Genomic DNA, 57,671 nt, shown 5'->3' with positions numbered 1-57,671 from the left:
GGTGCACGATCAGCCTGGAACAGGCAGAGAAAGCAATGGAAATTGAACAGCTTGAGCGAATTGCAGACGCTCTCGAAGGCATTAGCGGACACCTCAGCCGCCTTACAAGCTGTATCGGCAGCAGTGGAGCGTTCTGCATCGCTGGGGACGTTCTGTTGGACAAGGAATAGTAAACACAGAATAGCCGTCCTGCTGCCAGAATAGCACAGGGCGGCGGAAAGGGCAAGGACAAAAAAGATGATGAAGGGTAAGACGATCGTAGACACAGAGAAATTACAAGAGCTTCTGAAGCTGGCAAGAGCGTTTGAGAATTCACTTTCAGCGGCAGAAATTGCAACAGAGAACGGGGAACTGATGGCGAGTGACTTAAGCGAGAGAATGGCAGAGACAAAAGAAGATTACATGAAAAAACATGAATACAACCGTAACCGGATCAGCAGCAACATTATTGCTGATTACGCACGAGATGCACTCCTTAGCGTCAGAGAAATGGGGGGGCAATATTACAATATCATAAAAGTATTGGAGTCTCTGGCAATTAGTGAACACGGTAACACGCAGGAACAGACAGAGTAATTCATGCAGGTGCCTTCCTGGGAGCCTTTGGCGGGGCGATCAGGACGCACCGGAGCTATTGAAGTCGAGGGGAAGTCGAGAAAAGACAAGAACAAGAGTGAAAAGGTTCACGGTCGTATGCGAGCGTTCGGAAACAATAACGAGCGTTCGCAATGTCCCAGGACGAAACAAAAGGGGGCAGGCGTTGCAGATCCCGGATGCTGACCAGGTAAAACACCGACTCAGCGTTGCAACGTTCCAAAACCACGAATAGAGCTGCTGCCCTTCCTGAAACCGTTACCAGAGGCAGACGGACGGCAGCAGGATAGCAAACGAAAGGGACTGGCAGAAATGGTGGAGACTTGCCGGGATTGTCCGGAATGTCAGACCATCAAAAGGGGTCACCAGAATGGTGACACCTTGCAGGATGCTAACAAATGCTAACGTTGAAAATATAATGGGGGTCGCAAATCGCTATCCCCTTGCCACTGATCGGAAGCAAGAAGGGGGTAACGAAACGGGCACACCTTTGCAGGGGAGCAGATCAGTTTGACGCACTGGAAAGTTGGGAAGTGCTAAGGTTCTGACGGGAGATCCCAGGACCGGAAAGGAGAGGCTAATGAGTGCAAAAATAAAAATCAGCTACGAGAAGCCGGAAGAGTTGAAGCAGATTGTCGGTATGCTGTCACCTGTCATGCGTTCCTGCAAGGTCGCAAAAGGGCAGCAGGGACGTTATAAAAAGGCTTATGTGGAAATAGAGGGCATAGCGGATAAGATGCCGCAGGAAAGCGAATAATAAACAGGAGAGCAGCCGGAAAAGCTGCTTTCTTTTTTGTAAAATAATACGTATAATAAGTATAAAATACCTTGACAATACGTGCAACACGTACTATAATAGACAATGTAAGGGAGGTGCACATGCGTTACAGAGAAATTGACAAGATACTGAGGGCTGATGGTTGGTATGAAGTGAAACAAGTTGGATCACATCACCAGTATAAGCACCCAGCGAAACCGGGTAAGGTAACTGTCCCAGGACACGCAGGGAAAGACCTGAACCCGACAACAGTAAAATCAATCTTGAAACAGGTGGGGCTGGCATAAAGCCCCAGCCTCCCCAAGAAAAGGAGTGATGATAGATGAAATTAGTTTACCCGGCATTATTTACACCTTTTGAGGATGGCAGCGGCGGCTATACGGTTGAATTTCCAGACCTTCCGGGATGCGTGACCGAGGGCGAGGACATGGCAGAAGCCTTATTCATGGCAGAAGATGCGGCGAGTGGCTGGGTTCTGACCGAGCTGGAAGACGGCAACCCGGTGCCTCATGCTTCGTTGATCCAGGACGTAACAGCCGAACCGGGGCAGTTTGTCAGCCTGGTTGCTCTGGATATGGACGCATACGCAGCAAAATACGGCAGTAATGCCGTAAAGAAAACCCTTACAATTCCGGCATGGCTTAACACTTTCGTAGAGCAGAACGGCATAAGCTGTTCTAAGGTACTGCAAGAAGCTCTTGGAAAAATGGCACAGGCAAGGCAATAAAAGCTTGTACAGAGCCACAGAGTACGTTATAATAGGGGCAGAAGTACCCCGGTTATACGGCACAGAGCCATAAACGGAAGCTTAACAAGCGTGGGAATGAACAGGACTCAAACAGAGTCGGTTTGTTCCTGCGTTTTTTTTGTTCCCGTGCCGGGGCAATATTACGGATCAGAAAGGACAAGGTAAAGACTATGACACCAAAACGACAGTTAATTGATATTTTTGCCAGATACAAAGCGGCATATGAAACGATGCAGAGAGAAAAGCAGCAGATTGACAGTGATCCTTACACTACGCCAGCGGGCAAAGAAACCCGGATGCAGGAGCTTTTTAACAGATATAAGGCAACTGTCCAGGGATACCACGACAAAGCCGCTGAGGCGGTAAATAATGGCATCGCAGGCTTGAATGAGAAATGGGTGAGCACATTAAAAGGCAAGATCACAGACGCAGGCTACCAGATCGGATTGCAGAACGTGCTTGTGATGATTGAAAATAAAGCGATCAGCCGCCCGGAAGATATGCGGGCAGTTGTTGAAACATACCGAGGCGATCATGCAGCACTTGAACTGGTCCGCCAGAAGCTGTTAAAGAGCGATGATGCAAATATCAGAGCCTATGCGTCAGAAGTACCAGGTGACAACAGGAGCCGCAATATAAGCCTGCTGGAGCAGTTGAAAGCGAATATTGATAAGTATATCACGATCAACGCAGTACAGGCGGCGTCAAAGTCCTGGAATGCATTCAACCAGGGATTGACGGACGTATCCAGCAGCATGGACAGCATGACGCAGTTCTTGCAGACAAAATTAAATGATGACTTATCACTGGTGGAGTAAGGGGAACAGCTGAATGATGAAAGAGAGATTTACCGAAGTAGCGAACATTTCAACAGATGTGCTTAGTGGACTGGGTAAGCTAGTAAGTGCATATAAAGAGTATACGGAGACACTGGCAGCAGTACAGAAACAGATCGAATACACGAAAGAATATAAAGAGAAATGTGCACAGACGGCAAGAGAGAATCTTGTCAGAAAGACCGCCGGAACGTGCAACACAATCAAGATTCAGCTTGAAAGCCTTGAAGACACCGTGAACAGTCTGGATCAGACACTCAGTGTTGCGGATCCGGAGCTCATGCCGTGCGTGGGACTCCTGGCAAACAGTCCGGAAGCACTGTCTTTGGAGCTGATCGGAAGCGTAGCGGAGAAGTTCAAGGGTAACAGGCTTGCACTCCTGGCATTGGCAGCAGTCGCAAAGGAGAATAACAAGAGCTTCCTGGAAGGAAAAGCCGTGGATGGAACAGGAGCGGTCAAACAGATAAGAAATAAGTTTGATATGCTGGCAGACGGCTACCCGAAAACGCTGCACCTGTTGCCGGAAGTAAAAAATGACCTGGTGAAGCTGTGCGAAGCATATGGGCATGAGATCGGGGATGCGGCAGACACTTATCTTGGTGCAGATTATGGCGATATCGTCAACTTGATTATGAGAGAGGCAGCCGGTTTATAAGCCGATCAGAACTGCAGAACAGCTCCGGACAGAAGTTCCGGGGCTTTCTTTATATGCGGAGGTGGCGAACATGGGAGAGGAAAACGTGACAAACGAGCAGCTTGTGGCACGGATCCAGGCAAGCATAGACGTTCCAGACAATATGCTGAGGCTCTGGCAGCAGAATCAGGGATATATTGGACTGATAGCAAAGAATTACCAGGCATTTGAGGACATCGAGGACTTGAAACAGGAGGGGTATATAGGGCTTTGCAGGGCGGTAGATGAGTATAAACCGCAGGAGGGCGTAGCTTTTATGACCTATGCCGGTTACTGGATCCGGCAGCAGATGCAGAGATATGTGGAGAACTGTAGTTCTGTGGTACGTGTGCCATCCCATGCCAGGGCAAAGGCTCACCAGTATGAAAAAATAGTGGACGATCACCGGAAAGAATACGGCTGTAAGCCAGCAAATGACCAGCTACGGCGGTATTTTGGTGATATACAGAGCAATACCATAGAACTCGCCAGAAGTGCCAGCACGGGCAGGATACAGAGCCTTGACATGAGCGTGGGAGAGGGGGACGACTGCACGGTGGGTGACCTGCTGCCGGGGACGGCTGACGTTGAGGGGGACGTGCTGGACAGGGTAGAGCAGGAAGAGCTTAGGGCGGTACTGTGGGGAACGGTGGACACACTGCCGGAGAAACAGGCAGAAACTATCCGGATGCGGTACCGGCAGAGCCGCACACTCAAACAGATAGGCGAGGAGCTGGGATGCTCGGTTGAGATGGCAAGGACGCATGAAAGAAAGGCACTCAGGGAGCTTAGAAAGCCGTCAAGGGCGAAGAAGCTCAAGCCGTTCTTTCCGGAAGCTGACCGGCAGCGGATCTATTCCAGGGCGATCAGCGGCACCGGCTTGACCAGCTTCGAACATTCTTGGACAAGTGCCACGGAAAGGGAAGCGTTACAAGGATTGTAATTATTTCGCCCCTTTTCTGCCCCTTTTCGAGAAATTTGGAGAGGGAAAACAGCAAGAATACAGTGTTTATGCGGCTTTCCGGGTTTTCTCAGAAAGTCCGGTCTGCGGCATTTTTTGCAATATGCATATATAGGAAAACGACTGAAAACCCTGTAAAATCAAGGATTTCAGTCGTTTTTTGTTTTTCTGTGCCGGAACAGAACGGCAAAATCCTACCCCTTTTTTGCCCCTTCAAAATCAGATGATTCATGAAATAGCCTAAGCACGCAGAAATGCGTGCTATTTTTGTACCCATTTTTAAGGAGGTGAGAAACCAGCAGAACGTACGCTATACGCCGGAGATGATGCGAAATGCTAAGATTGATTCGAACCAGTACGAACGGTACAGGGAAGTCCTGAAAGAAGATGCAGGAAGCCTTGCGGATTTCAGGCAGATGAAGTATAATGAGCCTGAAAAATTTGGAAACATGAGCGATCCTAAAACAGGAAAACTAAGATCAGGAGTAACAGTGGACGATATATCCGAAGCATTAAAAACGCTGTTAGATGTCAGAACTGTGAAGACCGACAGGCAGGGGCGAAGAAGTCAGAAGTATATCGGAAAATACGCAACTGTGACAGTAAATCCAGACAGCGGTATACTGCTACAATGTAATCCAACAGACGCCGACTATATTTAGGAGAATAAAAAATGCGAAAGTTTAAACTCAAAAGTGATCAAATTGAATTTCTTAAAAAAATGTATCCGGATAATGAACTTGTTCAGCGTGTGCTAAAATCAGAGAAGAATGGCAACTTTGAAATAGATGTTGATACAGAGATTGATTTCATGGAGTATATTGAAGACGAATCCGTATATTGGATGGACGCAAACTATGAAGCATCTCCGAAGACATACATGTTGGAATCAATAAGGGATGACATTTTTTATCAGACGAATTAGATGATGCTTGAGGTGATGAAGTATGAGAGCAGAAGATGATCTTACATATCAGGAATATAAAGACAGAGTTCATGATGCCATGAATTTAATAGAATTTTATGGCTGGACACCGAGACAGGTCACAGACTGGATGACAGAAGAAGATAATGAGCTGCTTATTGGCACATCAGAAGCACTCTGGATCATTTCTATTGGAGCTTATGAAGTGGAGCATGACATTCTGGAGGAGAGAGTACTGGAGCAGTTGTCGTATCATATCCCACGCTATGAGATGGGAAAATACAACGACATCACGCCGGAAGAAAGAGAGCTTCTGGAGAAGGATATTGCATTTATCCGCTCGAAAGTCGAATTGTGGAAGCTGAAAAGCTATGATGGGTGATGCTTATGGACAATTTCAAAATCATTTACAAAATACTTTTTACACTGGAAAGGTCCATGGATCTGGAGAAGTTTAATCCGGACAGCATCAGCCCGGAAGCATTGAAGATTTCTGATGAACGTTGGAATAAATACATGGAAATGTTGTTGGATGCAGGATATATAAAAGGGGTAAAGATACAGAAATATGTAGCAGGTGGAACCAGTGTGGATATCGATGACATCCGTATCACTTTAAAAGGTCTTGAATATCTGAGCGAAAACAGCATTATGCAAAGGTTATATAAAGCAGCAAAGGGAATAACGGAATTAGTTCCGTAGTTTTACCACTGGTCTTTCGACTGGTGGTATTTTTGTACCCTTTTTTAAGGAGGTGAGAAACATAAAAAGCAAAACTTATGAAGAATTTGTTGAAAAATTCAAACCGAAGAAAACGACAGACGACTGCTATACACCGATGGATTCTTCAGGGGAAGGTCAGACAAATATTGGATGCTATTGGGGATTGTATTGATAGAAAAGGATTTGCACCACCAGATTATTATGATTACAATGAGTTTGGACGAGAAGCTCAGAAAGTATATGATAGAATTTATGAAAATAACTGTATTTGATTAAAGGAGTATAGTACGCAGAGATGCGTGCTATTTTTATACTTATGCTGATAAAAATCGCCTTGTAGGAAGATGAGAGATAAAAGTAAAAAGAAAGATAGATTTGTTAAGAAATATACGGCGAATATTCTTGACGTAAAAATACTGTATGTGTAAAATGAAGAAAATGGAAACGTGAATAAAACATAAAAACAAACTATGAAAAAGAACAGGAGAAGAAAATGAAGCAATTATGGAAAAAATTTGATAAATTGACGGAAATTTGTTATATGAGTGAGCTGGAGGATAACTGTCCTCAGTGGGATGAGGCTTATGACGTCTTCAAACAACTTGTTGCACAGGGAAGAGAAAAAGATCCGCAGTATGCAGCTGAGATCCTGAAAATGGATGATGCTACGGATTTTGCGTATGGTGTGGCAGACTGGATCGAGGATTATCTGGACGAGCTGGATGCAAGGGAAGAACATGAAAAATTAATGGAAAGATGTGAGGAACTGTTGAATCTGTTCCAGTGGCAGGAAGTATATCCGGGAGATTTGAAGTTTCGGATCGCTTCAGCTCTGGCTGCGGAAGATAAAAAGGAAGAAGCACTGAAATTCTGTGAGAAATGGTATGCAGAAGATCAGCATGAGATGGCTGCAACAGCTCTTGTGTACGCAAAAATGACCCTGAAAGATCTGGAAGGGGCGGAGGACGTTGTAAGAAAATATATTTCAGAAGATACGCCTTGTACAGATGAGAATGATATTCTGTTTATGGCGGCGGCTGATCTGTATCTTGTAAACGGAAAGGAAAAGGAGCGGATGGCAGTTACGGAAGCTCTGCAGAAATACGAACAGGAGTTAGAGGGATATTCGGAAGATATGGAAAGCGATATTTCTTTTGAACTGCCTTTCGAATAAGAAAAAGAGGCTGGAGGAAAAGAAGGATGCAACTGGCATATGTTTTTCTTGGATATTTTTTGGGGAGCATGTTGTTTGGATATCGCATCACATGGCTGTTGAAGGGCGTTGATATCAGAAAACTTGCAGAGGATGAAAATCCGGGAACGTATAATGCATTTGTGTTTGGCGGATTCTGGTGCGGGATTCTGACATTGCTGGCGGATATGGGCAAGGGATATTTGCCGGTGATACTGTATCGTCAGAATTATAGTACAGAGGAGCTGATCTTTGCTCTTGTGATGGCGGCACCGGTGTTTGGACATGCCTTCTCAATTTTTCACGGAAGAAAAGGTGGAAAGGGAATTGCAGTTTCTTTTGGGGTACTGCTGGCGTTGTTTCCAATCTGGAAACCGGTGCTTTTGCTGGCGTTTTTTTATATCTTATTTTCGGTGGTTTTTAAGATCCGTTCACATCGCAGACGTTCAATTGTGACTTTTGGCTGTTTTTGTGTCGGCTGCCTGTCTCTGGTTCCCATACCTGCGATTCTTTTAGGATGTGTCCTGATTTCGTGTATTGTGATCTATAAGCATCATCTGATGGAGGAGAAATCAAATGAAAGTGCTAATCTTATCCTGTAATACAGGCGGCGGACATAATGCGGCGGCACAGGCGATCGCAGAAGCAATCCGCGAGCATGGTGAATGTGCAGAAGTGCTGGATTATCTGTCTCTTGCCGGAAAAGGAGTATCAAAACTGGTCGGGGATGGTTATGTGAAGGTTGTTAAAAAAGCACCGGCCATGTTTGGCGTGGCGTATAAACTTGGAATGGTGGTAAGTCGACTGATGAAAAAATCTCCGGTGTATTATGCAAATGCCAGAATGGCACGCTATCTGGAAGAATATCTTCAGGAAAATCCGGTGGATGCGATCGTTATGCCACATCTTTATCCGGCAGAAACGATTACTTATATGCGAAGAAATGGGTTTGCTTTGCCGCTTACGGTGGCCGTGATGACAGACTACACCTGTATCCCGTTCTGGGAAGAAACCGACTGCGACTATTATATTACACCGCATAAAAAACTGCATCCGGAGATCATAAAAAGAGGAATTCCAGCATATAAACTGAAAGCGTTTGGTATTCCGGTATCCAGGCAGTGCCGGGAGGATATTTCCAGAGAACAGGCACGCGATATGCTTGGACTGGAGCAGGAAAAGAAATATTTTCTGCTGGCGGCAGGAAGTATGGGAACAAAAGCAATCGTGCATATCCTGGAACTTTTGCTGGCAATGCGAAGCAAAAAGGAAAATCTTGTGGTCATCTGTGGAAGCAACCAGAAGTTAAAGAAAAAGCTTCAGCAGAAATATAAAAACAGAAAAGAGGTAACGCTTGTCGGTTACACAAAAAAGATGCCTCTTTATCTGAAAGCCTGTGATGTGATCTTTACGAAACCGGGAGGACTGACTTCTACCGAAGCGGCAGTCAGTGGTATCCCAATCGTGCATATCCGGCCGATTCCGGGATGTGAGACGGAAAACAGGAGATTTTTCCGGATGCTTGGAATGAGCGTTTCCGGAAAGACAGCGATTGGTCAGGTGGTAAGCGGTGTGCGTCTGATCCACGATGAAAAAAAGGTAAAACGGATGCTGGAGGCTCAGAAAAGAGAAATAAATCCGGATGCTTCCGAAGAATTGTACTATTTTTTGAACGCAGAGAACCATTCCCCCGCTTCAAGTGTGCAGAGCACTAAGCGGTGAGCAAGTAGCGAAGCGGATTGTGAATGTCCGCTTTACAGAAAATACGAAAAAAATGCACAAATAAGAGCCGAAAAGAATTTGATTTTTGGTTAATCGTTTTGTTATATAACGATTATAATATAGGCGTAACAAGAAAGAACTTAACAAAACCTCTTTGTTGAAGGCTGCTAAGAAATCAGATTTTTGGAGGAAAAGATAAATGAATACTTTAAAAGCTGAAAAAAGAAGCACAGATGAAAAAGCAAAGAAACTGAGAAGAGAAGGATTTGTTACTGGTAACTTATTTGGCAGAGAGATAGAAAATTCTATCATGCTGAAGCTGAGTAAGAAAGATGTAGAGCAGTTGCTCAAAGTAGATAACAAAGGTAGTCAGGTTATGCTGGAAGTAGACGGCAAACAGTATGATGCCCTGATCAAAGACATTCAGTACAATGCAATGGCAAGAAGAGTGGATGAGATTGATTTCCAGGCTCTGGTAAGCAATGAAAAAGTTCATTCCGTTGCAGAAGTCATTCTGGTAAATGCAGAGAAAGTTGCAAGCGGTGTTGTACAGGAAGGTTTAAGTGAGATCGCATACAAAGCATTGCCGGCAGCACTGGTTGATAAAGTAAAAGTAGATGTTGGAAATATGAAAGTCGGCGATACGATCCGTGTAAAGGATCTGGAGATTGCAAAAGATAAAGAGATTGATCTGTCAACCGATCCGGAAGCAGTTGTGGCAACGGTAACAGCCGTACATAATGTTGTACCGGAGACAGAGACAGAAGAGACAGCAGAAGAATAAAATAAAAAGTGGTATAAGAAATAAAAAGCGAAAGGCATCCGTTCTTAAGAATCAGAGAAAATCTGAAGAAAGAACGGATGTTTTTTTGCTTGAAAAAGAAGGGAAAAGAGTCCAGATGCTTTTTGAGGGATTGAGGTAGCAAAAAGCAGGCAGCTGTGCTATACTCTTAGCAGGAGAAGAATAGTAGAAAACAAAAATTTCGGTTGGATGGATTTTCTGCTGTGATATAGAAATGGGAAGCTTATTCAATCAAGAGAAAAGGGAAGTGTCAGAAGAACGGAGGAATAAAACATACAATGAACATATTTCAGGGATTTCGAAAGCTGCTGTTCTGTGTAATAGCAGCATGTACGGGAATGGTTGTCGGATATCAGCTGAGCCGTGTACTGTTCGCAAATGTGAGACTGTGTCTCGGAATCGGTGCAGTCTGTGCGGTGATCCTGGGTATACTGGCTTTTCGGTTTTACCGGTCGGGGCTGTTTCTGGTCTGTGCAGTACTGATGTTTTTTGTTATAAAGACGCTGCTGCACCGGGAAGACTGGTGGGTATATCCGGTTTCATCACTTGCGGCACTGGCAGCAGGCTACAGTGTTTTTCTGCTTGAAAAACCGGCAGAAAATATTTCAGAGACATCGGATGTCACAGAAGAAAAGGGAAAAGATAAGAGAGAGAAAAAAAGTCACAGAAAAAGAGAAGCAGATGAACAGAAGGAACGTCATGCACGTCGCAGACAGGAAAGAAGCTGAAAAACCAGCGTTCTGTGAATGTGGTTTTTCAGTACAAAGAGCGTTTCAGGAAGGAGTTTCTTGTGAAATTTGATATGCATTGCCATACAAAAGAGGGATCTTTGGATGGAAAAGTCGGAATTGAAGAATATATTCGCATTTTGAAGGAAAAAGGTTATCAGGGAATGTTGGTATCTGACCATAATTCTTATAATGGTTACAGATACTGGAGAGATCACATCAAAGGAAAAAAGTATACGGACTTCGTAGTGCTGAAGGGAATTGAGTATGATACAAACAATGCAGGACATTTTCTGGTAATTCTGCCGGAAGGTGTAAAGCCGCGTATTTTGGAAATGCGGGGGATGCCGGTAGAATTGCTGACCAGGGTCGTACATGCTTACGGAGGAATTCTCGGACCGGCACATCCGTTTGGAGAGAAATATTTAAGTTTTGGAAGTTCTAAGAAATATCAGCGAAATCCGAAGATCATGCAGGAGTTTGATTTCCTTGAGGCATACAATTCCTGTGAAGTGGAAGAACGGAATCAGGAAGCAAAGAAGGCGGCCAGAAAGTACTTTCTGGCAGAGTTTGGCGGCAGTGATTCTCACAAAGCGGACTGCATTGGAACGGCATATACAGAATTTCGTGAACCGATCCATACAGAATCCGATCTGATCGAGCAAGTGAAACGCAGAGCACCGATCAAGGCAGGCGGCACGTATTATCATGGTACGACCAAAGAAAAAATCGGCAAGGCGAACGATCTGCTGTTGTATTCTTTCTGGGTCTACAACAAAGTGGCCGGTTTTGCCAAATACAACAAACGCAGAAAGCAGCGAAAATATCTTCCGCTTTCCATCAGTGGCGGTCAGGGATTATACGATCCGGCCAGTCAGAAAGTTCCGCATTGAGAATGGCAGTAAACATCCGGTTTTTGACACCAGGATTTTCTAGGTTCAACTGACGCAGAAGCTGTTTGCTGTACTCGCGGCGTGTATGTCCGTCAGCCGGACAGGGACTTTTGGCAACCGGGAGCTGATATTTATGCCAGAATCCGATCACATCCGCTTCATCGACAAAAAACAGCGGACGGATCACAGTCAGATCCATTTGATCTAAATATGTTTTCGGTGGGAACGAGTAAAAGCGTCCTTCATAAAGAAGAGACAGAAGCATAGTCTCGATCACATCATCCTTATGATGTGCGTAGGCGATCTTATTGCAGCCAAGTTCTTTAATGGCAGCATTGAGAGCGCCTTTTCTCATTTTAGCACACAAAGAACATGGGTTGTTTTCACGGCGTTCTTCAAAAATGATCCGGGCAATCTGTGTATCCACGATTTTATAGGGAATTTCAAGCGTCCGGCATATTCTTTTGATTGGCTCCAAATCAAGATTCTGGAAACCAAGGTTCACGGTGATGGCAGTCAGATCAAACGATTTCGGATAAAAGCGTTTCAGGCCATAGAGTGCACACAGAAGCGTCAGGCTGTCTTTTCCTCCGGAAATGCCGACTGCGATGTGGTCTCCTTCGTCGATCATCTGGTAAGTATCGACTGCCTGACGGGTGAGACTTAATAATTTCTGGTATTTCATAGCTATACTCCTTCAATATTCGACTGAAATAATATGATATGATGCCAGGGTCAAAAGGTCTAAATCCACATGAGCTTGCTCATAGGTGGATGAAAGACCTTGGGACCCGCCCCTATATGAGCATAAAAGTGGGATGATAATCCCACGATATGCGAATACTGAGGTGGATTGTTCTGTACTTCGCACTTTCAAAATTCTGGCATCATGGAATAACAAAACCTTACCTTATAAATGAGAAAAAGTCAACGATTGCAATTCATATCCAGAGTCGGTATAATAAAATAAATCAGGGAACAAATGGAGAAAAAATGGATGCATCCATTTTTATATCGACAGGTTCTGCTAAATGATAAAAAGCCTGGGGAATGTGTCAGACTATGGAGAAGAAAGGCAGGAGATGAAAATGTGTCAGTATGACAGAGAATCAAAAAAAGCGGAAGAATTTATCAATCACGAGGAGATTCTTGAGACGCTTCGCTATGCGGAAGAAAATAAGCATAATGAAGCTCTGATCGCTCAGATCCTTGAGAAAGCAAAAAAGAGAAAGGGACTGGAACACAGGGAGGCGATGGTGCTTCTGGACTGTGATATCGAGGAGAAAAATCAGGAGATCTACGCTCTTGCAGAGCAGATCAAGAAGGATTTTTACGGCAATCGAATTGTTATGTTCGCACCGCTGTATTTATCAAATTATTGTGTGAATGGATGCGTATACTGTCCATATCATGCAAAGAATAAGCATATCAGCCGCAAAAAGCTGACACAGGAAGAGATCCGAAAAGAAGTGATCGCACTCCAGGATATGGGGCATAAGCGTCTGGCACTGGAGACCGGGGAGGATCCGGTCAACAATCCGATCGAATATGTGCTGGAAAGTATCAAGACGATTTACAGCATCAAACATAAAAACGGAGCGATCCGCCGAGTGAATGTAAACATTGCTGCGACAACGGTGGAAAATTACCGGAAACTGAAAGAGGCAGGAATCGGAACTTATATTCTTTTTCAGGAGACCTATCATAAAGAAAGTTATGAAAAACTGCATCCGACCGGACCGAAGCACAATTACGCTTACCATACTGAGGCGATGGACCGTGCCATGGAGGGGGGGATTGACGATGTAGGCATCGGTGTACTGTTTGGGCTGGAATTGTACCGTTATGAATTTGCAGGACTTCTGATGCACGCAGAACACCTTGAGGCGGTACATGGTGTGGGACCGCATACGATCAGCGTGCCGCGTATCCGCAGAGCCGATGACATTGATCCGGAGACCTTTGATAATGGCATTGACGATGATACGTTTGCAAAGATTGTGGCATGTATCCGTATTTCTGTTCCGTACACCGGAATGATCGTCTCTACGAGAGAAAGTCAGGCCTGTCGTGAACGGGTGCTGCATCTTGGTGTATCACAGATCAGCGGCGGTTCCAGAACGAGCGTTGGCGGTTATGTAGAACCGGAAGCGGAAGATGATAATTCTGCACAGTTTGATGTCAGTGATAATCGATCCCTGGATGAGGTTGTAAACTGGCTGATGCACCTTGGTTATATTCCGAGTTTCTGTACCGCATGTTATCGCGAAGGAAGAACGGGAGACCGTTTTATGAGCCTGTGCAAGAGCGGTCAGATCCAGAACTGCTGTCATCCGAATGCATTGATGACATTAAAAGAATATCTGATGGATTATGCATCAGAAGATACCAGAAAAATCGGTCTGAAACTGATCGAGAAAGAGATTCCGAATGTACCAAGAGAAAAGACAAGAGAGATACTGGAGTACCACTTAAAAGAGATTGAAGACGGTCAGAGAGATTTTCGTTTTTAATGCAAGAGTGTCGGGAGGAAGAAGCCTATGAGTCTGAATGCAACGCCGGCGTCAGAACGTATCCATATCGGGATTTTCGGCAAACGAAATGCCGGAAAATCAAGCCTGATCAATGCACTGACCGGACAGAATCTGGCAATCGTATCCGATGTTTCCGGGACAACGACAGATCCGGTTTATAAAGCGATGGAGCTTCTGCCGTTAGGTCCGGTGGTACTGATCGACACGCCGGGAATCGATGATGAAGGTGAGCTTGGAAAGCTTCGCGTAAAGAAAAGTTATCAGGTATTAAATAAGACAGATATTGTACTCCTTGTGTGCAGTGCAGTTGAGGGGATTACAGAAGAAGAGCAGAAATTACTGAAGCAGATCGAAAAAAAGCAGATACCCTGTATCCTTGTCATGAATAAGGCGGATCTGCTGGAAGAGTGTCAAAAAGGGCAGCAGTTCAAAGAGAGAGCAGAAAATGCTGCATCTGTGAGAGGACAGAAGATTCCGGTATTGTGGGTCAGTGCTGCAAAAAATCTTCAGATCCGTGAACTGAAAGAAAAGATTGCTTCCGGAATAGAACAGAAAAAACCAGAATATCCTTTGGTAGAGGATCTACTTGAGATGGGAGATTTTGCAGTCCTGGTTGTGCCGATTGATAAGGCGGCTCCAAAAGGCAGGCTGATCCTGCCGCAACAGCAGACAATTCGCGGCGTGCTGGAAGCAGGTGCAACAGCGGTTGTGGTAAGAGACGATGAGCTTTGTGATACGCTCCAGAATCTTGGAAAAAAGCCAAAGCTTGTGATCACGGACAGTCAGGTGTTTGGCAAAGTGGCAAAAGAAATACCGTCAGATGTAATGTTGACTTCATTTTCCATTCTTTTTGCACGTTACAAAGGCGAGCTGGAAGTACAGGTACGTGGAGCAAAAGCTCTGGATCATCTGAAAAATGGTGATAAAGTGCTGATCTGTGAGGGATGTACGCATCATCGCCAGTGTGGTGATATCGGGACAGAGAAGCTTCCGAACTGGATTCGCAAACACACCGGGCAGGAGATAGAGTTTCATTTTACAAGCGGCACGGAGTTTCCGATGGATCTGTCAGAATACAGAATGATCATTCACTGCGGCGGCTGCATGCTCAACGAGCGGGAAATGAAATACCGGATCGCCTGTGCACAGGATGCTGGTATTCCAATCACCAATTATGGCGTGGCGATCGCTTATATGAATGGGATTTTGAAAAGAAGTGTGGAAGTTTTTCCGGAAATATGGAAAACACTATAGTAATAGAGATAAGTATTTTATAAACAAGAAGAAGCAGGTTTCTCGATCTGAGATCCCTGCTTCTTGTTGTTTTTTACCTGTAAATACCGTATACCTGTTTAAGAATGTATCTGGCATACTTACTGTGAGGTGCACGTCTATACATCACATGATATATTTTTCTGTGCACATTTGAGGTATGATTTAGAAACCTGCTTCTTTGAGCACTTTCTCAGCTGCTGCGGTGTCGTTGGTAACACACAGAACAGCGTAGTTTCCGGAAGTCTTGATGATCGCATTGTCCAGGTTCTTTACTTCATCTGCGTTGTAGGAAGAGTAAAGATCGGACTGATTTTTTACACGTGTTTCAAAAAGTCCTTTTACTTCTGAAACATAAGAGCTGTCGCTGCATTTGATGACAACAGCTTCGCATGCAGTAGCACCGGTACCGACGTAAGCAGCACAGGAATCAATTTTGGAAGTGTCTACCAGGTAAGTGGAAGCCAGGATATCTTCGGAAATAGAAGAAAGGGTGTCTCCGCTTGCTGTTTTGGAAAGATCTTCTGCAAGTTTTGCAGGGTCTGCTGTGACTTCTTTGCCGGAACCGCCGCATCCGGTCAGCATGACACCGATCATAGCGATGGTCACAAGAAGTGTGATGAGTTTTTTCATGGTTTCTAATCTCCTTTGTTTTATATTTTATTAATGTGAGAACAGACTTTCATCTGCCTCAAATAATGTTCCGAAAACGGACAACCTGAAAAAATCATACCGTTTCGGAAACATGATTTCTGTATGCTCTGCCAGGTTACAAAGAAGCACCGGAAGCAGTTTCACTCTCAGATGCAGTTTCGCTTTCAGAATCACTGGAACTGCTGTCAGCTGTCACATAATGCGTGTGCAGATAATCCAGCCATTTTGCACAGTATTCCGGATACATATGGATACCGTCGCTGGTAGCATCGGCGGCAAGTGCACCGTTTCCGTTGGATAACACTTCGTTTGGATTCAGATAATAATAACCATTGGCACTGCAGATTTCAAGGATAATCTGGTTGACCGTGTCAATGTTCGTGTTGTTTACATAGTCGCCGGTCTGAACTTTGGCTTCCTCCACGTATGGCACGGCACTGACATAAAAAATGGCATTCGGCATCAGTTTGCGGAGTTCTGCAAGACATTTTGTATAATTCTTGCGGAATTCTTCAAAATCCGGATAACCAAGGTCGTTGGTACCGATCATGATGTACATTTTTTTGAAAGAATTGTTTTTCAGTGCCTGTATTACGGTTACATTTCCACTGGCAGTAGATATGTACGGTGTCTCAAAAATATCCGTGCAGTTCATGCCAACACCGGTCAGGAACGTTCCCTGCGTAATGCCGGACTGCATATGGAATCCCTCGACTCTGGAATCACCGATAAACACAGCATCAGAAAAGTAAGAATCATCCACCGGCGTTGCCTGTTTTTTTACAATGCATCTGTCGTCCACAGCAACGGAAGAAGTGGAGGTAGATCCGGCTCCGTTTGCAAATGGTGTGACGTTGGCAGGATATTTGGAAGCGGTTTCCGATGAAGTCTCACTTTCTGCCGTAGCTTCGTCCTGATTCTGAAAATCACTGGAAGAGAATATTTCGTTGAGTTGCTCATCTACCTGCTTGTTTATGCCGCCTTTGGAAGCGATATTGATGATCAGACGACCTTCAAAAACAACTAAAAACGCAAAGACAAGCAGGAGCATATTAAGAAAGCGGGCGGTTTTACGCGGCTTTCGTCTTTTCTGCTGTACCATAATGTCCCCTCTTAATCTTAAAGTATAAAGTATTGTAAAATAATAATATTGTCTTTTCTCCTCCTATATTATATAATAAACCCGATAATTGTAAATAGTTTTTTTAGACGGGAGTTTTTAATTATGGTTTTCAGCAGTCTGTTGTTTCTGTTCCGGTTTCTGCCGGCAGTACTGATCCTCTACTATATAGCACCGCGAAAGCTTCGGAATGTCATTCTGCTGCTCTTCAGCCTGTTTTTTTATGCGTGGGGCGAACCGAAGTATGTATTTCTGATGCTTTTTACGATCACCATGGATTTCTGCATCGGAAAAGGGATCGACAAAGCGAAAAAGGAAGGCAATCAGAAAAAGGCGAAGCGTTTTCTTATGACTTCAATCCTTGTGGATCTTTCCATCCTTGGATTTTTTAAATATGCGGACTTCCTCATCGGGACGGTCAATACATTAACCGGTGCGGGAATACCACTGCTTGGGATACCGCTGCCGATCGGTATTTCTTTTTTTACGTTTCAGACAATGTCATACACGATTGATGTATACAAGGGAAGCACGGAGGTTCAGAAAAACTGGATCAAGTATGGCACTTATGTTTCCATGTTTCCGCAGCTGATCGCAGGACCGATCGTGCAGTACAAGACGATCGCAGAGCAGATGGAGCACAGAAAGGAAAATACTTCCGATTTTTCAGAAGGTATTCATCGTTTTATGATCGGACTTGGCAAAAAAGTCCTGATCGCGAACAACATCGGTGCACTCTGGGATGCCATTGCAGTACTTCCGGTCGATGGACTGGCAGCAGGTACGGCATGGCTTGGGGCACTGGCTTATACGTTCCAGATCTACTTTGATTTCTCCGGATATTCGGATATGGCGATCGGGCTTGGAAAGATGTTCGGTTTCCATTTCCTTGAGAACTTCAATTATCCGTATATTTCAAAGAGTATCACGGAATTCTGGAGAAGATGGCATATTTCCCTAAGTTCCTGGTTTAAAGAATACGTTTACATTCCGCTTGGCGGCAACCGCTGTAAGATCGCAAAGCAGATCCGCAACATTCTGGTTGTCTGGATGCTGACCGGAATCTGGCACGGGGCGAACTGGAATTATGTTCTCTGGGGCTGCTACTACGGAGCACTTCTGCTGATCGAAAAGCTGGTGCTGAAAAAGGTGCTGAACCGTCTTCCTGGAATCATTCAGCGGATTTACACCATGTTTTTTGTGGTGATCGGCTGGATCATTTTCAAATGCGAAGATATGGCATATGGGATCTCGTATCTGAAAGCCATGTTTGGCGGATTCGGACAGGGCCTGTGGAATAACGAGACACTCTACCTGCTTGGTAATTATGCCGTCCTGTTTGTTCTGGCGATCCTCGGTTCGACGATGTTGCCAAAGAAAGCAGCCGGCGTTGTGCTTGGCGGCAGAAAGCGGACCTGGGCGGAAAATGTGATCTACATTGCATTTTATGCGGTGATCTTCTTTGTGTCAGTCGCTTATCTGGTAGATGCAACGTACAATCCGTTTTTATATTTTAGATTTTAATGATGTTTATAGAATTGTGAGAGTACGAAGTACGGAACAATTCGTAGGCATCTTTGTACATTAACATAACATCTTTAAACAGGGAAACAGAATGGAGAGAATATATGACTACAAAAAAGCAGAATATAGCAGTGATCGCTGTGTTTCTGTGCATGGTCTTCGGAATGACAATCTGGACGATGGTCATGCCTTCCAGAGAATTTTCGGAGAGGGAGAACAGAGCACTGGCACAGATGCCGGAACCATCGGTTGAAAGCTGCTTTTCCGGAAAATTTGAAAAAGATTTTGAAACGTATCTGACGGATCAGTTCCCGATGCGGGATGGCTGGATCAGTGCAAAGACTGCGATCGAGAAGGCAACTTTTAAAACAGAGAGCAAGGATATATATTTTGCAGACGATGATTATCTGATCGAGGCACATTCCAAAAGCTTTACGGCACCGAGTGCAAATGCCAATATCGGTTACCTGAAGAATTTCATGGAAACGTGTGTGGAAACATACGGCAAAGACCATGCAACAGCGATGGTTGTGCCGAATGCGGTGGACATTCTGAGAGATCATCTGCCGAAATATGCATCTCCGTACGATGAAGAAGTCTACCTTCAGAAAGTTGCGGATGCAATGCCGGAAGGCACCTGGTTTGACAGCGGAAGTGTTCTGCGTGAGCATAAGGATATTCAGCTTTATTACCGCACAGACCACCACTGGACCACGGAAGCAGCATATTATGTGTATGCGGCATGGGCAGAAGAAAAGGGACTTTCTCCACTTGCACTGTCTGATTATAAAAAGAAGACGCTCACAGATGGATTCTTCGGCACGGTTGATGCCAAGGTCGGCGGACGCAACCGCAGCGATACGATCCATGTTTATATTCCGAAGAAAAAGGAAAAATATCAGGTAAATTATGTGGCGAAAAACGAGACGGCAGATGATATTTATCAGTATGATTATCTGAAAACAAGAGACAAATACAGCGTTTATTTTGGCGGAAATCAGAGTCTGGTGGAAGTAAAGACAGACAGCAAGAGCAAACGGAAGCTTCTGGTCGTGCAGGATTCTTACGCACACTGTTTTATTCCGTTTACGCTGCATGATTTTAAAGAAGTCGATTTTGTGGATCTTCGCTATTACAGCGAAAGTCTCAAAGAATATATGGAAAAGGGCGATTATACGGATGTTCTGTTTCTGTATAATGCGGCCGGATTTGCAGAGGACAACAGTCTGATCAAACTTGGAAACTGAAAACGGGGTAAAAAAGACAGGAGGAAATGGCATGAGCTATGCAGATAAAGTATTTAAGGGAATGTGCAGAGATATTCTGGATAACGGAGTGAGCACAGAAGGAGAAAAGGTGCGTCCAGTCTGGGAGGACACGAATGAGTCGGCGTACACGATCAAGAAATTCGGCGTGGTCAACCGTTACGATCTGCGAAAAGAATTTCCGGCACTGACGCTTCGAAGAACGGCATTGAAAAATGCGTTTGATGAACTTCTGTGGATCTGGCAGAAAAAGTCCAACAATGTGCATGACCTGAATTCTCACATCTGGGACGCATGGGCAGATGAGGACGGCTCGATCGGAAAGGCTTACGGCTATCAGCTCGGCGTGAAGCATCAGTACAAAGAAGGCGAGATGGATCAGGTGGACCGTGTAATCTACGATCTGAAGAATAATCCGTACAGCCGCCGGATCATGACCAATATTTATGTGCATCAGGATCTGCATGAGATGAATCTTTATCCTTGTGCCTACAGCATGACGTTCAATGTGACACAGAAAAAGGGCGAGGATAAGCTGACGCTCAATGCCATTTTAAACCAGAGATCGAACGATGTGCTGACGGCAAACAACTGGAATGTGGCACAGTATGCCCTGCTTGTGCATATGCTGGCACAGGTGTGTGATATGTACGTCGGCGAGCTGGTGCATGTGATCGCAGATGCCCATATTTATGACCGACATATTCCGCTGATCGAGGAACTGATCACAAGAGAAGAGCATCCGGCTCCGAAAGTATGGCTGAACCCGGAGAAAAAAGATTTCTATGAATTTACCGTGGATGATCTGCATGTAGTAGATTACGTAACCGGACCGCAGATCAAACATATACCGGTTGCAGTGTAAAAGCTGGCATGACAGAATACATTTACCGGATAAAAAAGTGTAAAGAATGAGAAAAGAGGAGGATAAGTAAGATGAATTTGATTGCTGCTGTGGATAAGAACTGGGCGATCGGCAAGAACAATGAACTGCTGGTCAGTATTCCGAACGATATGAAAATGTTCCGTCAGATGACAACCGGAAAAGTAGTTGTGATGGGCAGAAAGACACTGGAGAGTTTTCCGAACGGACTGCCGCTCAAAAACAGAGTCAACATTGTCCTGACAAAAAATCAGAATTATCAGGTCAAAGGTGCCATCATCGTGCACAGTGTCGAGGAAGTGCTGGAAGAGCTGAAAAAATATGACAGTGAGGATGTCTATGTGATCGGCGGAGAGCAGATCTACCGTCAGATGCTTCCATACTGCGATACGGCTCATATGACAAAGATTGACCATGCATATGAGGCTGATGCTTATTTTCCAAATCTGGATGAGAAGGAAGAATGGAAAATCACGGCGACGAGCGATGAGCAGACGTATTTTGATCTGGAATATTATTTTGTGAAATATGAAAAACAGGTACAGTGAAGTCAAGTCGAACATACGTGAGACTTGGTATGCGATTTTGGTCAGCTTTGCTGACATTAGGGAGGTCTGATTTATGTACAGAGAACATACAAAAGTGGTAAAGATCGGCAACCGGGTGATCGGAGGCGGAAATCCGATCCTGATCCAGTCCATGACAAATACAAAAACAGAAGATGTGCGGGCAACTGTGGCACAGATCCAGGCTTTGACGGCAGCAGGATGCGATATTATAAGATGTGCAGTTCCGACACAGGAAGCTGCGAGTGCATTGAAAGAGATCAAAAAACAGATTACGATCCCACTGGTAGCGGATATTCATTTTGATTATAAACTGGCAATTGCCGCAATTGAAAACGGTGCCGACAAGATTCGTATCAATCCGGGAAATATCGGCAGCAGGGAGCGTGTGCAGGCTGTAGTTGATGCGGCCAAAGAGCGAAACATTCCGATTCGTGTCGGTGTAAACAGTGGTTCTCTGGAAAAAGACCTGGTGAAAAAATACGGCGGCGTGACGGCAGAAGGGATCGTGGAGAGTGCCCTGGATAAAGTGCATATGATCGAAGATATGGGCTATGACAATCTGGTCATCAGCATCAAATCTTCCGATGTACTGATGTGTGCAAAAGCACATGAGCTGATCGCACCAAAGACCGCTCATCCGCTCCATGTCGGTATCACAGAGTCCGGAACAGTTTTATCTGGAAACATCAAATCCGCTGTCGGACTTGGTATCATTCTTTCGCAGGGCATCGGTGATACGATCCGTGTATCTCTGACCGGAGACCCGAAAGAAGAGATCAAATCTGCCAAGCTGATCCTGCGTACGCTGGGGCTGCGAAAAGGAGGCATTGAGGTTGTGTCCTGTCCGACCTGCGGACGTACACAGATCGATCTGATCGGTCTGGCAAACAAAGTTGAAAATATGGTAGAAGATATTCCACTGGATATCAAAGTTGCGGTCATGGGCTGCGTGGTAAACGGACCTGGCGAAGCGAAAGAAGCGGATATCGGGATCGCCGGCGGAAAAGGCGAAGGTCTTTTGATCAGGAAGGGGGAAGTGGTGAAGAAAGTGCCTGAGAGTGAACTTCTGGATGCTCTCAGAGAAGAGCTTCTTCACTGGAATGAGATTCATGCCTAAAGAGTTTTTTGATGTATTTCCGACTTTAAAGGTAAATGACAACTTAAGAGGATTACTTTCTCAGGCGACGGTTACGAGAGTAACCGTCACTTCTGCAAGAGACAGAATGAGGGTATATCTGGAAAGCCCGAGGCTTTTGTACTGGCAGTCCGTGCAGGATACGGAGCATGAGATACGAAGACAGATTTTTGGCAATGCATCGATGGACGTAAAGATCATTGTCAAATTTCAGTTATCCAGACAATATACGCCAAGAACGCTGATGCAGGAGTATGAAAGCAGTATTCTATCTGAAATCAGAGATTATAATATCTTCCTTTACAGCATCCTGCGTCAGGCAGAATGTACTTTCACAGCGGACGATGAGATGACGCTGACCATCGAAAAGAATGTGATAGCGGAAGAGCGTCTTGAGGAGCTTTTGCAGATCCTGGAGAAAATTTTCTGCGAACGCTGTGGCATGCATTTTAAGGTGCAGACTGTTTTCAAAGAGCCGGTGGAGAGCAAGTCGCATAAAAACAGCGAGCTGCGTATTCAGCAGGAAGTCGATGCGATCCTGCAAAATGCCGTGCTTGGTAATCCGGAAGAGCCTCAGAATCTGCCGGAAGAAAACGGACAGGTGGAGTCTGCAAAAGCGGAAGGAAAGGCAGAAGCGGCGAAAAAAGAGAAAGCAAAACCAGAAAAGAAAAACGACGGAAAGAGCGAGAAAAAAGTCGAGAAACAAACAGCAGATATGCCAAAAAGCAGAGGAAATTTCCAGGGAAAAGGAGGATTCCGTTCCGGATTTTCCAGAGGAGACGGATCTCGCAGCGTGCGTCGCTCGGACAATCCGGATGTGCTTTACGGACGTGACTTTGAAAGTGAATCTCTGGCGATCGAGCAGATCCAGGGCGAGATGGGTGAAGTGACGATCCGCGGACAGGTACAGACGCTGGAGACGCGTGACATCCGTAATAATAAAACAATTATTATGATGGAAGTGACCGACTTTACAGATACCATTGTGATCAAGATTTTTGCACAGACAGAGCAGGTGCCGGAGATTTTAAAAGATATCAAAACCGGTGCGTTTCTGAAAATCCGCGGCGTGACGACAATCGACCGGTTTGACGGACAGCTCAGTATCGGTTCGGTGTTTGGTATCAAAAAAATCCAGGATTTCCGCAAACAGAGGGTGGACACCTGGCCGGAGAAACGTGTGGAACTGCACTGTCACACAAAAATGAGTGATATGGATGGCGTTTCCGATGTAAAAGACATCATAAACCGGGCAAAATCCTGGGGACATAAGGCGATCGCCATCACAGATCACGGTGTTGTGCAGGCTTTCCCGGATGCGAACCACGCGGTTTCGCCGGATGAGGACTTTAAGATTATTTACGGATGTGAGGCTTATCTGGTGGATGACCTGCAGGACCTCGTTGTCAATTCCAGAAATCAAAGCCTGGAGGATGCCTATGTAGTCTTTGACCTGGAGACGACCGGTTTCAGTACGGTGGCAAACAAGATCATCGAGATCGGTGCCGTCAAAGTGGTAAATGGTAAGATCACGGATAAATTCAGCACCTTTGTCAACCCGGAAGTGCCGATCCCTTATCGAATCGAGGAGCTGACCAGCATCAACGACAACATGGTGCTCGACGCTCCGACAATCGAAGAAATCCTGCCGAAGTTCCTGGAATTTTCGGAAGGATGCGTGATGGTCGCACACAATGCATCGTTTGACATGGGATTTATCGAAGCAAACTGCAAACGGCAGGGCATTGAAAAAGAATTTACGATTGTCGATACCGTAGCACTTGCAAGGGTGTTGATGCCGCAACTGAACCGTTTTAAGCTGGATACGGTTGCAAAGGCACTGAAAGTATCACTGGAGAACCATCATCGAGCCGTTGATGATGCCGGATGTACGGCAGAGATTTTTGTGAAATTTATTGAAATACTTCAGCAGAGAGATATTACAACGCTGGATGGAGTCAATGAGCTGGGGCGTACTTCCGTGGATAAGATCCGCAAGAGTCCGTCGCACCATGCAATTTTGCTGGCGACAAACGATCTTGGACGTATCAATCTCTACCGCCTGGTTTCCTGTTCACATTTGAAATATTATAACCGAAGACCGCTGATCCCGAAGAGCGAATTTGTGCGTCACAGAGAGGGACTATTGCTTGGTTCTGCCTGTGAAGCGGGCGAACTGTATCAGGCTGTGTTAAACCATCGCTCGGATCAGGAGATCGCAAGGCTGGTCAATTTCTATGATTATCTGGAGATCCAGCCGATCGGCAACAATGCTTTTATGCTTCGAAGCGACAAGACCGATGTGGAGACGATCGAAGATCTTCAGGAGATCAACCGCAAGATCGTAAAACTCGGAGAACAGTTCAACAAAATGGTCGTGGCGACCTGCGATGTGCATTTCTTAAATCCGGAGGATGAAGTTTACCGCCGCATTATTATGGCGGGCAAAGGATTTACCGATGCCGACGAACAGGCACCGCTTTACCTGCGTACCACAGAAGAGATGCTCAAAGAGTTTGAATATCTTGGCAGTGAAAAAGCAGAAGAGGTCGTGATCACAAACCCGAACAAGATCGCCGATATGTGCGAAAAAATATCGCCGGTAAGACCGGATAAATGTCCGCCGGTCATCCCGGATTCGGACAAAAGTCTGCGTGAGATCTGCTACAACCGTGCCCATGAGATTTATGGCGAGGATCTTCCGGAAGTCGTTGTCGAGCGACTGGAGAGAGAGTTGAACTCCATCATTTCCAATGGGTTTGCCGTTATGTACATCATCGCACAGAAACTAGTGTGGAAGTCGAACGAGGACGGCTATCTGGTAGGATCACGAGGTTCGGTCGGATCTTCGTTCGTAGCGACGATGGCGGGGATCACCGAGGTAAATCCGCTGCGTCCGCATTATTATTGTGAGAAATGCCACTACAGCGATTTTGATTCCGAGGATGTGAAAGCCTATGCAGGAAGAGCCGGATGTGACATGCCGGATAAGACCTGCCCGGTCTGCGGAGCGAAGCTTCGAAAAGAAGGATTTGATATTCCATTTGAAACATTCCTTGGATTTAAGGGAAACAAAGAGCCGGATATCGACCTGAATTTCTCCGGTGATTATCAGGGAAATGCTCACCGCTATACCGAGGTTATTTTCGGAAAAGGCCAGACTTACCGTGCCGGAACAATCGGTACGCTTGCCGAGAAGACGGCATTTGGTTACGTGAAAAATTATTACGAAGAACGCGGCGAGCGGAAGCGTACCTGCGAGATCAACCGTATCGTAAAAGGATGTACCGGAGTGCGAAGGACAACGGGGCAGCATCCGGGCGGTATTATCGTTCTGCCTCTTGGCGAGGAGATTGATTCGTTCACACCGGTGCAGCACCCGGCAAACGATATGACAACGGATATTATAACGACACATTTCGACTACCATTCCATCGACCACAACCTCTTGAAGCTCGATATTCTCGGACACGATGATCCGACGATGATCCGTATGCTGGAGGATTTAACAGACATCAATGCACAGGACATTCCGCTGGACAATAAAGAAGTCATGTCGCTTTTTGTCAGCACGGAGGCACTTGGCGTTACACCGGAGCAGCTTGGAGGGTGTCCGCTCGGTTCGCTTGGTATTCCGGAGTTTGGAACCGATTTCGTTATCCAGATGCTTGTGGATACCAAACCGCAGAGCTTTTCAGATTTGGTCCGCATTTCCGGTCTGTCCCATGGAACAGACGTATGGCTTGGAAATGCACAGACCCTGATCGAAGAAGGCAAGGCAACCATTTCCACGGCAATCTGTACACGAGATGACATCATGACTTATCTGATCGGAAAAGGGCTGGACAGCGAGCAGTCCTTCACGATCATGGAGAGCGTGCGAAAGGGGAAAGGACTGAAACCGGAGTGGGAAGAGGAGATGCTGGCACACGATGTGCCGGACTGGTATATCTGGTCGTGCAAAAAGATCAAATACATGTTCCCGAAAGCACATGCGGCAGCTTATGTTATGATGGCATTCCGCATTGCCTGGTACAAGATTTTTTATCCGCTGGCATATTATGCGGCATATTTCAGTATACGAGCTTCTGCATTCAGCTATGAGCTGATGTGTCAGGGACAGGAAAAACTGCTTCACTACATGGACGAATATCGCAAAAAAGGCGATGCACTCTCCAAAAAAGAGCAGGATTCCATGAAAGACATGAAGATCGTGCAGGAAATGTATGCCAGAGGTTATGATTTTCTGCCGCTTGATCTCTATCAGGCAGATGCGAGACGTTTTAAGATCATCGACGGCAAGTTGATGCCGGCGTTAAGTACGATCGAAGGTCTTGGAGAGAAGGCTGCGGATGCCGTTATGGATGCGGCAAAAGAAGGAAAATTTTTATCAAAAGATGATTTCAGAGACCGGACAAAAGTCAGCAAGACAGTCATCGACCTGATGGATGATCTGGGAATTCTGGGCGATCTGCCGGAGAGCAACCAGCTGTCGCTGTTTGACCTGGTAGGATAGATAAGGAGAAAAAAAGAATGAGCGAAGCAATCGTTACCCTGAAAAAGGGCGAAGGAAGAATGTTGAAATCAGGAGGACTGTGGATCTTTGACAATGAGATCGCAAGTATCCTCGGAAGCTTTGAGGACGGAGATATCGTGGCAGTACATGATTTTGACGGCTACGGACTTGGCAAAGGCTTTATCAACCGCAATTCCAAAATCCGTGTGCGGATGATGACAAGAAACCGTCATCAGGAGATTGATGAGGCGTTTCTGAAGATGCGTGTGCAGGAGGCATGGGATTACCGCAAAAAAGTCAGCGATACCGGAAGCTGCCGTGTGATCTTCGGCGAGGCAGACTTTCTGCCGGGACTGGTGGTAGATAAATTTTCCGATGTGCTGGTCGTACAGTCCCTGGCACTTGGGATTGACCGCCTGAAAGATCAGATCGTGGAGCTGCTAAAAGAAGTCCTGGCAGCAGACGGCATCAAGATCCGCGGTGTCTATGAGCGAAGCGATGCAAAAGTACGCCGTCAGGAAGGCATGGAGCTGTACAAGGGATTTATCGGAGAGGCGTTTGATACCAACGTGGAGATCGAAGAAAACGGTGTCCGCTACATGGTCGATGTCAAAGACGGACAGAAAACAGGATTCTTCCTCGATCAGAAATACAACCGAAAAGCGATCCAGCATCTCTGCAAAGATGCAAAAGTGCTCGACTGCTTTACACACACCGGATCCTTTGCCTTAAATGCCGGATACGGCGGGGCAAAAGAAGTGACCGGAGTTGATGCTTCCGAACTTGCCGTAGAGCAGGCAATACTGAACTCCAAGTTAAACGGCATGGAGGACCGCGTGAAATTTATCTGCCGAGATGTCTTTGAGCTTCTCCCGGAACTGGAAGAAAAAGGGGAGAAATTCGATGTGGTCATCCTCGATCCGCCGGCTTTCACCAAGTCCAGAAATTCCGTAAAAAATGCCGTGAAAGGCTACCGTGAGATCAACCTGCGTGCGATGAAACTGGTGCGTGACGGAGGTTTCCTGGCAACGTGTTCCTGCTCACACTTTATGACCTATGAACTGTTCACACAGACCATCCATCAGGCGGCAAGAAATGTCCACAAACGCCTGCGTCAGGTCGAGTACCGCACCCAGGCACCGGATCACCCGATTTTGTGGGCGGCAGAAGAGTCCTATTATCTGAAGTTTTATGTGTTCCAGGTGGTGGATGAGAAGTGATTTTGTAAAATAGTCACGCCATAATGATTCGAAAATAATCCAAATGGGAAAATCCTGGCAGCATGTTAAGTGAAATCCGCCGAAGACGGATATTCTCAAATTAAAGTAATGAAAACAGACTCCTGTATCAAGAAAGAATACAGGAGTCTGTTTTTTGGCAGAGTGGAAAAAAGGATTGACGTTGCAGCCTCGTCTGTTCTATACTAGAGGACAGAGAAATCAGATGATTAAATGCGGTTTTCAGGCTGCATTTCAGGAGGAATAAAGATGGAAAAGATCATTTTGACCGGCGACAGACCGACCGGCAGACTTCACGTAGGACATTATGTTGGATCTCTGAAACGCAGAGTTGAGCTGCAGAATTCCGGAGAGTACGACAAGATTTTTATCATGATCGCAGATGCACAGGCACTGACGGACAATGCAGACAATCCGGAGAAGATCCGTCAGAATATTATTGAGGTAGCACTGGATTATCTTTCCTGCGGACTGGATCCGGAAAAATGTACGATTTTTATTCAGTCACAGGTTCCGGAGCTGGCAGAGCTCTCCTTTTTCTATATGAATCTGGTTACTGTTTCCAGACTGCAGAGAAACCCAACCGTTAAGACTGAGATTCAGATGCGTAATTTTGAGACAAGCATCCCGGTAGGATTTTTCACCTACCCGATCAGCCAGGCATCCGATATCACAGCTTTCAAGGCAACGACTGTTCCGGTAGGAGAAGATCAGCTGCCGATGATCGAGCAGGCAAGAGAGATCGTCCGCAAATTCAACAGCGTATACGGCGAGACACTGGTAGAGCCGACCGCACTGATCCCGGAGAATGAAGTATGCTGCCGCCTGCCGGGTACGGACGGTAAGGCGAAGATGAGCAAGTCTCTTGGCAACTGCATCTATCTGTCCGATACAGAAGAAGAAGTTCGCCAGAAGATCATGAGTATGTACACCGATCCGAACCATATCAAAGTGTCTGATCCGGGTAGCGTAGAAGGAAACGCAGTCTTTACTTATCTGGATGCATTCAGCAGACCGGAACATTTTGAGCGTTACCTGCCGGACTATAAAAATCTGGATGAGCTGAAAGCACATTATCAGAGGGGCGGACTTGGAGATGTAAAAGTAAAACGTTTCCTCAATGCTGTGATGCAGGAAGAGCTGGGACCGATCCGTGCAAAAAGAAAAGAGCTGGAACAGCACATTCCGGAGATCTATGAGATCCTGAAAAAAGGAAGCGAAGAAGCAAGAAAAGCAGCAGCAGAAACGATGGCTGAAGTGAAGCGTGCGATGCGTATCAATTATTTTGAAGATGCAGCACTGATCCAGGAACAGTCAGAGCGTTTTGCAGCTAAACATGAGAAATAAATATCAGAAATCAGGCAGATTCTTTTTCTTTTGACACAGGAAATGTGACCGTAAAAGAAGTACCGAGATTTTTGGCACTGACCACCGTGATCTTAGCACGGTGGTTTTTTGCTATGGTCTGAGCGATGGCAAGACCAAGTCCATAACCGCCGTCCGTGCGGGCTCGCGATTTGTCGGTGCGGTAAAAGCGTTCAAACAGATGTGGCAGGTCTTCTTCCGGGATGGCCTTTCCGATATTGTGGACAGAATGCCGGATTACTATTTCACTTTCTGCACGAAAAGCGTGTACACGGGTGAAACAGAACATGCCAAGCACCACACAGAGGATCACGGCAACCAGGGACATGTTGATGATCACAAATTTGCGACGCAGTTTTTTGATCATGATGTTTCCTCACTTTCCAGCCGGTAGCAGACTTTGCGGACAGTTCCGATCGTGACTTTCGAATCCAGATAGTGGAATTTCTTGCGTAAGAACGAAATATAAGCCTCCACATTGTTGCTTTCGGCAGCAGATAAGATCAGACATTGCAAACAGTGCCTGCGAATGAATATTATAATTGATGATGCCATACGAATTGCTCTGTACTGCGTACTTGCGAAATTCTGTAACCCTGGCATCATCAGTATAGCATAAAAAACTGAAAACAGGCTGAAATATATCACAGTCAGATATTTGATCAAATCAGGCAAGTTCTCTGCTTTCATTGAGAGTATCCGCTTGACTCTCCGATTAAAATATGTTCGACTTAAACTTCGTGACATGAGCGAAAATTTCGTTTACAATAGATTTCAGATCCGCACAAGGAACAAAGCAAACAAGTTCAGATATCATACACAGCGACTGATCATCAGATAAAACCCAAAACAAAATAGAAGAAAAGAGGAAGAAGCATATGAAATCATTAGTGATCGCAGAAAAACCTTCTGTGGCAAGAGATATTGCAAGAGTTTTACATTGCAGCAAAAACATTCCGGGAGCACTCGAGGGGGACAAGTACATTGTAACCTGGGCACTGGGACATCTGGTGACGCTTGCAGATCCGGAAGAATACGATAAAAAATACAGCAAATGGGACATGGAAACACTGCCGATGATGCCGGAAAAAATGCAGCTTGTTGTTATCAGACAGACGGCAAAGCAATATGGGCTTGTGAAAAAGCAGCTGTTCCGCAAGGATGTAAATCAGATTATCATTGCGACCGATGCCGGAAGAGAAGGAGAGTTGGTAGCACGCTGGATTTTGGAAAAATCAGAATGCAAAAAGCCGATCAAACGTCTGTGGATCTCCTCAGTCACAGACAAAGCCATCCGCGAAGGATTTGCAAACCTGCGTGACGGCAGAGCGTACAACAATCTTTACCATGCGGCAAAAGCCAGGGCAGAAGCGGACTGGCTGGTCGGCATCAACGCTACCAGAGCGATGACCTGCAAATACAATGCACAGTTGTCCTGCGGCCGTGTCCAGACACCGACGCTTGCGATGGTGGCACACCGCGAGAAAGAGATCCGCAGTTTTGTACCGAAGGAATATTATGGCATGCAGATTTTATCCGGCGGCGTGCGTTTCACCTGGAAAGATGCAAAAAGCTCCGGTTACTGCACATTTCAGAAACAGAGAATGGATGAAATTGAGAAAAAAGTAAAAGCAGAGATCAAAAGCGGCAAAAAAATGATCATCAAAGAGGTGAAAACAACAGCAAAGAAAACATTTGCACCGGGGCTTTATGATCTGACGGAGCTGCAAAGAGATGCCAACAAACGTTTTGGATATTCGGCAAAAGAGACCTTAAATATCATGCAGCGTCTCTATGAAAGCCATAAAGTGCTGACCTATCCGCGAACCGATTCCAGATATATCACAACCGATGTGGCAGATACCTTAAAAGAACGTTTAAAAGCATGCAGCGTCGGACCTTACCGTAAACTGGCAGGAAGCCTTTCCATGCGTCCGATCCGCAAAAATGCTTCTTTTGTGGACAATAAAAAAGTGACGGATCACCATGCGATCATTCCGACCGAGCAGTTTGTGGATCTGCAGACGATGACAAACGAAGAGCGTAAGGTCTATGATCTGGTAGTACGTAGATTCCTGGCAGTACTGCTTCCGGCATTTGAGTATGATCAGACCGTATTTACCGGCGGGCTGGCAGGAGAGAGTTTTACGGCAAAAGGTAAGGTTGTGAAGAGCCAGGGCTGGAAAGAAGCCTATGAAAATCTTGAAACGGATGAAGAATGGGAAGAAGCGGACGATTTGGCAGCGGCACCGAAAGAACAGACGCTGCCGTCCGTGAAAAAGGGCGATAGTATGCCGGTCGCAAAAGTGACAGTTACAACCGGAAAGACAACGCCGCCGGCTTATTTTACGGAGGCAACGCTGCTCTCCGCCATGGAAAATCCGGTCCGCTACATGGAAAGCAAAGATGCAAAAGCGGCAAAAACACTGGGTGAGACGGGCGGACTTGGTACGGTAGCGACAAGAGCCGATATCATTGATAAATTGTTTAACTCTTTCCTGATGGAGAAAAAGGGAAATGAGATCCATGTGACCGGAAAAGGAAAACAGCTGCTGGAGCTTGTTCCGTCCGAACTGAAGAAACCGGAGCTGACGGCAGCCTGGGAAATGAAACTTTCCGGCATTGCAAAAGGAAACTTACAGGAAAAAGCATTTATTGAAGAAATCAGCGATTATACCGAAGAACTGATCCGTGAGATCAAGGCAGGCACACAGACCTTCCGCCACGATAACCTGACCAACAAGAAATGCCCGCAGTGCGGCAAAAGACTGCTTGCGGTCAATGGAAAGAACAGCAAAATGCTGGTATGTCAGGACAGGGAATGCGGCTATCGGGAAACTCTTTCCAGAACATCCAATGCGAGATGCCCGAAATGCCATAAAAAGATGGAACTGTACGGAAAAGGAGAAGATCAGACATTTATCTGCAAATGCGGATACAAAGAGAAACTTTCAGCATTTAAAAACCGAAGAGAAAAGGAAGGAGCAGGTGTCAGCAAACGGGATGTGCAGAGTTATCTGAAAAAACAGCAAAAAGAAGCCGCCGAACCGTTAAATAACGCGTTTGCGGCGGCTTTTGCCAAACTGGACATCAAATAGAAGCCAGAGTGCCTGTAAGCGGATGCGGATGTTTTATCCGATCAGCTGCAGGATCATTCCGGCGATCACAGCGATCAGATAGAGAATACCGGTAATGGCAAAACATTCTTTTTTATTCCGACTGGTTTTAAACAAGACTACAAGTCCAATTCCGGCACCGGTGCACAGACCGGCAACGGCAGAACCAAAACTAATCGCACCTTCCAGGAAGAGCTGCGTGATCAGGATAGAAGCTGCACAGTTCGGAATCAGCCCAAGCAGTGCAGTCAGAAACGGCTGGAAGACAGTCCCGCCAAGCAGGGCTTTCGAGAGTGATTCCAGCCCGATCCCTTCGAGCAGGAGATTCAGAACGGCATTGAACACAAGGATAAAAGCAAAAAGCTTTAACGTGTGATTCAGTGCCGGCCTTATAATACCGTGATGATCGTGACATCCGCAGTGGTCACAGAGATCCTCGACGTGTTTCTGAGGATGTCTCCATCTGTTCCAGATAAAATCAACCAGATATCCGGCAGGAATGGCGATGATCAGTTTGGCGAGCAGAAGCTTTCCGACCACACCGGCCCGATCCGGATGTGCAAGAAGGATCAGAATCGCTTCATCCGAAGTGGATAAGTATACAGCGATCAAGGTTCCGACTGTGACAATGCCTCCGCAGTAAAGGCTTGAGATCAGAGTGGAAAATCCACACTGAGGGATGCAGCCAAGCAGGGATGCGATGGCCGGTCCGCCTTTTTTGTGCTGAAAGAAATGCGTCAGCCGGTTACTGGAATAGTGTTCGAGGGCTTCCAGGATCAGAAAAGCTACAAATAAAAAGGGAAGCATGCGAAGACTGTCAAGCAGTGCGTCCAGTGCAGCATCCAGAAATAAAGTTGCATTCATATGATATCTCCCATATTCAGGTTATGTTTCTGAGTTACCGGGTATCCGACGGGCAACAGATCGTATGCTGTGCGGATACCAAGCGTGATTATAACAAAAACGCGGGAAAAAGTATAGCAAAATTTGCGGAGGTTCTCTTCCGGTGCAAAAAAATATGCCGACCGAAGGAAAAAACCGTGGAAGTACTCGGAGAATTCTTAGTTGTAGTTTCAAAGGAAATATGATATACTCTCAGCAGAAAGTTTCAGGTAAACAGACACATAAACTGTCTCGAAACAAAAAAACAGATTGAGGTGCAGAATGAAAAGAGTATTATTGAAATTAAGCGGCGAAGCACTTGCAGGTGATAAACATATGGGCTTTGATGAGCCGACCGTTACAAAAGTAGCAAAACAGGTAAAAGAGATTGTCGATGCAGGTCTGGAAGTCAGCATCGTGATCGGCGGCGGTAACTTCTGGAGAGGCCGCTCCAGTGAGAATATCGACCGCACAAAAGCGGATCAGATCGGAATGCTGGCAACGGTCATGAACTGCATTTATGTATCGGAGATCTTCCGTTCTGTCGGAATGAAAACACAGATCCTGACACCGTTTGCATGCGGAGCGTTTACAAAACTTTTCTCAAAAGACCGTGTCAATAAATATTTTGAAAAAGGGATTGTATCTTTCTTTGCAGGAGGTACCGGACATCCGTATTTTTCCACCGATACAGCAACCGTGCTTCGTGCCATTGAGATTGAGGCAGATGTGATCCTGCTCGCAAAATCCATTGATGGTGTATATGACAGTGATCCGAAGACCAACCCAGATGCAAAAAAATACGATGAAATCTCTATTCAGGAAGTCATCGACCGCAAACTGGGCGTAGTAGATATGGCAGCGTCCATTCTCTGCATGGAAAACAAGATGCCGATGCTTGTTTTCGGGCTGAACGAAGAGAACAGCATAGTCAATACCGTAAACGGCAAATTCAACGGAACAAAAGTTACCGTATAATACCAGAATACAGGAGGAATCAGAAATGGATGAAAGAATCAAAGCATACGATGTCAAAATGACAAAATCATATAACAATCTGCTCGAAGAGTTCGGAGCGATCCGTGCAGGTCGTGCCAATCCGCACGTACTGGATCGTATCACCGTAGAGTACTACGGAACACCGACGCCACTTCAGCAGGTAGGAAACGTTACCGTTCCGGAGCCGCGTATGATCCAGATCCAGCCGTGGGATGCATCTCTGATCAAAGAGATCTGCAAAGCGATCCAGACATCCGACCTTGGCATCAATCCGAATACCGACGGAAAAGTGATCCGTCTGGTATTCCCGGAACTGACAGAGGAACGAAGAAAAGATCTGGTAAAAGAAGTGAAGAAAAAAGGCGAGGGTGCAAAAGTTGCTGTTCGCAATATCAGACGTGACGCAAACGATGCATTCAAGAAACTTGGAAAGGGAAAAGAGGTATCCGAGGACGAAGTCAAAGAGCTGGAAGAAAATGTCCAGAAGCTGACAGACAAGTACATCAAGGATATCGACAAGGCTATCGAGGAGAAATCAAAAGAGATCATGACCGTGTAGTCTTAGAAGGTAAATATTGGGTAAATACAGGGATGTTGCAGTGTGGCATCCCTGCTTTTTTGCACACAGGAGGTTTTGTGTATGAATATTCCACAACATGTAGCAATCATTCTGGACGGCAACGGACGCTGGGCAAAGAGCAAAGGGATGCCGCGTAATTACGGGCATGTACGCGGTGCCAAGAATCTGGAAAAAATCTGCCGTGACGCTTATGATATCGGCATCAAATATCTGACGGTCTATCTGTTTTCGACTGAGAACTGGAAACGTTCCAGAGAAGAAGTTGACGGGCTGATGAAGCTTTTCCGAAGCTATACAAAGACCTGTATCAAGACAGCAAGGGAAAATAATATGAAAGTCCGTGTTCTCGGAGATCCGACGGCACTTGCAGATGATCTGCAGGAGAGCTTAAAAGAATTGGTTGAGTCTTCCAAAAACAATACCGGGCTGAATTTTAACCTTGCGATCAACTATGGAAGCCGTGATGAGATCGTGCGTGCGATCCGTCAGCTCAGCCAGGACTGCGTAGACGGGGCAGTAAAACCGGAAGACATCACAGAAGATCTTTTCTCTGCATATCTGGATACGAGAGAGATACCGGATCCGGATCTTCTGATTCGCACCAGCGGTGAGCTGCGTCTGTCCAACTATCTGCTGTGGCAGCTGGCTTATTCGGAGTTCTATTTCACGGAAGTTCCGTGGCCGGCATTCAATAAAGAAGAACTGTTAAAGGCCATTGAGAAATATAATGGAAGAGAACGCAGATATGGCGGTGTGAAAGGAGAATAAGATATGTTTGTGACAAGACTTATCAGCGGTATCGTTCTGGTGGCAGTGGCACTTCTGACAATCTGCAGCGGAGGCTGGATTTTGTACGGAACACTGACCATCGTATCGCTGATCGGTATGTTTGAACTGTACCGTGCAGTGAAGGTACAGAAACAGGGTGAAAACCTGCTGGCAGTGGTGGGATATCTGGGCGTGATCTTACATTATATTCTGCTGAGTCTCGGATATTCGGAGTATGCGATGATGAACCTGATCATTGTGCTGATCGCCATGATGTTTGTCTATGTGTTTTCTTATCCAAAATATCATGCAGAACAGGTGATGGCAGCCTTTTTCGGTGTGGTCTATGTGGGTGTCATGCTGTCCTACATTTATCAGACCAGGATGATCCGCGACGGAGCATTTCTTGTATGGCTGATCTTTCTGTGTTCCTGGGGATGTGATACCTGTGCTTACTGTGTCGGCATGCTGATCGGGAAACACAAAATGTCTCCGGTTTTAAGCCCGAAGAAATCCGTGGAAGGAGCCGTCGGCGGTGTTGTCGGTGCGGCACTTCTGGGAGCCATCTATGCGGCAGTCGTAGGCAGTCATCTGGAGGCAGAAAATCCGGTGATCACCTATGCGATCATCTGTGCAGTCGGAGCACTGATCTCCATGGTCGGAGATCTGGCAGCATCAGCGATCAAGCGTAATCACAACATCAAAGACTACGGTACACTGATACCGGGACATGGCGGGATCATGGATCGTTTTGACAGTGTGATCTTTACTGCACCGGTTATTTATTATCTTTCCATGTTTATGATGAGATAAGGAGGAACAAATGAAAAATATAGCAGTTTTGGGTTCAACCGGATCGATCGGAACGCAGACGCTGGATGTGGTGCGTGCCAATCCGGAAAGGCTCTGCGTAAAAGCACTGGCAGCAGGTCATAATATTACACAGCTGGAGAGCCAGATCCGCGAGTTTCATCCGCAGATTGCAGCTGTCTGGGACGAAGAAAAAGCAAAGGAGCTGCGGATCTGTACCGCAGACCTTCCGGTGAAGATCGTTTCCGGCATGGAGGGACTTCTTGAGATCGCACAAATGGAAGAAGCAGAAGTGCTGGTGACAGCGATCGTTGGCATGATCGGGATACGCCCGACCATTGCAGCAATAAAAGCAGGAAAGGATATTGCACTTGCAAACAAAGAGACACTTGTAACTGCCGGTCATATCATTATGCCTCTGGCAAAAGAATACAACGTAAAGATCCTTCCGGTGGACAGCGAGCACAGTGCGATTTTCCAGTCCTTAAACGGAGAAAAGAAAACACAGATCGACAAAATCCTGCTGACAGCATCCGGCGGTCCGTTCCGCGGAAAAGATAAAGCATTTCTGAAACATGTGCAGCTTGAGGATGCACTGAAACATCCAAACTGGTCGATGGGACATAAGATCACGATTGATTCTGCGAGTATGGTAAACAAAGGACTGGAAGTGATGGAGGCAAAATGGCTGTTTGATGTGGAACTGGATCAGATCCAGGTTGTGATCCAGCCGCAGAGCATCATCCATTCCATGGTGCAGTACAAAGACGGTGCGGTGATCGCCCAGCTTGGAACCCCGGATATGAAGCTTCCGATCCAGTATGCACTGTTCTATCCAGATCGGGAATATCTGGCCGGAGAACGTCTGGATTTCTGGAGCCTGTCACAGATCACCTTCGAAAAACCGGATATGGAGAATTTCGAAGGACTTCCGCTGGCCTTTGCAGCGGCAAAAGCAGGCGGCTCCATGCCGACTGTATTTAATGCGGCAAACGAGCGTGCAGTCAGCAAATTTTTGAACCGCAAGATCGGTTTTCTGGATATTTACGAGATCATCAAAACCTGTATGGATGCACACAAAGTGATTGAAGCTCCAACGGTGGAACAGATCCTGCAGTGTGAACAGGAAACTTATGAAATGATTGAAAGCAGGTGGTAAATTGAGCATAATTATAGCATTGTTGATCTTCAGCCTGATTGTTCTTTTTCACGAATTCGGACATTTCCTGCTGGCGAAGAAAAATGGCATTACGGTTGTGGAATTTTCTCTGGGAATGGGACCGAGACTGTTAAGCTTTGACAAAGGAGGAACAAAATATTCCTGGAAACTTCTGCCGTTTGGCGGTTCCTGCATGATGCTTGGAGAAGATGAAGGAACGATGGAACCGGGAGCATTTGCAGCGGCATCCGTATGGGCAAGGATTTCAGTTATTGCAGCAGGTCCGGTATTTAACTTTATCCTGGCATTTGTACTGTCCCTGTTTATTATAGGAAGTATCGGGTACGATAAACCGGTGATCCTGCAGGTGAGTGACGGATACCCGGCAGCAGAAGCAGGCCTGAAAGAAGGCGATATTGTTAAAAAGATCAATCACAGCAATATCCATGTGGCAAGAGAAGTAACCAACTATGTGACCTTTCATCAGAAACAGTCCGTGACGATGACGGTAGAACGCGACGGCAAAGATATCACCGTTCAGATGGATCCGGTTGCAAATGAGAGCGGTCGTTACATTTTCGGTATCAGCTGCAGTTCCAATTACCGCGAAAAATGCGGTATCCTCGGCACCTTGAAATACAGTGCCTATGAAGTAAAATATTGGATTCAGCTGACAATCGAGAGTATTAAAATGCTCTTTACCGGTCAGGCGAGCATCAATGATATGTCCGGTCCGGTCGGTGTTGTGAGTTACATCGGAGAGACGTATCAGGAGTCACAGTCCTCCGGAGGTTTCTATGTATGGCTGAATATGCTGAACATATCGATCCTTCTGACAGCAAACCTGGGTGTCATGAACCTTCTGCCAATCCCGGCACTGGACGGCGGCAGACTGGTCTTTCTGATCATTGAGCTGATCCGTGGGAAACGGATCGATCCCGAGAAAGAAGGAATGGTACATTTTGTCGGACTGATGCTTCTGATGCTTTTGATGGTAGTGGTGATGTTCAATGATGTGAGGAAAATCTTCTTTTAAGTGTTAAGATGTTGAGGTTAAAAATTAAAACTGCGATACCGGTGGATCATTCCGTGCTTTGCAGACTCACAATCGTAAAAAAGGTTCATAAGAATCGTAAAAAATGTAAAAAAAGGTTGACACACACGGGTCTGTATAATATAATTAAGCAATGTGACGAAGTATGTAAATGTCTGATCCAAGCCCCGGTAACGACATTTTACTATAGAAACTCATAATGGAATATCAATCAGGAGGTTACCCCATGAAAAGTTATATGGCTAGTCCAGCAACAATCGAAAGAAAATGGTATGTAGTGGACGCAACAGGATATACATTAGGTAGATTAGCATCAGAAGTAGCAAAGATCTTAAGAGGTAAAAACAAACCGATCTTTACTCCGTTTATCGATACAGGTGATTATGTAATCATCACAAACGCAGACAAAATCAAAGTAACAGGTAAAAAACTGGAACAGAAAGTTTACTACAGACATTCCGACTACGTTGGAGGAATGAAAGAGACAACTCTGAAAGAAATGTTAAACAAGAAACCGGAAAGAGTTATCGAACTGGCAGTTAAAGGTATGCTTCCAAAAGGACCTCTGGGAAGAGAAATGTACAAAAAACTTTTTGTATATGCTGGTCCGGATCACAAACATGCAGCTCAGAAGCCAGAAGTATTAACATTTTAACAGGAGGTAAATGACAGTGGCTAACAAATTCTACGGTACAGGAAGAAGAAAAAAATCTATCGCAAGAGTATATGTAGTACCTGGTACAGGTAAGATCACAATCAATAAAAGAGATATCGACGAGTACTTTGGTCTGGAAACACTGAAAGTAATCGTTCGTCAGCCGTTAGTAGCAACAGAGACAGCTGATAAATACGACGTACTGGTAAATGTACGCGGTGGTGGTACAACAGGTCAGGCCGGTGCTATCAGACATGGTCTTTCAAGAGCACTGCTTCACGTAGATGGCGAGTTCAGACCAGTCCTGAAAAAAGCAGGATTCCTGACACGTGACCCGAGAATGAAAGAACGTAAGAAATACGGTCTCAAAGCAGCTAGACGTGCACCACAGTTCTCAAAACGTTAATCTCGATTATCAAAAAGAGAATACGAAAAAGTATATCAAACCTCAGAAACCTTGTGTTTCTGGGGTTTTTCTTTACCCTTAACTCTTGGTGAAATGTCTAGATATGTGGTGAAGCTTTTTTGGTCAAAGTCATAGTGCCGGAGTGTCCCACAATTTTCTTGATGGTTGTATCCTGAGCACCAGCTTCCGATAACCACTATACCCTGATGTCTATGACACCGTTTCCAAAGAGGAAATAGCAGAATTTGAGGATATCATGCGTAAAATCATAACAGGAATCATCTCTGAGGCCAGTGGTATAGCTACATGGGTGTATGTGCAGAAATGTTTTTCTACCGGTTGGGACTAAAAGATGGACTGAATCTGAAAAATACAGTAAAATCTACATTAGAAATGTTATCGGGAAATATTCGTGGAGGGGAACTAAAAGATGAAGAATGAAATCGTATTATTTACAGATGGTGATGTCAATATAGAAGTTCAAATCAATCCTGAGCAGGAGACAGTTTGGCTGACGCAAAAACAAATGGAAGTGTTGTTTGATGTTAAGCACGCTACAGTAAGCGAACATATTTCAAATATTCTTGCTTCAGGAGAACTGGATGAGACTTCTGTCGGTTTTTCCGACAGAAGTACAGGGGGACGAAAACCCAAAATTTATAATTTGGATATGATTTTGTCTGTCGGATATCGAGTTAATTCTAAAAGAGGTATAGCTTTCAGAAAAGTCTGAACTCTTAAAACAGATGAAATCTCAATCGGAATTTTCAAAAAAACGTATGTCAAAGAATCTTTGCATTATAATACACGCACTGTAAACAGATCCTTGCTTTACTTAATATACAACTGTCCTATATAATTTGGACAGAAGGAGGAACTTATTATTATGAATATTGGAAATCAAATATCAACAATTCGAAAAGAACAGCAATTAACACAAGAGCAATTTGGGGCGTTATTTCATGTGACACGACAAACAGTTTCAAACTGGGAAAAATGAAAAGAAGCAGAACAATGGGAGATGACAATGAAAAGAAGCAGGACAATGGGGGATGAGACCCAATGTCCTGTTTTTAAAAGCAGAGTGTTATACTTCAAGATGAGATTCCTTAGATCTTTGAAGCTGCAAAATCCTGTATTTTCTGAAACGATTATTCTACATCTTTCAGAGCCGCCAGATCTTCTTCGCCGGTACGGACTTTTACAACATGCCGTACGTCATATACAAAGATCTTGCCATCGCCGATGTGACCGGTATAGAGACATTTTTTGGCAGTTTTGATGACTTTTTCCACCGGGATATTGCCACCGATGACTTCTACTTTAACTTTTGGGAGGAGTGTAGCGTCAACTTCGGCACCACGGTATTTTTCGCCGGAACCTTTCTGGATACCGCAGCCCATAACCTGTGTAACGGTCATACCGGTGACACCAAGTTCATTGAGAGCTTTGCGGAGTTTGTCATACCGGGAAAGTTTTACAAGGATGGAAACTTTGTACATGCCGGTTGGATTGGCAGCAACCAGTTCTTCACCGGCTACTTTGACGGCGGCATTTTTCTGTGAATCGCTTGCTTTCGTATAATCAGATTCACCAAGATCTGTATTTTCATTCACATCCATCGTAGCAGTAATATCAGAAATGTTGAATCCGGCATAAGCACTTGCCAGGCCATGCTCGTGATAGTCCAGGCCCTCGATTTCGATATCAGCCGGAACACGCAGACCAACAAGTTTGTCGATGACCTTGAAAATAATGGTCATGGTAATGATAACCAAGAGCATAACAGAGGCAACACCGAGCAGCTGGATCAGGAAATAATGGATACCTCCGCCGTAAACCAGACCGGCAAGGGCACCGTTTAATGTCATGGAAACATCCGGCTTACCGTAACGAACCCAGGTAAAGATCATGGCAGTACAGGTTGCGATAGCAGCGGAAAGGTTTGTGTTCATGTATACCAGACTGGCTTTTGTAAGATCGGCGTCAGTTGACATTGCAGTTGTGCTTGCTCCGTTAAATCCGAACCAGCAGAACCAAAGAATGAAAACACCGAGTGCGGCAACGGTGAGATTATGACCGGGGATTGCTTTTGGTTTTCCGTCCCTGTCATATTTTCCGATACGAGGATCAAGGATTTTTGCACCGATGCATGCGGTGACACCGCCGACCATATGTACGGCAGTACTTCCGGCAAAATCATGGAAGCCAAGCTGAGAAAGCCAGCCGCCGCCCCAGATCCAGTGACCGGAGATCGGATAGACGATCAGAGAGATCATGGCACTATATAAACAGTAAGCTTTGAAATTTGTCCGTTCTGCCATGGAACCGGAAACGATCGTGGCAGATGTTGCACAGAAAACTGTCTGAAAAATGACGAAACACCAGGTCGGCAGAGATCCAAACTGATAACTTCCGCGGATCAGCGGATCGAGTTTTCCGATAAAAGCACCGCTTCCGCCGAACATCAGGCCAAATCCGACCAGCCAGAATGCGGAAGTTCCGATACAGAAATCCATCATATTCTTCATAAGAATATTGCCGGTATTTTTGGCACGCGTAAGTCCGGCCTCACACATTGCAAAACCAGCCTACATAAAATAAACAAGTGCGGCTCCAAGTAATGTCCAGATGACATCAACAGATGAAAAATTATAAAAATAAAGCAGAATCCATTTTTAGTTCAGAATCGTAATCAAACAGAAACGATACCTGATCCGGAGCATTTATTCATCAAGATCCATTGTTTTGGCCGAAATTCCGTTGACGGTTACATTATCATCCACCGTGATAACAAGACATTTTTTGCCATCCACAATACGTGTCTCCACAAGATCAGCATACTCCGGGCTGACCTGAATTGTGATCAGAGGGGTTTTGATCTCAAAACGTCTGGTGTTTACAAGGTTGGAAGCCATAAGGGAAGTATCTTCACCGACTGCATTGTCATAGGCAGCATTAAAATCAGAAAGCTTTTCATCTTCCACACCGCTTCGCTCCAGAAGCTGCTTTACTTCCCTTTTATCCAGCATGACCGGTTCCGGATCATCTTTGTGTTCCTCCATCAGCATAGTCAGATTGTCATGGATATTTTTGACTGTTTCATAATTACATTCTTCACCGAGAGTGTCGGAAATAACAGCCTGGAATGATTCCTTCTGTTCCCCGGCAGTAAGGGAAGCTTCACAGCCAAACATATTTTCCACAAATTCTGCCTGAAGTTCTTCCGGCTTTTTTGAATAGTAGAGCATCGCATGCAGGTCAGTGCTGCGATCATGAAATGCCGGGAACAGGAAACCGCGTTCCGGAAGTTCCACGATCCAGTCACGGATACGGTCACGGATGCGGTTTTCCGCTTCGTTGTAGCACAGTCCGGCTTTGGAGAGCCTGACCGGGCAGATGCAGCACAGGATGTATTCGTAAACCTCATCGGAAGAATCGAACATCTCTGTATTATCTTTGGCCTTTCCAGGAACATCGTAGGCAGCATGTACGAGAATGATAAAATAATTTTCCGCATTGTAATAATGTTCGATGATCTTGTCATAACATTCATCGACAAGAGCATCATCCGTCAGACGGCTGTTTTTTAAACGCAGCAGAAATTCCTGCTCGCCGCCTTCCGCCTCTGCTTTCAGTGGAAATTCCAGATTCAGCAGATTTTTGCCGATCGTTCCGGAAAGTGTCTTCTTGAAAATTTCAAAATATTTAAACATTTCTTCATCAGAAAGCGAAAGAAATGATTCACGCATCTCCAGACGTTTTTCCTTTTCCGAATCGACATAACAGCCGCAGATTCGGGAAATCGTACAGTTGTCCGGTGTGAATTGCTTCTTTAACTCAGAAATCTCTTTTTTATTCATAGGTATCCTCCCCTGTGGTTTGTCTATATCAATGAGCCATACGTGATTTTTCCGTACTTTGTACTCTCAAAATCACGAAAACATTCGGAATTCGCATATTTACTGCGTAAATAGCTGCACCCTCATGTTTTGTCGGTCCTCATAGACACAAATATGTATGCAAGCATCCGTTTTGTGTCCATTTGTCCCTTGAATCATCAGTATTTTAATATAGACCCGGACAAAAAGCAAGAAATGAAAAATTGCCGTTTCTTATTGACAAACGCAGGATTTTGCCATAAACTGATGAATGAAACAGAGCTGACAGCTCGTTATAGGGGCAAGACGAAGAAAAGGGATAGTACATTTCGGACAATCTACAGAGAGGGGATCACTGGTGCGAGATTCCTGTGCGGAAGAGATGGAACCTGCCTTGGAGTCCTGTATGAAAATACAGCGTAGTTCCGGCGATAACGGAAAATGAGTGAGTACTGTTTTTAACAGTGCTAATCAGGGTGGTACCGCCGAAGAGATGACAAGTCCTTGGTTCCTGCGTTCACGCAGAGACCGGGGCTTTTTTATTAGGTGCCAAAGAGGAGAATTGTGAGAGTACCATGTATGAAACGATTTGTATGGCATCTTCTGGCTTTAATATTTTCAGCAAGAAAAGGAGAAAACGATGGCAAAAGAAAAGAAATTAGTTGAAGCAATCACATCTATGGATGAAGATTTTGCACAGTGGTATACCGATGTGGTAAAAAAAGCAGAGCTGATCGATTATACCAGCGTAAAAGGATGTATGGCGATTAAACCGGCAGGCTATGCAATCTGGGAGAATATCCAGCATGAGCTGGATCGCAGATTCAAAGAGACCGGCGTACAGAATGTATACATGCCGATGCTGATCCCGGAAAGTCTGCTTCAGAAAGAAAAAGATCATGTAGAAGGTTTTGCACCGGAAGTAGCATGGGTAACACACGGAGGACTGGAGCCGCTTCAGGAGCGTATGTGTGTACGTCCAACTTCTGAGACACTGTTCTGCGATTTCTACTCCAGAGATATTCATTCTTACCGTGATCTGCCGAAAGTATACAATCAGTGGTGTTCTGTTATGCGTTGGGAGAAGACAACAAGACCGTTTTTGCGTTCTAGAGAGTTCTTATGGCAGGAAGGACATACCGCACACGCAACAGCAGAAGAAGCAGAAGCACGTACGATCCAGATGCTGAATGTTTATGCAGATTTCTGTGAAGAAGTTCTGGCGATTCCGGTTGTAAAAGGAAGAAAGACCGATAAAGAAAAATTTGCCGGAGCAGAAGCAACTTACACGATTGAATCCCTGATGCACGACGGAAAAGCACTGCAGTCCGGAACAAGCCACAATTTCGGTGATGGATTTGCAAAAGCTTATGATATCCAGTTTACAGACCGTGACAACAAACTGAAATATGTTCACCAGACATCCTGGGGTATGACCACACGTATGATCGGTGCGATCATCATGGTACATGGAGATAACAGCGGTCTGGTGCTGCCGCCGAGAATCGCTCCGGTACAGGTAGATATCATCCCGATCCAGCAGAAAAAGGCAGGCATCCTGGAGAAAGCAGCAGAAGTGGAAGCAACACTGAAAGCGGCTGGATTAAGAGTGAAAACAGATGATACTGACAGAAGCCCGGGATGGAAATTCTCCGAGCAGGAGATGCGTGGTATTCCGGTTCGTGTGGAGATGGGACCAAAAGATATCGAAGCAGGTCAGGCTGTTGTCGTACGCCGTGACACTCGTGAAAAGATCACCGTAGCAATCGACGAACTGGCAGCAGAATTGCCGAAGATCCTGGATAGCATGCAGAAAGATATGCTGGAGAGAGCACGCAAACACAGAGATGCACATACTTATGTTGCTCATAACATGGAAGAGTTAAAAGACATCGCAGACAACAAACCAGGATTTATCAAGGCAATGTGGTGCGGTGAACGTGAATGTGAAGATAAATTAAAAGAAGATGCAGGAATCACATCACGCTGTATGCCGTTTGAACAGGAAACCATTTCCGACGTATGCGTATGCTGCGGAAAACCGGCGAAAAAAATGGTATACTGGGGCAAAGCATACTAAAAACAGTTTCTTGCAGTGAGATTACATCAGGAGAAACGTTGATGTAAAATCTGAATTCTGATATCAGATGATATGATATATAAAGAGACAGAGCCACAGTGACGCAGGTGAAATACAATGCGTTATGTGCTCTGTCTTTTTGCATCATTTATTATGTTTTCCGGGCTGCCGAAGGGAAAGTGAAAATTTATTTCTCAGGCTTGCGGTATGCGTACACAGCCAGTCCGTCTTTCATAGGAAGTTTCGGAGATCCCTGAATCAGCGGAAGTGCATAATCAATAAATGCCTGAGCAATATCAGTTCCATCTTTTGTGATCCATTCAACAGGAACCGTCTTTTCCTGATTGCAGATCAGGTTGACATCCTCAAGGCCACATTCCATCACGTATGGTTTGTCAGATTTACGGACAAAGCTGACCATCTTTCCGGTTTCACCGCTGATGGCAGAAGTCACGCCGAAAGCTCCGGCCTGTGCAGCTTCCAGTGCATCCGTTTCAGACTGCAGGAAGGCAGAACATCTCTGATTGACATTCAGCTCGACCGAGCGAACTTTTACACCGAGGCGGTCACGCACCAGATTTTCCAGATATTTGCCGCAGCCGGTCAGCATTTTGTGTCCAAATGCATCGACACCTGCAGAGGCTGCATATTCACAGATAAAGGTGCCATCCTTGTCATGAATGCCTTCGGATACACAGACGATCAGGTTGTTTTTTGTCTTAAAACATTCTTCCAGAGAAGCAAGGAAAGATTCCTGGTCAAAATCCGCCTCCGGCAGATAAATCAGCACCGGGTTGTCCTGCTCGAATTTGCGGGCAAGTACGGATGCTGCGGTCAGCCAGCCGGCATGGCGGCCCATGATCTCAATGATGGTAACAGATTTTGTATTATAAACAGAAGCGTCCAGTCCGATTTCACAGACGGAAGCAGCCACATATTTTGCGGCACTGCCGAATCCCGGTGTGTGGTCGGTGAGGATTAGGTCGTTGTCGATCGTTTTCGGAATACCCATGATACGTACATCAATGTTGTGGGCAGCAGCATAGCGGGAAAGTTTGCTGACCGTATCCATAGAATCGTTTCCTCCTATATAAAAGAAGTAACCGATGTTCATCTCTTCAAATTTCTGAAACAGCAGAGGATAGATCGCATCATTTAAATCATCCGGAAGTTTGAAACGGCAGGAACCAAGGTAAGCTCCTGGAGTTGTACGCAGAGCTTCCAGTGTATCGTTATCCAGTTCTTTCATATCCATAAAGCGTCCGTCTAAAAATCCCTGGATGCCGTTGATCATGCCGTAGACATGTTCAATCTCTTCGCTGCGGTTAAAACCTTCACGGATCACACCGTAAAGACTGCTGTTGATAACGGCGGTCGGTCCGCCGGACTGTCCTACAATTAAATTTTTCACAAGTTAAGCTCCTTTCAGCTTCTTTTTGGCATTCCTTTCTATTTTACTACATTTCCTGAAAAAAAACTATTATGAATCGCGGGAAATTCTAAAAATAATTCTCTCTGTTTCATCCATTACTTTTTCAGAATATTTTTGGAAATATTCAGGAAAAGTCAAAGAAACCGACCGAAAAATTTACGGAATCTCGTACAAACGAGGTAAAAACATAAAAAATAATTGACAAGCACAAAACCCGGCGGTATTATAGAACACAAGATTTTTTATTAAAATATAATAAAGATAAAAAATCTGTAAAGTGAAGTTTTAGAAGGAGGAAAAATATTATGAAAAAATTCACAAGATTTTTTGCTACCGTTGCAGCAGTCTCTATGGTAGCTGCTTCTTTGACAGGATGTGGAAGTAAATCTGACAACACAGCAAGCACAGACACAACTGCTGATTCAGCAACAGCAGGTGATACACTGAAGATTGGCGGAATCGGACCGATCACCGGAGGAGCAGCCGTATATGGACTGGCTGTTAAAAATGCAGCAGAGCTGGCAGTAAAAGAGATCAACGAAGCAGGCGGTATCAACGGCATGCAGGTTGAATTTAAATTTGAAGATGATGAGCATGATGCAGAGAAATCGGTAAACGCTTACAACTCCCTGAAAGACTGGGGTATGCAGATGCTGATGGGTACTGTTACATCCACACCTTGTACAGCAGTTGTTGAAAAAACACATGAAGACAATATGTTCCAGCTGACACCGTCAGGTTCCGCTGTTGAATCTATTAAATATGACAATGCGTTCCGTGTATGCTTTTCTGACCCGGGTCAGGGTACTGCATCTGCAAAATACATCGGTGAGAATAAGCTGGCATCAAAAGTAGCCGTTATCTACAACAGCTCTGATGTATATTCTTCCGGTATTTATCAGAAATTTGCAGAAGAGGCAAAAAATCAGGACTTCGAAGTTGTTTCTGCTGAAGCATTTACCGAAGACAGCAAGACAGACTTCTCAGTACAGCTGCAGAAAGCAAAGGATGCAGGTGCTGACATGGTATTCCTGCCGATCTACTATACAGAAGCTTCTCTGATCCTGACACAGGCAAACTCCATGGGTTATGCTCCGACATTCTTCGGATGTGACGGTCTGGATGGTCTGCTGGCAGTTAAGAACTTCGATACAAAACTGGCTGATGGCGTTATGCTTCTGACACCGTTTGCAGCTGATGCAGATGATGAAAAGACACAGGCATTTGTTTCTGCTTACAAAGAAGCTTACGGCGATACACCGAACCAGTTCGCAGCGGATACTTACGATGCAATCTATATCATGAAAGCAGCAGCAGAAAAAGCAGGTGTGACAGCTGATATGAGCGTAAGCGACATCTGTGATGCAATGAAAACTGCCATGACAGAGATCAGCTACGATGGTCTGACCGGTGAAGGTATGACCTGGACAGCAGACGGTGAGCCGGACAAGGCACCAAAAGCTGTCGTGATCAAAGATGGTGCTTACGTAGCAATGTAATGATGCCGGTGTCGATTGTGGGAGTGCGAAGCACGGAACATCCACAGGCATGTCAGGTGGGGATTTTTGCCCCCAACATCATCGTAATAAAAATGAAGAGGCACTTACAGTTCGGTAAGGAAGCCCAGAGGAGGGCTGCCATGGGCAGCCCTTTTTCCTGTTATAAGCGAATCCTATTGAATAAGTAGGCAAACACAGAAAACAACCATACACAGATATCAAAGGTAGACTTGTAAAGTCTGTTTTTGATATCTGTGTGGTATTCTTATTTTTAAGAAAACGATGGTTATATTAAAAATACGACAAGGGGTGTGCGTATGAGTTTTATTTCTTATCTGATCAACGGTATCAGCCTTGGAAGTGTCTATGCAATCATAGCACTTGGCTATACAATGGTATACGGTATCGCAAAGATGCTGAATTTTGCACATGGTGATATCATCATGGTAGGCGGTTATGCAGCTTTTATCTCCATGAATTCTTTAGGCGTGAATCCAATTCTGGCAGTTATATTATCGGTTGTCATCTGTACGATTCTCGGACTGGTTATTGAGCGTGTTGCTTACCGTCCGCTTCGAAATGCATCTTCACCGCTGGCTGTTCTGATCACAGCGATCGGTGTCAGCTATCTGCTTCAGAACCTTGCACTTCTGATGTTCGGTGCAGATACAAAATCTTTTACATCTGTTGTAACAGTTCCGGCAGTTGTGCTGGCAGGCGGAAAACTGACGATCTCCGGTGAGACGATCGTTACTGTTCTTGCATGTATGATCATCATGATCGGTCTGACACTGTTCATCAACAAGACAAAAGCAGGTCAGGCAATGCTGGCAGTTTCGGAAGACCGGGGTGCTGCACAGCTGATGGGCATCAATGTAAATGGAACAATTGCCCTTACCTTTGCGATCGGTTCCGCACTGGCAGCAATTGCAGCGGTTCTGCTGTGTTCTGCTTATCCTTCCCTGACACCGTACACCGGAGCCATGCCTGGTATCAAAGCATTCGTAGCCGCTGTATTTGGTGGTATCGGATCGATTCCGGGAGCATTGATCGGAGGTATTTTGCTTGGTATTATTGAAATTCTCGGCAAAGCATATATTTCCTCTCAGATGGCAGATGCGATCGTATTCGGAGTTCTGATCGTTGTACTTCTGGTAAAACCAAGCGGATTGCTTGGAAAGCAGATTCAGGAGAAAGTGTAGGTGGCAGCGATGAAAAAATTAAAATTAAACAAAACGACAAAAAACAATCTGATCACATACGGAATCGTCATCCTCGCTTATATCATCGTAGAAGCAATGCTGGCAGGAGGTCAGATCTCCAGTCTGATGAAGGGACTTTTAGTTCCACTCTGTGTTTATGTGATTCTGGCTGTATCTTTGAATCTTGTGGTAGGTATTTTAGGTGAGCTGAGTCTTGGACATGCAGGATTTATGTGTGTGGGTGCATTCTCCAGTGCATTCTTCTCAAAATGCACCGCAGGAATGATGCCGGATGGACTTCGTTTCTTTCTGGCACTGCTGATTGGAGCTGCTATTGCGGCTCTGTTCGGACTGATTATTGGAATCCCGGTACTGCGACTGAAAGGTGACTACCTGGCGATCGTTACCCTGGCATTTGGTGAGATCATCAAGAACCTGATCAACGTATTCTTTATCGGAAAAGATGCAAATGGTTTCCATTTTTCCATGAAGGATGCCATGTCGCTGAACATGGACGGAGGAGATGTTATCATTAACGGACCGCAGGGAATCACCGGAACGCCAAATGATTCTACGTTTACCATCGGCGTGATCCTGGTACTGATCACACTGGTTATCGTACTGCATCTGATCAATTCCAGAGACGGACGTGCGATCATGTCTATTCGTGACAACCGTATCGCAGCTGAGTCTGTCGGTATCAATATTACAAAATACAAACTGATGGCATTTATTATTTCAGCAGCCCTTGCCGGAGTTGCCGGTGTTCTGTATGCACATAACCTGGCTACCCTGACTGCACTGCCGAAAAACTTTGGTTATAACCAGTCGATCATGATCCTGGTATTTGTTGTACTTGGCGGTATCGGAAGCACAAGAGGTTCTATGATCGCAGCCGTTGTACTGACACTGCTTCCGGAGCTTCTGCGCGGACTGAATGACTACCGTATGCTGATCTATGCAATCGTCCTGATCGTGATGATGCTTCTGAACTGGAGCCCGAAAGCACTGGAAATGAGAGAACGTTATTCACCGAAGCGTCTGCTTGCAAAGAGAAAAGAAGCAAAGGAGGCGAAATAATATGGAGAACATGTTAGAGGTAAAGAATCTGAGCATTTCATTCGGAGGACTGCGTGCCGTATCCGAATTTGATATGAATATCGGGAAAGGTCAGCTCTATGGCCTGATCGGACCGAACGGTGCCGGAAAAACAACCATATTTAACTTGCTGACAGGTGTTTACAAACCGGATGAAGGTATTGTAAAATTAGATGGACAGGACATTACCGGAAAGAAGACCATTGATATCAACAAAGCAGGTATCGCCCGTACTTTCCAGAATATCCGCCTGTTCTCACAGATGTCCGTACTGGACAATGTAAAAGTAGGACTGCACAATCATTATCATTACAATACGCTCGAAGGGATTCTGCGTCTGCCGCGTTACCGTAAGGTGGAAAAAGAGATGAATGAACGTGCGATGGAGCTTTTGAAAGTGTTCGACCTTGAGAAAGATGCCGAGTATCTGGCTTCTAATCTGCCATATGGACAGCAGAGAAAACTGGAGATCGCCAGAGCACTTGCAACTGATCCGAAGCTTCTGCTTCTGGATGAGCCGGCAGCCGGCATGAATCCGAACGAGACAAAAGAACTGATGGAAACGATCAGCTTTGTGCGTGAACATTTTAATATGACAATCCTTCTGATTGAACACGACATGAAACTGGTTTCCGGTATCTGTGAAGAGCTGACCGTACTGAATTTCGGAAAAGTACTGGCACAGGGACCGACTGCGGAAGTACTGAATGATCCGCAGGTTATCACAGCATATCTGGGAGAATAGGAGGAAATGGACTTATGGCAATGCTTGAGGTAAAAGATCTGAATGTATATTACGGTATGATTCAGGCGATCAAGGGGATTTCCTTTGAAGTAAATCAGGGAGAAGTCATCGCACTGATCGGTGCCAACGGAGCCGGAAAGACTACAACACTTCATGCAGTCACAGGGCTGACACCGGTGAAATCAGGCCATATTTTCTTCGAAGGAAAAGATATTACAAAAGTGCCGGCTCACAAGATCGTTTCTATGGGAATGGCACACGTTCCGGAGGGACGACGCGTATTTGCACAACTCAGTGTTTATCAGAACCTGAAAATGGGTGCTTATACACGAAAAGACAAAGACGAGATCAGGCAGACACTTGATATGGTATATGAGCATTTCCCGCGTCTGGAAGAACGTAAGAACCAGATGGCAGGTACGCTTTCCGGTGGTGAACAGCAGATGCTTGCAATGGGACGTGCACTGATGTCTCATCCGAAGATCATCCTTATGGATGAACCGTCTATGGGACTTTCACCGATTTTTGTAAATGAGATTTTCGAAATTATCAAGAAAGTCAGTGCAGCCGGCACGACCGTACTTCTGGTAGAGCAGAATGCAAAGAAAGCACTCTCCATCGCAGACAGAGCATATGTCCTGGAAACAGGCAAAATTATCTTACAGGGTGATGCAGACAAGCTGTTAAATGATGAGTCTGTCAAGAAAGCATACCTTGGAGAATAAAAGGGGGTTTGTGCTATGGGAAAACTGATCGTTACGATCGCAAGACAGTATGGAAGCGGTGGAAAAACCATCGGTCAGATGCTGGCAGAAAATCTGGGTGTAAACTGTTATAACAGAGAAATTCTGCGTATGGCATCCGATGACAGCGGAATCAAAGAAGAGCTGTTCAATCAGGCAGATGAAAAACTTCGCAATAATCCGCTCTTTGGAAATTCCACAAGAATCTACAAAGGCGGGCTGATCCAGCCAGATCATGGCGGATTTGTCTCCGCAGACAATCTCTTTAATTATCAGGCAAAAGTGATCAAAGAACTGGCAGAGAAAGAGTCCTGTGTATTTATCGGACGCTGTGCAGACTTTGTTCTCAAAGACCGCCCGGATGTGATGAGCGTCTTTATCCATGCACCGCAGGATTACTGCCTGGCACGTGGTATGGAACGCAACTCCATGACGGAAAAAGAGATGGAAAGATTTATAGCAAAGACAGACAAGTATCGAGGTGATTTCTATCATTATTATACCGGACGCACCTGGAACGATGCGAGAAATTACGATCTGTGTCTGGACAGCAGCAAGCTTGGATTTGACAAATGCGTAGAAGCAATCAAGGCATACGCAAAAGTAAGATTTGGCGAAGATATTTTTGAATAAGCGTCCAGCAATGCAGCAAGTATCAGGAGCAGATGTGAGATACTTGCATAAATAAAGCAAGAATGCGGCAGGGAGAGGAAACTTTCTCTGTCGTTTTTGCATCTTAGCTGAAGAAAACTTTTTATCTTAGTCGGAGAAGAGTCCCACTTCTATAAGTGGCGAGCAACAAATTTGTCTTAGTGGGAGTGCAATCTCCGACTAAGATAAACGCTCCGCGAGGGCACACATTGTCCAGTGGACAATGGTTTTGGGCCGACCGGAACGAAGTGTAGAATGCACAGCGATTCTGTTGGGTAAATGTCAGCAGAGTTGACCAGAATTGCATGCCAGATCTCATGTGCGTTCGACTTAAAAAGAAGCAGGCAACGAACAGGTGTGTTTGAGTCAAATTTATGGGGAGAGGATAATATGACACTACGAGAAGAAGCAGATAAAATCATAAAAGAAGCGATCACAAAAGTACTGCCGGATGAGGCAGTAAAACAGGCACTGAAAAGCAGAAAATCGGTAAAAGGAAAACTTTACCTTGTAGCGGTTGGAAAAGCAGCCTGGCAGATGGCAAATGCAGCCGCAAACATCCTGAATGGACAGATTGAGAAAGGGATTGTGATCACGAAATACGGACATATTCAGGGAGACATTCCGGGGATTGAATGTTTTGAAGCAGGACATCCGGTTCCGGATACAAATACCTTTGCGGCCACACAGAAAGTGATCGAGCTGACAGAAGAATTGCAGGCAGACGATCAGGTACTATTTCTGCTTTCCGGAGGCGGCTCCGCCCTTTTTGAAAAACCATTGATAAGTACAGAAGAATTATCGGATATAACAAAGCAGCTGCTTGCATGCGGGGCAGATATTGTAGAAATGAACACCATACGGAAAAGACTGTCCGCAGTCAAAGGCGGAAAATTTGCCGGACTCTGTGAACCGGCAGCCATATTTGCGATTGTACTGAGCGATATCGTCGGAGATCCGCTTGATATGATCGCATCTGGACCGGCATATGCAGACTCTTCGACCGCATCCGATGCAATCGCAATCGTTGAAAAATATCACTTAAAACTCAGCGAGAAGGCAAGAACATTACTGGAGATGAAAACACCAAAAGCAGTAACAAATGTGGAAACCAGGATCACCGGAAGCGTCAGAAATCTGTGCCTGGCAGCAAAAGAAGCCTGCGAAAAACTTGGCTACGAAAGCATGATCCTCACAGATGCCCTGCAGTGTGAGGCAAAAGAAGCAGGAGCATTTTTAGCAGCGATCGCAAAAACACATCAAAATACAGACAAAAGCCTTGCTTTTATCGCGGGAGGCGAGACGATCGTCCACGTGACAGGAAAAGGACTCGGCGGACGCAACCAGGAGCTGGCACTTTCGGCGGCAGAAGGACTGGCCGCATGCAAAAATACTGCCATTTTCAGTGTCGGAAGCGACGGAACTGACGGACCGACCGATGCAGCCGGTGGCTATTGCGATGAAAATACAAAAGAAAAAATGCAACAGGCAGGACTTGATGTCTATGAAGTGCTGAAAGAGAATGATACCTACCATGCACTGAAAAAGACAGGAGGACTGATCATCACCGGAGCAACCGGGACAAATGTAAACGATGTGGCAGTGGTGCTGATACGACGGAGATTCTTGTGATAATCAGCTTTTCACTCGGGAAGGCCCCCCCTTTTTGGGAACCTTCCGAAAACTGGAGTTCACACTTCTTTTTGCCCTTCGGATAAGAAGCATCCCTCGCTCTAAAGAGCTCGGTCAATTTTTATTTTGCTACTTATTGCCAATCCATTGTTTTGCGATTTCGACATTTACTTGCAGTGCCGAAGCAATTTGCTCAACCGGAACGTGAAGTTCTGCAAAAGCAATAGCAGCATCCTTTTTTGCAGTATCGATGCCGTTATTAAATCCAGCAGCTACACCAGCTTCATACTCAGCTTTTCTGAGTTTGCGTTCTTCCTCTTCTTTGTCGTATTCGAATATACTCATCGAGATCACCTCCGATTTATTTGCACGAAGAAATTCGGAAAGAATGTCGTTACGGATACATTCATCAACCGCCAGCTTAACTGCTTCGTTCAAATCCAATTCCTTCGCATATTTACGGACACAATTTACATACTGTGCATATTCTCTTAAAGTTTTGCATTGTTCCATCAGCTCTTTATTAAGCCCTTCATTGATGTTTATTGTCAGTACTTCCAGCTCCAGTTTCGGTTCGCCGGACAGATTTTCGAAAGATTCTGACAAATGGTTTAACCAATGGTCTTTCTTTTTTTCAGTTCCATTATAAAATACAATAAACTGTGGTGCCGGGATTTTCAGCAGTGTGGAAGAGTAAAGTGATTTATGATCGACTAATTTTTGATATTCGCTGGAAATATAGAATAAATCCCGCAGCGGCATATTCGGGTTATAAGTAGACTGATGTTCATATAGAAATAAGTCAGTTCCAATAATGAAAGCCAGATCATTTTTCATTCCCATATAAATAGCATTTTCCAGTGTGACGATTTTCAGTTTTTCTGGATCATCATAATGTGAACCGCTAACTGCATTATAAAGCGACAATAAATTTTGACGGTCAGAAAACAGCATGCGAAATACCGTATCCTTGTAATTACGATTTGCAGTCGCTTGTTCTTTTTGAGCCATAGGCAGTACCTCCTTATGCAGGAGTGTACCAAAATGCGACAGCCATACGGTTTATACTCTTTTTCACAGTTTGAAACTCCTGCTTTTTAAATTGATTTGTTTGATTGAAAAGCATGAATTTCTGAAGTGTGAATTAGAAAATATAGATGGCAGGATGCCAAGAACGTTAAGAAATATGCTTTGAAAATATATTACCACATAGCTCTCATTATTTCAATATGTTTTAAAAAGATAATTAAAGTCAACATAAGCAATAAGATTCCAACGACTGTATAGAAAAAAGGATACAAATTTTTACTTTGCAACATAGTATAGAAACAAAATACAGAAAGCAGCATTTTATGAATGATCAGAAGCTTGAAAATCTTCTAAATCTTGCACTGGATGCTACAGATGCAGAACGGGAAAAATCTTTAAACATGAATTTCGGGTATGACAGGCAGAATCGGATTTGGGAGCTGATCGTGCGATATCACGGTGATCTTTCCGGGGTTGGGGAGCGGACAAAAGAGATTATCCTGTTATCCGGCGGCTATGCGATCATTACGGCAGAAGAGAGCGAGATTGACTGGATTTCCTCGCAGCCGGAAGTCGAATACATCGAAAAGCCGAAAAGACTGTTTTTTTCAGCAGCACAGGGCAGAAGTGCCTCCTGTATCAATCCACTTCAGACCGGGGCATTTGATCTGAGAGGCCAGGGCGTTTTGGTGGCGGTGATCGATTCTGGCGTAGACTATTTTCATCCGGATTTTCGAAATGAAGACGGCACGACCAGGATCGTGGCACTTTGGGATCAGACAATCCAAAGACCAAAAAGAAATGATGCAATGGAGACAGATACAACAGGCGAAGGAGAAAATAGATCGGAAGAAAGGACAGAAGATACAGGAAAAATCAAAGAAGGAACCGGCGAAGAAATCCGGGGTGTGGAATATACAAAAGAGCAGATTGATGAGGCACTTGCTGCCGGAAACAGAGAAGCAGGATATCGCATCGTTCCGTCAAGAGATCTGAGCGGACATGGAACGGAAGTACTTGGTATCGCAGCCGGAAATGGTCAGGCATCCGGCGGACAGTACCGTGGTGTGGCATCGAAGAGCGATATTCTGGTTGTGAAGATCGGGACAGCAGGCTCTGAGTTTGCCGGGACCGTAGAACTGATGCTGGCACTGGACTACGTGATCAGAAAAGCGATGGAACTTGGGAAGCCTGTTGCGATCAACCTGAGCTTTGGAAATGTATATGGCTCGCATGTGCCATATACCAGAGGCATTCTTGTATTAAACAGAAGTTAAAAAACAATCCTGCAGCTTAACAACAATTCAATGAAAATGGCAGAATCTGTCTGTTACAATACAAGTAACGAAAGCTTTCGAATCTGAAACGGAGAAAAGACTATGCAGATGAAAGAGGTTATAAGATCAAAGCGAGAAGAGTGCGGTTATACGCAAGAGCAGGTTACGTTCTTTCGAGAAAATAAAAATTGACCGTTGGTTTCCTGGCAGGTGTAAAGAACTGAAATGCCGCACATTTTAAAATACTGTTTGCAAAAGAATAGTATTGCATGTGCAAATGAACGAATTCCCCGAAGGGCACGTAAAAGTGCCTTCTTGGGAAT

General features: G+C 45.2%; 59 protein-coding genes and 1 pseudogene (1 of these 60 running past the window's edge). 50 read left to right on the top strand and 10 right to left on the bottom strand.

Features of this window, described 5'->3' with window-relative positions; genetic code table 11:
- The 19 genes from LKD42_RS05545 to LKD42_RS05455 form a co-directional block, all read left to right on the top strand.
- Positions 1-170 carry the 3' portion of a hypothetical protein gene (locus LKD42_RS05545; RefSeq protein WP_248835047.1) on the top strand. Its footprint begins 67 nt before the window's first position, so only the last 170 of its 237 coding nucleotides appear in the window; its start codon lies beyond the left edge, outside the window; the stop codon is at positions 168-170.
- A 67-nt stretch (positions 171-237) separates the two neighbouring features.
- A complete protein-coding gene (locus tag LKD42_RS05540; protein ID WP_248835046.1) occupies positions 238-576 on the top strand; it encodes a hypothetical protein in 339 nt (112 codons plus the stop codon).
- A 598-nt stretch (positions 577-1,174) separates the two neighbouring features.
- On the top strand, positions 1,175-1,351 hold the full coding sequence (locus LKD42_RS05535) for a hypothetical protein (protein ID WP_248835045.1): 177 nt from the start codon (positions 1,175-1,177) through the stop codon (positions 1,349-1,351).
- A gap of 122 nt (positions 1,352-1,473) precedes the next feature.
- The gene (locus LKD42_RS05530) at positions 1,474-1,659 is read left to right on the top strand and encodes a type II toxin-antitoxin system HicA family toxin (RefSeq protein ID WP_248835044.1); all 186 of its coding nucleotides are present in this window, start codon (positions 1,474-1,476) and stop codon (positions 1,657-1,659) included.
- 35 nt (positions 1,660-1,694) lie between these two features.
- Entirely contained in the window at positions 1,695-2,099 is a 405-nt protein-coding gene (locus LKD42_RS05525) for a type II toxin-antitoxin system HicB family antitoxin (RefSeq protein WP_022118138.1), read from the top strand.
- Between the two features lie 191 nt (positions 2,100-2,290).
- Positions 2,291-2,938, top strand: coding sequence for a hypothetical protein (locus LKD42_RS05520; protein ID WP_248835043.1), 648 nt, complete (start codon positions 2,291-2,293; stop codon positions 2,936-2,938).
- A 13-nt stretch (positions 2,939-2,951) separates the two neighbouring features.
- A complete protein-coding gene (locus LKD42_RS05515) occupies positions 2,952-3,611 on the top strand; it encodes a hypothetical protein (protein ID WP_248835042.1) in 660 nt (219 codons plus the stop codon).
- 70 nt (positions 3,612-3,681) lie between these two features.
- On the top strand, positions 3,682-4,572 hold the full coding sequence (locus LKD42_RS05510; protein ID WP_248835041.1) for a sigma-70 family RNA polymerase sigma factor: 891 nt from the start codon (positions 3,682-3,684) through the stop codon (positions 4,570-4,572).
- A gap of 341 nt (positions 4,573-4,913) precedes the next feature.
- Positions 4,914-5,252 (top strand): hypothetical protein, encoded by a 339-nt coding sequence (locus LKD42_RS05505; RefSeq protein WP_248835040.1) that lies wholly within the window; start codon positions 4,914-4,916, stop codon positions 5,250-5,252.
- Between the two features lie 11 nt (positions 5,253-5,263).
- Positions 5,264-5,515, top strand: a complete 252-nt coding sequence (locus LKD42_RS05500; protein WP_173896226.1) for a hypothetical protein — start codon at positions 5,264-5,266, stop codon at positions 5,513-5,515.
- A 22-nt stretch (positions 5,516-5,537) separates the two neighbouring features.
- Positions 5,538-5,897, top strand: coding sequence for a hypothetical protein (locus tag LKD42_RS05495; protein ID WP_248835039.1), 360 nt, complete (start codon positions 5,538-5,540; stop codon positions 5,895-5,897).
- A 5-nt stretch (positions 5,898-5,902) separates the two neighbouring features.
- Positions 5,903-6,217 (top strand): YjcQ family protein, encoded by a 315-nt coding sequence (locus LKD42_RS05490; protein WP_173896224.1) that lies wholly within the window; start codon positions 5,903-5,905, stop codon positions 6,215-6,217.
- A gap of 77 nt (positions 6,218-6,294) precedes the next feature.
- Positions 6,295-6,510, top strand: a complete 216-nt coding sequence (locus LKD42_RS05485) for a hypothetical protein (protein ID WP_215658702.1) — start codon at positions 6,295-6,297, stop codon at positions 6,508-6,510.
- 221 nt (positions 6,511-6,731) lie between these two features.
- Entirely contained in the window at positions 6,732-7,412 is a 681-nt protein-coding gene (locus LKD42_RS05480) for a hypothetical protein (RefSeq protein WP_022118757.1), read from the top strand.
- A gap of 59 nt (positions 7,413-7,471) precedes the next feature.
- Positions 7,472-8,032: a glycerol-3-phosphate acyltransferase gene (locus tag LKD42_RS05475; protein ID WP_283094964.1), complete on the top strand. Its 561-nt coding sequence runs from the start codon at positions 7,472-7,474 to the stop codon at positions 8,030-8,032.
- Positions 8,007-9,152 carry an MGDG synthase family glycosyltransferase gene (locus LKD42_RS05470; protein ID WP_248835038.1) on the top strand — a complete coding sequence of 382 codons (1,146 nt, stop codon included), beginning with the start codon at positions 8,007-8,009 and terminating at the stop codon, positions 9,150-9,152. Before LKD42_RS05475 ends, LKD42_RS05470 begins: the two co-directional genes overlap by 26 nt.
- A 199-nt stretch (positions 9,153-9,351) precedes the next feature.
- Positions 9,352-9,936 carry a 50S ribosomal protein L25 gene (locus LKD42_RS05465; RefSeq protein WP_022118755.1) on the top strand — a complete coding sequence of 195 codons (585 nt, stop codon included), beginning with the start codon at positions 9,352-9,354 and terminating at the stop codon, positions 9,934-9,936.
- 296 nt (positions 9,937-10,232) lie between these two features.
- Entirely contained in the window at positions 10,233-10,682 is a 450-nt protein-coding gene (locus LKD42_RS05460) for a hypothetical protein (RefSeq protein WP_248835037.1), read from the top strand.
- A 62-nt stretch (positions 10,683-10,744) separates the two neighbouring features.
- Positions 10,745-11,575 carry a PHP domain-containing protein gene (locus tag LKD42_RS05455; protein WP_173865698.1) on the top strand — a complete coding sequence of 277 codons (831 nt, stop codon included), beginning with the start codon at positions 10,745-10,747 and terminating at the stop codon, positions 11,573-11,575.
- Here the strand turns inward: LKD42_RS05455 and LKD42_RS05450 are convergent.
- Positions 11,523-12,260, bottom strand: coding sequence for a tRNA 2-thiocytidine biosynthesis TtcA family protein (locus tag LKD42_RS05450; protein WP_248835036.1), 738 nt, complete (start codon positions 12,258-12,260; stop codon positions 11,523-11,525). The two genes, LKD42_RS05455 and LKD42_RS05450, sit on opposite strands and share 53 nt — an antisense overlap.
- 403 nt (positions 12,261-12,663) lie before the next feature.
- Between LKD42_RS05450 and hydG the strand changes: the two genes are divergently transcribed.
- Positions 12,664-14,088, top strand: a complete 1,425-nt coding sequence (gene hydG, locus LKD42_RS05445) for a [FeFe] hydrogenase H-cluster radical SAM maturase HydG (protein WP_022118751.1) — start codon at positions 12,664-12,666, stop codon at positions 14,086-14,088.
- Between the two features lie 27 nt (positions 14,089-14,115).
- Positions 14,116-15,363 (top strand): [FeFe] hydrogenase H-cluster maturation GTPase HydF, encoded by a 1,248-nt coding sequence (gene hydF, locus LKD42_RS05440; RefSeq protein ID WP_215658698.1) that lies wholly within the window; start codon positions 14,116-14,118, stop codon positions 15,361-15,363.
- Positions 15,364-15,546: 183 nt separating this feature from the next.
- On the opposite strand, the gene LKD42_RS05435 is transcribed toward hydF, so the two are convergent.
- Positions 15,547-16,014, bottom strand: coding sequence for a DUF4358 domain-containing protein (locus tag LKD42_RS05435; RefSeq protein WP_022118749.1), 468 nt, complete (start codon positions 16,012-16,014; stop codon positions 15,547-15,549).
- A gap of 136 nt (positions 16,015-16,150) precedes the next feature.
- Positions 16,151-17,137: a GDSL-type esterase/lipase family protein gene (locus tag LKD42_RS05430; RefSeq protein ID WP_248835035.1), complete on the bottom strand. Its 987-nt coding sequence runs from the start codon at positions 17,135-17,137 to the stop codon at positions 16,151-16,153.
- Positions 17,138-17,260: 123 nt separating this feature from the next.
- On the opposite strand from LKD42_RS05430, the gene LKD42_RS05425 reads away from it, so the two are divergent.
- The 8 genes from LKD42_RS05425 to trpS all read left to right on the top strand — a co-directional run bounded on the left by LKD42_RS05425 (position 17,261) and on the right by trpS (position 29,632).
- On the top strand, positions 17,261-18,679 hold the full coding sequence (locus LKD42_RS05425; RefSeq protein WP_248835034.1) for an MBOAT family O-acyltransferase: 1,419 nt from the start codon (positions 17,261-17,263) through the stop codon (positions 18,677-18,679).
- 104 nt (positions 18,680-18,783) lie between these two features.
- A complete protein-coding gene (locus LKD42_RS05420; RefSeq protein ID WP_248835033.1) occupies positions 18,784-19,926 on the top strand; it encodes a DHHW family protein in 1,143 nt (380 codons plus the stop codon).
- 31 nt (positions 19,927-19,957) lie between these two features.
- Positions 19,958-20,809, top strand: coding sequence for a thymidylate synthase (thyA, locus tag LKD42_RS05415; RefSeq protein WP_248835032.1), 852 nt, complete (start codon positions 19,958-19,960; stop codon positions 20,807-20,809).
- Positions 20,810-20,880: 71 nt separating this feature from the next.
- Positions 20,881-21,375 carry a dihydrofolate reductase gene (locus LKD42_RS05410; protein ID WP_022118744.1) on the top strand — a complete coding sequence of 165 codons (495 nt, stop codon included), beginning with the start codon at positions 20,881-20,883 and terminating at the stop codon, positions 21,373-21,375.
- Between the two features lie 73 nt (positions 21,376-21,448).
- Positions 21,449-22,513: a flavodoxin-dependent (E)-4-hydroxy-3-methylbut-2-enyl-diphosphate synthase gene (gene ispG, locus LKD42_RS05405; RefSeq protein WP_248835031.1), complete on the top strand. Its 1,065-nt coding sequence runs from the start codon at positions 21,449-21,451 to the stop codon at positions 22,511-22,513.
- The gene (locus LKD42_RS05400) at positions 22,506-27,047 is read left to right on the top strand and encodes a PolC-type DNA polymerase III (RefSeq protein ID WP_248835056.1); all 4,542 of its coding nucleotides are present in this window, start codon (positions 22,506-22,508) and stop codon (positions 27,045-27,047) included. The genes ispG and LKD42_RS05400 overlap by 8 nt, the downstream gene beginning before the upstream one ends.
- 17 nt (positions 27,048-27,064) lie before the next feature.
- Positions 27,065-28,267, top strand: coding sequence for a class I SAM-dependent rRNA methyltransferase (locus LKD42_RS05395; protein WP_147631839.1), 1,203 nt, complete (start codon positions 27,065-27,067; stop codon positions 28,265-28,267).
- 267 nt (positions 28,268-28,534) lie between these two features.
- Entirely contained in the window at positions 28,535-29,632 is a 1,098-nt protein-coding gene (gene trpS, locus LKD42_RS05390) for a tryptophan--tRNA ligase (protein ID WP_147631840.1), read from the top strand.
- 10 nt (positions 29,633-29,642) lie between these two features.
- Here trpS and LKD42_RS05385 read toward each other — a convergent pair whose 3' ends face one another.
- Both LKD42_RS05385 and LKD42_RS05380 read right to left on the bottom strand, forming a co-directional pair.
- The gene (locus LKD42_RS05385; RefSeq protein WP_248835030.1) at positions 29,643-30,017 is read right to left on the bottom strand and encodes a sensor histidine kinase; all 375 of its coding nucleotides are present in this window, start codon (positions 30,015-30,017) and stop codon (positions 29,643-29,645) included.
- The gene (locus tag LKD42_RS05380; protein ID WP_331464816.1) at positions 30,014-30,205 is read right to left on the bottom strand and encodes a helix-turn-helix domain-containing protein; all 192 of its coding nucleotides are present in this window, start codon (positions 30,203-30,205) and stop codon (positions 30,014-30,016) included. Before LKD42_RS05380 ends, LKD42_RS05385 begins: the two co-directional genes overlap by 4 nt.
- Before the next feature lie 323 nt (positions 30,206-30,528).
- Here LKD42_RS05380 and LKD42_RS05375 point away from each other — a divergent pair, with 323 nt between their 5' ends.
- Complete coding sequence (locus tag LKD42_RS05375; RefSeq protein ID WP_248835029.1) at positions 30,529-32,748, top strand: DNA topoisomerase III; 2,220 nt, start codon at positions 30,529-30,531, stop codon at positions 32,746-32,748.
- Between the two features lie 33 nt (positions 32,749-32,781).
- Here the strand turns inward: LKD42_RS05375 and LKD42_RS05370 are convergent, their stop codons facing one another.
- Entirely contained in the window at positions 32,782-33,630 is an 849-nt protein-coding gene (locus LKD42_RS05370) for a putative manganese transporter (RefSeq protein WP_147631843.1), read from the bottom strand.
- 300 nt (positions 33,631-33,930) lie between these two features.
- On the opposite strand from LKD42_RS05370, the gene pyrH reads away from it, so the two are divergent.
- The 10 genes from pyrH (at position 33,931) to LKD42_RS05320 (ending at position 41,079) form a co-directional block, all read left to right on the top strand.
- Entirely contained in the window at positions 33,931-34,626 is a 696-nt protein-coding gene (pyrH, locus tag LKD42_RS05365; RefSeq protein ID WP_022118735.1) for a UMP kinase, read from the top strand.
- 25 nt (positions 34,627-34,651) lie between these two features.
- On the top strand, positions 34,652-35,206 hold the full coding sequence (frr, locus tag LKD42_RS05360; RefSeq protein ID WP_147631844.1) for a ribosome recycling factor: 555 nt from the start codon (positions 34,652-34,654) through the stop codon (positions 35,204-35,206).
- An 81-nt stretch (positions 35,207-35,287) separates the two neighbouring features.
- The gene (locus tag LKD42_RS05355) at positions 35,288-35,995 is read left to right on the top strand and encodes an undecaprenyl pyrophosphate synthase (RefSeq protein ID WP_173897611.1); all 708 of its coding nucleotides are present in this window, start codon (positions 35,288-35,290) and stop codon (positions 35,993-35,995) included.
- A gap of 3 nt (positions 35,996-35,998) precedes the next feature.
- Positions 35,999-36,808: a phosphatidate cytidylyltransferase gene (locus LKD42_RS05350; RefSeq protein ID WP_022118732.1), complete on the top strand. Its 810-nt coding sequence runs from the start codon at positions 35,999-36,001 to the stop codon at positions 36,806-36,808.
- Positions 36,809-36,818: 10 nt separating this feature from the next.
- Complete coding sequence (gene dxr / locus LKD42_RS05345) at positions 36,819-37,964, top strand: 1-deoxy-D-xylulose-5-phosphate reductoisomerase (RefSeq protein WP_173896210.1); 1,146 nt, start codon at positions 36,819-36,821, stop codon at positions 37,962-37,964.
- Position 37,965: 1 nt separating this feature from the next.
- A complete protein-coding gene (gene rseP / locus LKD42_RS05340) occupies positions 37,966-39,000 on the top strand; it encodes an RIP metalloprotease RseP (protein ID WP_147631848.1) in 1,035 nt (344 codons plus the stop codon).
- A gap of 244 nt (positions 39,001-39,244) precedes the next feature.
- Positions 39,245-39,673, top strand: coding sequence for a 50S ribosomal protein L13 (rplM, locus tag LKD42_RS05335; RefSeq protein ID WP_022118729.1), 429 nt, complete (start codon positions 39,245-39,247; stop codon positions 39,671-39,673).
- A gap of 16 nt (positions 39,674-39,689) precedes the next feature.
- Complete coding sequence (gene rpsI, locus LKD42_RS05330) at positions 39,690-40,079, top strand: 30S ribosomal protein S9 (protein ID WP_248835028.1); 390 nt, start codon at positions 39,690-39,692, stop codon at positions 40,077-40,079.
- A gap of 430 nt (positions 40,080-40,509) precedes the next feature.
- Complete coding sequence (gene rhuM, locus LKD42_RS05325) at positions 40,510-40,812, top strand: RhuM family protein (RefSeq protein ID WP_248835027.1); 303 nt, start codon at positions 40,510-40,512, stop codon at positions 40,810-40,812.
- A 153-nt stretch (positions 40,813-40,965) separates the two neighbouring features.
- On the top strand, positions 40,966-41,079 hold the full coding sequence (locus LKD42_RS05320; protein ID WP_248835026.1) for a helix-turn-helix transcriptional regulator: 114 nt from the start codon (positions 40,966-40,968) through the stop codon (positions 41,077-41,079).
- A gap of 151 nt (positions 41,080-41,230) precedes the next feature.
- Here LKD42_RS05320 and LKD42_RS05315 read toward each other — a convergent pair.
- Positions 41,231-42,676: pseudogene (locus LKD42_RS05315) on the bottom strand (ammonium transporter).
- A 129-nt stretch (positions 42,677-42,805) separates the two neighbouring features.
- Positions 42,806-43,942, bottom strand: a complete 1,137-nt coding sequence (locus tag LKD42_RS05310; protein ID WP_248835024.1) for a DUF4317 domain-containing protein — start codon at positions 43,940-43,942, stop codon at positions 42,806-42,808.
- Between the two features lie 234 nt (positions 43,943-44,176).
- Here LKD42_RS05310 and LKD42_RS05305 point away from each other — a divergent pair, with 234 nt between their 5' ends.
- Both LKD42_RS05305 and proS read left to right on the top strand, forming a co-directional pair.
- Positions 44,177-44,383 (top strand): hypothetical protein, encoded by a 207-nt coding sequence (locus LKD42_RS05305; RefSeq protein ID WP_248835023.1) that lies wholly within the window; start codon positions 44,177-44,179, stop codon positions 44,381-44,383.
- A gap of 217 nt (positions 44,384-44,600) precedes the next feature.
- Complete coding sequence (gene proS / locus LKD42_RS05300; RefSeq protein ID WP_022119621.1) at positions 44,601-46,040, top strand: proline--tRNA ligase; 1,440 nt, start codon at positions 44,601-44,603, stop codon at positions 46,038-46,040.
- A 187-nt stretch (positions 46,041-46,227) separates the two neighbouring features.
- On the opposite strand, the gene LKD42_RS05295 is transcribed toward proS, so the two are convergent.
- Positions 46,228-47,451, bottom strand: coding sequence for a 6-phosphofructokinase (locus LKD42_RS05295; protein WP_022119620.1), 1,224 nt, complete (start codon positions 47,449-47,451; stop codon positions 46,228-46,230).
- 326 nt (positions 47,452-47,777) lie between these two features.
- Between LKD42_RS05295 and LKD42_RS05290 the strand changes: the two genes are divergently transcribed.
- The 7 genes from LKD42_RS05290 (at position 47,778) to LKD42_RS05260 (ending at position 55,042) form a co-directional block, all read left to right on the top strand.
- Entirely contained in the window at positions 47,778-48,971 is a 1,194-nt protein-coding gene (locus LKD42_RS05290) for an ABC transporter substrate-binding protein (RefSeq protein ID WP_248835022.1), read from the top strand.
- 317 nt (positions 48,972-49,288) lie between these two features.
- The gene (locus tag LKD42_RS05285) at positions 49,289-50,173 is read left to right on the top strand and encodes a branched-chain amino acid ABC transporter permease (protein WP_147631859.1); all 885 of its coding nucleotides are present in this window, start codon (positions 49,289-49,291) and stop codon (positions 50,171-50,173) included.
- Positions 50,174-50,182: 9 nt separating this feature from the next.
- Positions 50,183-51,253 carry a branched-chain amino acid ABC transporter permease gene (locus LKD42_RS05280; RefSeq protein WP_248835021.1) on the top strand — a complete coding sequence of 357 codons (1,071 nt, stop codon included), beginning with the start codon at positions 50,183-50,185 and terminating at the stop codon, positions 51,251-51,253.
- A 1-nt stretch (position 51,254) separates the two neighbouring features.
- Positions 51,255-52,016: an ABC transporter ATP-binding protein gene (locus tag LKD42_RS05275; RefSeq protein WP_248835020.1), complete on the top strand. Its 762-nt coding sequence runs from the start codon at positions 51,255-51,257 to the stop codon at positions 52,014-52,016.
- Positions 52,017-52,030: 14 nt separating this feature from the next.
- A complete protein-coding gene (locus LKD42_RS05270) occupies positions 52,031-52,741 on the top strand; it encodes an ABC transporter ATP-binding protein (protein ID WP_022119615.1) in 711 nt (236 codons plus the stop codon).
- Between the two features lie 15 nt (positions 52,742-52,756).
- Positions 52,757-53,392: a cytidylate kinase-like family protein gene (locus LKD42_RS05265; RefSeq protein WP_147631862.1), complete on the top strand. Its 636-nt coding sequence runs from the start codon at positions 52,757-52,759 to the stop codon at positions 53,390-53,392.
- Between the two features lie 408 nt (positions 53,393-53,800).
- Entirely contained in the window at positions 53,801-55,042 is a 1,242-nt protein-coding gene (locus tag LKD42_RS05260) for a glycerate kinase type-2 family protein (RefSeq protein ID WP_248835019.1), read from the top strand.
- 129 nt (positions 55,043-55,171) lie between these two features.
- Here LKD42_RS05260 and LKD42_RS05255 read toward each other — a convergent pair whose 3' ends face one another.
- On the bottom strand, positions 55,172-56,053 hold the full coding sequence (locus tag LKD42_RS05255; RefSeq protein ID WP_248835018.1) for a hypothetical protein: 882 nt from the start codon (positions 56,051-56,053) through the stop codon (positions 55,172-55,174).
- 341 nt (positions 56,054-56,394) lie between these two features.
- On the opposite strand from LKD42_RS05255, the gene LKD42_RS05250 reads away from it, so the two are divergent.
- Positions 56,395-57,348: a S8 family serine peptidase gene (locus tag LKD42_RS05250; RefSeq protein WP_248835017.1), complete on the top strand. Its 954-nt coding sequence runs from the start codon at positions 56,395-56,397 to the stop codon at positions 57,346-57,348.
- Positions 57,349-57,671: the final 323 nt, after the last annotated feature.

Source organism: Hominisplanchenecus faecis, assembly GCF_020687205.1.
Taxonomy (GTDB): Bacteria; Bacillota; Clostridia; order Lachnospirales; family Lachnospiraceae; genus Hominisplanchenecus; species Hominisplanchenecus faecis.
The sequence above is the reverse complement of the archived record's forward strand: the minus strand, read 5'-3'. Positions and strand labels throughout refer to the sequence as shown.

Bases quoted from the DNA above. Each gene is read 5' to 3' on its own strand.
- LKD42_RS05540 (WP_248835046.1), top strand. From the start codon at position 238: ATGATGAAGGGTAAGACGATCGTAGACACAGAGAAATTACAAGAGCTT.
- LKD42_RS05535 (WP_248835045.1), top strand. From the start codon at position 1,175: ATGAGTGCAAAAATAAAAATCAGCTACGAGAAGCCGGAAGAGTTGAAG.
- LKD42_RS05530 (WP_248835044.1), top strand. From the start codon at position 1,474: ATGCGTTACAGAGAAATTGACAAGATACTGAGGGCTGATGGTTGGTAT.
- LKD42_RS05525 (WP_022118138.1), top strand. From the start codon at position 1,695: ATGAAATTAGTTTACCCGGCATTATTTACACCTTTTGAGGATGGCAGC.
- LKD42_RS05520 (WP_248835043.1), top strand. From the start codon at position 2,291: ATGACACCAAAACGACAGTTAATTGATATTTTTGCCAGATACAAAGCG.
- LKD42_RS05515 (WP_248835042.1), top strand. From the start codon at position 2,952: ATGATGAAAGAGAGATTTACCGAAGTAGCGAACATTTCAACAGATGTG.
- LKD42_RS05510 (WP_248835041.1), top strand. From the start codon at position 3,682: ATGGGAGAGGAAAACGTGACAAACGAGCAGCTTGTGGCACGGATCCAG.
- LKD42_RS05505 (WP_248835040.1), top strand. From the start codon at position 4,914: ATGATGCGAAATGCTAAGATTGATTCGAACCAGTACGAACGGTACAGG.
- LKD42_RS05500 (WP_173896226.1), top strand. From the start codon at position 5,264: ATGCGAAAGTTTAAACTCAAAAGTGATCAAATTGAATTTCTTAAAAAA.
- LKD42_RS05495 (WP_248835039.1), top strand. From the start codon at position 5,538: ATGAGAGCAGAAGATGATCTTACATATCAGGAATATAAAGACAGAGTT.
- LKD42_RS05490 (WP_173896224.1), top strand. From the start codon at position 5,903: ATGGACAATTTCAAAATCATTTACAAAATACTTTTTACACTGGAAAGG.
- LKD42_RS05485 (WP_215658702.1), top strand. From the start codon at position 6,295: ATGAAGAATTTGTTGAAAAATTCAAACCGAAGAAAACGACAGACGACT.
- LKD42_RS05480 (WP_022118757.1), top strand. From the start codon at position 6,732: ATGAAGCAATTATGGAAAAAATTTGATAAATTGACGGAAATTTGTTAT.
- LKD42_RS05470 (WP_248835038.1), top strand. From the start codon at position 8,007: ATGAAAGTGCTAATCTTATCCTGTAATACAGGCGGCGGACATAATGCG.
- LKD42_RS05465 (WP_022118755.1), top strand. From the start codon at position 9,352: ATGAATACTTTAAAAGCTGAAAAAAGAAGCACAGATGAAAAAGCAAAG.
- LKD42_RS05460 (WP_248835037.1), top strand. From the start codon at position 10,233: ATGAACATATTTCAGGGATTTCGAAAGCTGCTGTTCTGTGTAATAGCA.
- LKD42_RS05450 (WP_248835036.1), bottom strand. From the start codon at position 12,260: ATGAAATACCAGAAATTATTAAGTCTCACCCGTCAGGCAGTCGATACT.
- hydG (WP_022118751.1), top strand. From the start codon at position 12,664: ATGTGTCAGTATGACAGAGAATCAAAAAAAGCGGAAGAATTTATCAAT.
- hydF (WP_215658698.1), top strand. From the start codon at position 14,116: ATGAGTCTGAATGCAACGCCGGCGTCAGAACGTATCCATATCGGGATT.
- LKD42_RS05435 (WP_022118749.1), bottom strand. From the start codon at position 16,014: ATGAAAAAACTCATCACACTTCTTGTGACCATCGCTATGATCGGTGTC.
- LKD42_RS05430 (WP_248835035.1), bottom strand. From the start codon at position 17,137: ATGGTACAGCAGAAAAGACGAAAGCCGCGTAAAACCGCCCGCTTTCTT.
- LKD42_RS05425 (WP_248835034.1), top strand. From the start codon at position 17,261: ATGGTTTTCAGCAGTCTGTTGTTTCTGTTCCGGTTTCTGCCGGCAGTA.
- LKD42_RS05420 (WP_248835033.1), top strand. From the start codon at position 18,784: ATGACTACAAAAAAGCAGAATATAGCAGTGATCGCTGTGTTTCTGTGC.
- thyA (WP_248835032.1), top strand. From the start codon at position 19,958: ATGAGCTATGCAGATAAAGTATTTAAGGGAATGTGCAGAGATATTCTG.
- LKD42_RS05410 (WP_022118744.1), top strand. From the start codon at position 20,881: ATGAATTTGATTGCTGCTGTGGATAAGAACTGGGCGATCGGCAAGAAC.
- ispG (WP_248835031.1), top strand. From the start codon at position 21,449: ATGTACAGAGAACATACAAAAGTGGTAAAGATCGGCAACCGGGTGATC.
- LKD42_RS05400 (WP_248835056.1), top strand. From the start codon at position 22,506: ATGCCTAAAGAGTTTTTTGATGTATTTCCGACTTTAAAGGTAAATGAC.
- LKD42_RS05395 (WP_147631839.1), top strand. From the start codon at position 27,065: ATGAGCGAAGCAATCGTTACCCTGAAAAAGGGCGAAGGAAGAATGTTG.
- trpS (WP_147631840.1), top strand. From the start codon at position 28,535: ATGGAAAAGATCATTTTGACCGGCGACAGACCGACCGGCAGACTTCAC.
- LKD42_RS05385 (WP_248835030.1), bottom strand. From the start codon at position 30,017: ATGATCAAAAAACTGCGTCGCAAATTTGTGATCATCAACATGTCCCTG.
- LKD42_RS05380 (WP_331464816.1), bottom strand. From the start codon at position 30,205: ATGGCATCATCAATTATAATATTCATTCGCAGGCACTGTTTGCAATGT.
- LKD42_RS05375 (WP_248835029.1), top strand. From the start codon at position 30,529: ATGAAATCATTAGTGATCGCAGAAAAACCTTCTGTGGCAAGAGATATT.
- LKD42_RS05370 (WP_147631843.1), bottom strand. From the start codon at position 33,630: ATGAATGCAACTTTATTTCTGGATGCTGCACTGGACGCACTGCTTGAC.
- pyrH (WP_022118735.1), top strand. From the start codon at position 33,931: ATGAAAAGAGTATTATTGAAATTAAGCGGCGAAGCACTTGCAGGTGAT.
- frr (WP_147631844.1), top strand. From the start codon at position 34,652: ATGGATGAAAGAATCAAAGCATACGATGTCAAAATGACAAAATCATAT.
- LKD42_RS05355 (WP_173897611.1), top strand. From the start codon at position 35,288: ATGAATATTCCACAACATGTAGCAATCATTCTGGACGGCAACGGACGC.
- LKD42_RS05350 (WP_022118732.1), top strand. From the start codon at position 35,999: ATGTTTGTGACAAGACTTATCAGCGGTATCGTTCTGGTGGCAGTGGCA.
- dxr (WP_173896210.1), top strand. From the start codon at position 36,819: ATGAAAAATATAGCAGTTTTGGGTTCAACCGGATCGATCGGAACGCAG.
- rplM (WP_022118729.1), top strand. From the start codon at position 39,245: ATGAAAAGTTATATGGCTAGTCCAGCAACAATCGAAAGAAAATGGTAT.
- rhuM (WP_248835027.1), top strand. From the start codon at position 40,510: ATGAAGAATGAAATCGTATTATTTACAGATGGTGATGTCAATATAGAA.
- LKD42_RS05320 (WP_248835026.1), top strand. From the start codon at position 40,966: ATGAATATTGGAAATCAAATATCAACAATTCGAAAAGAACAGCAATTA.
- LKD42_RS05310 (WP_248835024.1), bottom strand. From the start codon at position 43,942: ATGAATAAAAAAGAGATTTCTGAGTTAAAGAAGCAATTCACACCGGAC.
- LKD42_RS05305 (WP_248835023.1), top strand. From the start codon at position 44,177: ATGAAAAATTGCCGTTTCTTATTGACAAACGCAGGATTTTGCCATAAA.
- proS (WP_022119621.1), top strand. From the start codon at position 44,601: ATGGCAAAAGAAAAGAAATTAGTTGAAGCAATCACATCTATGGATGAA.
- LKD42_RS05290 (WP_248835022.1), top strand. From the start codon at position 47,778: ATGAAAAAATTCACAAGATTTTTTGCTACCGTTGCAGCAGTCTCTATG.
- LKD42_RS05285 (WP_147631859.1), top strand. From the start codon at position 49,289: ATGAGTTTTATTTCTTATCTGATCAACGGTATCAGCCTTGGAAGTGTC.
- LKD42_RS05280 (WP_248835021.1), top strand. From the start codon at position 50,183: ATGAAAAAATTAAAATTAAACAAAACGACAAAAAACAATCTGATCACA.
- LKD42_RS05275 (WP_248835020.1), top strand. From the start codon at position 51,255: ATGGAGAACATGTTAGAGGTAAAGAATCTGAGCATTTCATTCGGAGGA.
- LKD42_RS05270 (WP_022119615.1), top strand. From the start codon at position 52,031: ATGGCAATGCTTGAGGTAAAAGATCTGAATGTATATTACGGTATGATT.
- LKD42_RS05265 (WP_147631862.1), top strand. From the start codon at position 52,757: ATGGGAAAACTGATCGTTACGATCGCAAGACAGTATGGAAGCGGTGGA.
- LKD42_RS05260 (WP_248835019.1), top strand. From the start codon at position 53,801: ATGACACTACGAGAAGAAGCAGATAAAATCATAAAAGAAGCGATCACA.
- LKD42_RS05255 (WP_248835018.1), bottom strand. From the start codon at position 56,053: ATGGCTCAAAAAGAACAAGCGACTGCAAATCGTAATTACAAGGATACG.
- LKD42_RS05250 (WP_248835017.1), top strand. From the start codon at position 56,395: ATGAATGATCAGAAGCTTGAAAATCTTCTAAATCTTGCACTGGATGCT.